Here is a 54,318-nt window from a genome sequence, read left to right as displayed (position 1 = left end):
TTGACGAGGGCGGCGACCACGTTCTTGACGGCGTTGATCCGTTGCAGGTCCTCGTGGAGGAACAGACCCATGAGCCCGAGGTAGAGCACTCCTTGCGCGGCGCCGAAGTAGCCCCCGTAGGCGCTGGAGAGCAGCATGCCGGTGAGCAGGGCCGGTCCGCCGTCCCCGTGGCCGCCGTCGCTGCCGGCGGCTTCCTGGCGGCGGCGCAGGGCGGCGGCGAGGCGCGGCTGGAGGACGACGAGCACGAGGGCCAGGCCGATGAGGACGGGCACGATGGTGTCGAAGGAGTCCGAGGGCAGGGTGAGGAGCAGGATCGCGCCCGCGAGGCCGCCGACGAGGGAGACCGCGCCGAGGCGCAGGACGCGGCGGCCCTGGCCGCGGAGCTCCTTGCGGTAGCCGAAGGCGCCGCTGAGGGAACCGGGCACCAGGCCGAGGGTGTTGGAGACGTTGGCGGTGACCGGGGGAAGTCCGGTGGCGAGCAGGACCGGGAAGGTGATCAGGGTGCCGGAGCCGACGATGGTGTTGATCGTGCCGGCGCCGATTCCGGCGACCAGGACCGCGAGTGCTTCCCAGAGGGACATGGACATGGACATGGACGGAGCCATCCCCTTTGCGTGAGTGAGTCGCCTCCCCGCCGTGAAGGTCGAGGGGCCTCACCGATCATGCATCAGGGAGGGCGGCGTCAGTCGATGGGGGGCTGTTCGCGGCGGTCGGCGCCCTTGTCGGCGTCGGCGCCGCCCTTGCCGCCGCCCTGCGGGTTGAAGCCGCTGGAACCGCCGCCCATGGGGCCGAAGTTGCCCATGGCGCCCGAGAGGCCCTTGAGCGCGTCTCCGATCTCGCTGGGCACGATCCAGAGCTTGTTGGCATCGCCCTCGGCGATCTTCGGGAGCATCTGGAGGTACTGGTAGGCGAGGAGCTTCTGGTCGGCGTCGCCGGCGTGGATGGACTCGAAGACCGTACGGATGGCCTGGGCCTCGCCCTCGGCGCGCAGGGCCGCGGCCTTGGCGTCACCTTCGGCGCGCAGGATCGAGGACTGCTTCTCACCTTCGGCGCGCAGGATCTCGGACTGGCGGACACCTTCGGCCTGGAGGATGGCGGCGCGCTTGTCGCGGTCGGCGCGCATCTGCTTCTCCATCGAGTCCTGGATGGAGGTCGGCGGCTCGATGGCCTTGAGCTCGACGCGGTTGACGCGGATGCCCCACTTGCCGGTGGCCTCGTCGAGGACCCCGCGCAGGGCGGCGTTGATCTCCTCGCGGGAGGTGAGGGTCCGTTCCAGGTCCATGCCGCCGATGATGTTGCGCAGTGTGGTGACGGTGAGCTGCTCGATGGCCTGGATGTAGCTGGCGACCTCGTACGTGGCGGCGCGGGCGTCGGTCACCTGGTAGTAGATGACGGTGTCGATGTTGACGACCAGGTTGTCCTGGGTGATGACCGGCTGCGGCGGGAAGGGGACGACCTGCTCGCGGAGGTCGATCCGGTTGCGGATCGAGTCGATGAACGGAACGACGATGTTGAGGCCCGCGTTGAGGGTGCGGGTGTAGCGGCCGAACCGCTCGACGATGGCGGCGCTGGCCTGCGGGATCACCTGGATCGTCTTGACCAGGGCGATGAAGACCAGAACCACCAGGATGATCAGGACGATGATGATCGGTTGCATGCGGTTCCCCGTGCCCTTCCGGCTGTCTGTGCTGCCCCGTTCAGCGGAGTCTCGCAGACCCCGGGGCCGCGAGTCCGCTGCTTGTCACATGACGACCGCGGTCGCTCCGTCGATGTCGACGACGTCGACGGACTGGCCGGGTTCGAAACTGCCGTCGGCGTCGAGGGTGCGGGCGGACCAGACCTCGCCGGCCAGCTTGATCCGGCCGCCGCTGCCGTCGACGCGTTCGAGGACGACGGCGGATCTGCCCTTCAGCGCCTCGATGCCGCTGCGGTGTTGGGGCCGCTGGTCCCGGTGACGGTTGGCGATCGGCCGGACGACGGCGATCAGCGCGACCGACACCACGACGAAGACCAGGACCTGGGCCACCGCTCCCCCGCCGAGGGCGGCCGTGACGGCCGCCGCGACGGCGCCGACGGCGAACATGCCGAACTCCGGCATCGCGGTCAGGACGAGGGGGATGCCCAGTCCGACCGCGCCGATGAGCCACCACACCCACGCGTCGATGTTCACATGGTCATGGTAGGTCGGGTGGGCGCGGTCGGGACAGGGCGCGAACGGTACGGCCCGGCGGGGCCGGGCTAGTGCCGCGTCAGGCAACGTTTGCCCGTCGAGGAGCGGTGTCCGGTGCGTGCTCTCGTCGTGCCGGCCGGAAGCGCTCGTACTGGACGTACTTGGCTTTCGGCCGGTGCGGCGAGAGGGCGTGCCGGACACCGCGACGGGGCGAACGTCGCCTGCCGCGGCACTAGCGCAGGGGCAGCCCCTGGGCGGTCCAGCGGTCGTGCTCGTTGCGCTCGACGACGAGCGGGAGGCCGAAGCAGAGGGAGAGGTTGCGGGACGTCAGTTCCAGGTCGATGGGACCGGCGGTGACGACCTTGCCCTGGCGGATCATCAGGACGTGCGTGAAGCCGGGGGCGATCTCCTCGACGTGGTGCGTGACCATGATCATCGAGGGGGCCATGGGGTCACGGGCGAGGCGGCCGAGGCGGCGTACGAGGTCCTCGCGGCCGCCGAGGTCCAGGCCGGCGGCGGGCTCGTCGAGGAGGAGCAGCTCGGGGTCGGTCATCAGGGCGCGGGCGATCAGGGTGCGCTTGCGCTCGCCCTCGGAGAGGGTCCCGAACTTGCGGTCGAGGTAGTCGCTCATGCCGAGGCGGTCGAGGAAGGCGCGGGCGCGCTGCTCGTCGATGTCCTCGTAGCGCTCCTGCCAGGTCGCGGTCATTCCGTAGGCGGCGGTGAGCACGGTCTGCAGGACGGTCTGCCGCTTCGGGAGCTTGTCGGCCAGCGCGATGCCGGCGACGCCGATGCGCGGGCGCAGCTCGAAGACGTCGGTGCCGGGCTTGCCGAGGGTGCTGCCGAGGATGGTGGCGGAGCCCTTGGTGGGGAAGAGGTAGCTGGAGGCGAGGTTCAGCAGCGTGGTCTTGCCGGCGCCGTTGGGGCCGAGGATCACCCAGCGCTCCCCCTCCTTCACCGACCAGGAGACCTGGTCCACCAGAGCCCGGCCCTCGCGGACCACGGATACGTCCACCAGCTCCAGAACATCGCTCATGAGCGTGTTGTCACCCCTTGCAGTCACGGTTCTCTGTGCGCCGGCAGGCGCAGCCCCAGGGGAAAACCTACGCCACTCGCGGAGGGCTCCGGGCGCCAGGCCGGGTCCGGGGCCGGATCCGTAAAGTAGGGGGATGCTTTTCGAACCACGTTCAGGGCGGCTGGCCGCCTGGGGGAACGCGCTGCTGGCCGGTCTCGTCTCGCCCGACGAGGCCGCGCTGTCGATCGTGGGCGAGGACGCCGTGCACCGGGTGGCGGGGCTGCCGGGGGAAGCGGGGCCGGTGGGGCTCACGCTGGCTCTGGGGCGGCTGCGGGCGCTGGGGGTGGCCGGCCTGCGGGTGGCGCTGCCCACGCCGGGGCATCCGCTGGGGCTGAGCGGGCCGCCGGAGTTCAACGCGCGGGCGCTGGAGGCCGAGGAGGCCGTGGTCTGCGCGGGCGCCGCGCTGGGGCTGGTGCCGGAGGTGACGGAGGCGGGCCCGGCGGGTGACGTCCACGTCTCGGTGGTGTGGCACTGCCTGCCGGTGCGGGAGGCCCCGCCGGCGGACGTGCCCTCGCTCGGCGAGGCGGAGCGGGAGCTGGCGGAGGCGCTGCGGGAGGCGACGGTGGCGCTGACCCGACTGGACGTGGCGGGGTCGGGTCCGGTCGCGGAGGCGGCCCTGTCGGCGTACCGGGCGCGGGCGGAGGCGGGCCGGGAGGTGCTGGCGCCGGGGTATCCGCCGCGGGCGGTGCGGGTGCTGGCGCTGGCGCAGCGGGTGGACCTGCTGGTGTCCCTGGCGTACGAGAACGGGCACGGGGGCGCGGTGGCCGCCTCGGAGATGGCGGCGCGGGCGGAGGCGCTGCGGCCGGTGGAGCGGGTGGCGCGGCGGGCGCTGGTCGCGGCGTACAACGCGGCGGTGGAGCAGCTGTAGCTCCCGGCGGCCTGGGGGGGCCGGGCGCGGCGGAGCCCCGCTTCCTGGGGAGAGGGGGAAGCGGGGCTCGGGGGGTGTCAGGCGTTGACGCCGTTGTTGCCGAAGGCGCCGTTGAGCAGGCCGATCACGTTGACGGTGTTGCCGACCACGTTGACGGGGACGTGCACGGGGACCTGGAGCAGGTTCCCGGAGGCCACGCCGGGCGAGTTCTGGGCCTCGCCCTCCGCGGACGCACCGCCGTGCGCCGAGGAGACACCGGCGCCGGCGGCGATGAGGCCGCCCGCGATCATGGTGGCGGCTGCGGCCTTCTTGAAGTTCTTCACGTTCTCGTCCTCCAGTACGTCTGCCGCGACCAGCCGTCGCGGCACGTGCTGGAGAACGGCTCCCCGGCCCGCCGGGATACGCCATGTGGGCTACATACACCCGACCGTATGAATCTCCGTTCAGCGGATTGTCCCTCCGGTGCGTCCCCTTCAGTCCACGAGTCCGTGCCTGACCGCCCACAACGCGGCCTGGGTGCGGTCGGAGAGGTCGAGCTTCATCAGGATGTTCGACACGTGCGTCTTGACGGTCTTCTCGGAGAGGACGAGCGCGCGGGCGATCTCCCGGTTGGAGCGGCCGTCCGCGATCAGGCCGAGGACCTCGCGCTCGCGGTCGGTCAGCGCGCCCGGCCGGCCGGCCGGGGGCTGGTCGTCCTGCGCGGCGAGCAGGGCTTCGGCGACCTCCGGCTGGAGCAGGACGTGCCCGGCGTGTACGGAGCGGATGGCGCCGGCGAGGGCGTCCGGGTCGATGTCCTTGTGTACGTACCCGGCCGCGCCGGCCCGCAGGGCGGGGACCACGGTGCGCTGCTCGGTGAAGCTGGTGACGACGAGGACCCGGGCCGGGTTGCCCAGCTCCCGCAGCCGGCGCAGGGCCTCGATGCCGTCGGTGCCGGGCATCTTGACGTCCATGAGGATCACGTCGGGCAGCAGTTCACCGGCGCGGGCGAGGCCCTCCTCGCCGTCGGCGGCCTCGCCGACCACCTCGATGTCCTCCTGTACTTCCAGGAAGGTGCGCAGGCCGCGCCGGACCACCTGGTGGTCGTCGACCAGCAGGACGCGGATGCGGCGCGGGCCGGGGGTGTCAGCCACCGGGGACCTCCATCTCGATCGTGGTGCCCTCGCCGGGCCCGGAGCGGACCTCCAGCCGGCCTCCGGCCCCGCTCGCGCGGTCCCGCATGGAGACCAGTCCGAGGTGTCGGCCCGCCGTGCGGACGGTGGAGGGGGAGAAGCCGCGGCCGCCGTCGCGCACGCGCAGGACGGCTCCGCCGCCGGGGGTCCGGGTGAGGGTGACCTCGACCCGGTCGGCGCCGGAGTGGCGCAGGGCGTTGTGGAGGGCCTCCTGGGCGACGCGCAGGACCGCTTCCTCCTGGGCCGCGGGCAGGGCCCGTACGCCGTCACAGGTGAAGGTGACGGTGGCGGTGTGGGCGCGGTCCAGGACGCGGACGTGGTTGCGCAGGGTGGCGACGAGGCCGTCCTCGTCCAGCGCGGCGGGCCGCAGCTCGGTCACGGCGGCGCGCAGCTCGTCGGCGGCCTCGGCGGCCAGGAGGGCGACCTGCTGGAGCTCGTCCTTGGCGCGGCCCGGGTCGCGGTCGACGAGGGTGGCGGCGGCCTGGGCGGTCAGGCGCAGGGAGAACAGCTTCTGGCTGACGGCGTCGTGCAGCTCGTGGGCGAGCCGGGAGCGCTCCTCGGCGATGGTCAGCTCGCGGCTGCGCTCGTAGAGGCGGGCGTTGGTGAGGGCGATGGCGGCGTGCTGGGCGAGGAGGGAGAGGAGTTCCTCGTCCTCGTCGGTGAAGCCCCGGCCGCCGTCGGTCCGGGCGGCGGCGCGCTTGTTCGCGAGGAAGAGGGCGCCGAGGGTCTCCTCTCCGTCCCGGATGGGCAGGCCGAGGAAGTCGGACATGTCGGGGTGGGCGGCGGGCCAGCCCCCGAAGCGGGGGTCGCGGCGTACGTCGGCCAGCCGCTCGGGGGCGTCCTCGTGGAGCATCGCGGCGAGGATGCCGTGCTGGCGGGGCAGCGGGCCGATGCGGCGCCACTGCTCCTCGCTGATGCCGTCGACGACGAACTGGGCGAAGCCGCCGTGGTCGTCGGGGACGCCGAGGGCCGCGTACTCGGCGTCGAGCAGTTCGCGGGCCGAGGCGACGATGGTGCGCAGGACGTCGTGGACCTCCAGGCGCCGGCTCATGGCGAGCAGCGCGCTGCTGACGGCCGCCAGTCCCGTACGGGGTCCGTTGTGCATGGGGTCACCGTACCGGCGGCCCTGACCTGCGGGATCGGGCTTCGGTCGTAGGTCCGAGGCCGGATGCGGCCGGTCCGGGGGCGGGGGCCGGCGGGGCGGTCTCTGCCCTGGGGAGGAGGCTCGGGGGCTCTCGTCTCCTCCTTGAGGCGGAGATCGGTCACGCGATGCATTGCGGCCGCAACCGTGGGTGAGACCGTTACCCGGCCGATGTGAGCCCCGGCATAGGACGCACATCACTTACGAAGCTGCCTAGTGGACACATAAAGAGCCTGTCAGTGCTGGCGCACCTAGCGCCCGCAGCAGCGGAGGGGCCGTGGCCGGGGGACCTGATCCACTAAGCGGGATCGTACGTCACACCTTTGCCAGGGGTTTTTGCCACCGCTAAGAATGTCGACGTCGCACAGCGCCCCGCGGATCTCGGATCCACGCGGCGCTGTCGTGCGGCCACCGCCCCCAGATCCCACGGGGGTGCCCCCGTCGAAGAGGTTGCCCCGCCATGTCTGCTTCCCGCACTCCCGGTCACAGTCGTCTGACGAAGGCACACAAGCTGTCCATCGCCGGTGTCGCCACGCTCGGTGCCGCCGCCGTCGCCTTCTCCCTGGTTCCCGCCGGCTCCGCCGACGGCGCTCCCCAGGCCCGGCCGGAGACGGTCGTGAACGTGGCCCCCGTGGCATGGACCCAGTCGGTGAAGCAGCACCTCAACGCACAGACGGCCGTCGCCGACCAGAAGGCCAAGGACGCCGCGAAGGCGCTGGCCGAGGCGCAGGCGAAGAAGGACCGCGAGCAGAAGGCGGCGGCCAGCCGGTCCGCCGTCCGCACCCCGGTCTTCGCGAACAACCTGGACGGCTGGATCAAGGAAGCCCTCTTCATCATGAAGAAGGAGGGCATCCCGGGCACGTACGCCGGCATCCACAAGAACATCATGCGCGAGTCGAGCGGCAACCCCCGCGCGATCAACAACTGGGACATCAACGCCCAGAACGGCATTCCGTCGAAGGGCCTGCTCCAGGTCATCCAGCCGACGTTCGCCACCTACCACGTCAAGGGCACCAAGTTCGACCTGTACGACCCGGTAGCGAACATCGTCGCCGCGTGCAACTACGCCGCCGACCGCTACGGCTCCATGGACAACGTCAACAGCGCGTACTGAGCCCCGGCCCGCCGGCCGGCGGCGCCGTGCGAAGACCCCCCATGCGCCTCAGGGCGGCCCCCGGTGATCCGGGTGCCGCCCTGAGGCGTTCTTCGTGCGCGGGGTGCGGCGCTACTTGCGCATGACCTCGGGCTCGTGGCGGCGCAGCAGGCGGGCCACCGCGAAGCCGCAGATCACGCCGAGCAGCAGGAGGACCGAGACGTCCAGGAACCACTGGCCGACGGTGGGGTCCCACAGCGGGTCGGTGTTGGTGGGGTTCTCGGGGTCCCAGGGCGCCATGAGCTTGCCGAGGTTCAGGGTGGTGCCGGCGGCGGCGATCGACCAGCGGGACGGCATCAGGTAGGCGAACTGCTCCAGCCCGATCTTGTCGTACAGCTGGAACAGGATGCCGGTGAAGACGACCTGGATGATCGCGAACATGACGAGCAGCGGCATGGTCTTCTCGGCGGTCTTGACCAGCGAGGAGATCACGAGGCCGAACATCATGGCGGTCAGGCCCAGGGCGCTGACCGAGACGCACAGCTCGACGGCCGGGGGCATGAGCAGGCCCTCGGTGGGCAGCTTGCGCGGGGTGAAGGCGATGGCGCAGATGATCACGCCCTGGATGATCGTGATCACGCCGAGGACGATCACCTTCGACATGAGGTACGCGGACCGGGACAGGCCGGTCGCGCGCTCCCGTTCGTAGATGACGCGTTCCTTGATCAGTTCGCGGACCGAGTTGGCGGCGCCGGAGAAGCACATGCCGACCGCGAGGATCAGCATGATCGTGCCGGCATCGCCGTTGAAGCGGCTCGGCGGGGTCGGCGGGGCCAGGCCGAACTTCGCGGGGATCACGGTGGAGACGACGCCGAGGACCGCGGGCAGCAGCACCATCAGGGCCAGGAAGCCCTTGTCGGAGGCGATCACCGAGACGTAGCGGCGGATCAGCGTCCACAGCTGCGAGCCCCAGCCCTGCGGCTTCGGCGGGTTCATCTGCTGTGGCGAGGGCATCGCGACCGGCTGCGGGGCGACCGCGTCGAGGTCGGCGGCGTAGAGCTGGTAGTGCTGCGAGCCCTTCCAGCGGCCGGCCCAGTCGTAGTCGCGGTAGTTCTCGAAGGCGGAGAACACATCGGCCCAGGTGGTGTAGCCGAAGAAGTTCAGCGCCTCGTCCGGCGGGCCGAAGTAGGCGACGGAACCGCCGGGGGCCATGACCAGCAGCTTGTCGCACAGGGCCAGCTCGGCGACGGAGTGCGTGACGACGAGGACCGTGCGGCCGTCGTCGGCGAGGCCGCGCAGCAGCTGCATGACGTCGCGGTCCATGCCCGGGTCGAGGCCGGAGGTCGGCTCGTCCAGGAAGATCAGCGAGGGCTTGGTGAGCAGCTCCAGGGCCACGGACACGCGCTTGCGCTGACCGCCCGAGAGGGCGGTGATCTTCTTGTCCTTGTGGATGTCGAGCTTGAGCTCGCGCAGCACCTCGTCGACGCGGGCGGCGCGCTCGGCCTCGGCGGTGTCGCCGGGGAAGCGGAGCTTGGCCGCGTACTTGAGAGCCGTGCGGACCCGCAGCTCCTTGTGCAGGATGTCGTCCTGCGGGACCAGGCCGATGCGCTGGCGGAGCTCCGCGAACTGCTTGTACAGGTTGCGGTTGTCGTAGAGGACGTCACCCTGGTCGGCGGGCCGGTAGCCGGTGAGCGCCTTGAGGAGGGTGGACTTGCCCGAGCCGGAGGGGCCGATGACGCCGATCAGCGACTTCTCGGGGACGCCGAAGGTGACGTCCTTGAGGATCTGCTTGCCGCCGTCGACGGTGACGGTGAGGTGGCGGGCCGAGAAGGAGACGTCGCCGGTGTCGACGAACTCTTCGAGGCGGTCGCCGACGATCCGGAAGGTGGAGTGGCCGACGCCGACGATGTCGTTCGGGCCGAGCAGCGCGGTGCCGGACTTGGCGAGCGGCTGGCCGTTGACGTAGGTGCCGTTGTGGCTGCCGAGGTCGTGGATCTCGAAGCGTCCGCCGGTGGAGCGGAACTCCGCGTGGTGGCGGGAGACCTGGAGGTCCGAGACGACGAGCTCGTTCTCCAGGGCACGGCCGATGCGCATGACGCGGCCGACGGCGATCTGGTGGAACGTCGTCGGGCTGCGGTCACCGCCGTGGGCGGGGGCGGCGGGCTGCGCCTGCCCGGGGTGCTGCTGCTGCGGCGGCACGTACGGCTGGTGCTGCGCCTGCTGGTGCTGTTGCGGCTGCTGTTCCCAGGCGGGCTGCTGCGGCTGCTGCTGGACCGGGGCCTGGTAGGCCGGGGCCTGCTGCGCGTGGGCCTGCTGCTGCGCGTGGGCCTGCGCCGGCGCCTGCTGGGCGGCCGGGGCCTGGTAGGCCGGCTGCTGGGCGGCGGCACCGCTCGGATTCAGCCGCGGACCGTCGGTCGCGTTGCCCAGGTGGACCGGCGTGCCGGGCACGAGTTCGGTCTGCTGGACCCGCCCCCCGTGCACGTACGTGCCGTTGGTGCTGCCGTGGTCCTCGATGACCCAACCGCGCCCGTTCCAGCTGATCGTGGCGTGCCGCCACGACACCCGGGCGTCATCGATCACCATGTCACCCTGGGGGTCGCGCCCCAGCGAGTACGACCTGGACGGATCGAGCGTCCAGGTCCTTCCATTCAATTCCAGTACGAGTTCCGGCACTCCAGCCCCACTTAAGTCCCCCGAGAATCCCCCTGTTGCCAGGGAGTCTAGGGATGGCGAACATCCGGGGGAACTATTTCAGGCCTGCGGCCACATGTGGAATCGGGGCCTTGCGCGGGCCCGCGCCGCTGCCCTTCGCCGGGGTCGAAAGCCACCCGGAGAGTGCGATAGGGGACTTCTCGGCGGGCCGCCCCGCTGCGTACCGGCTGGTAGGGAAAGGGAAGCGGCTGGGACGGGAGATACGGGTGGGGTGCGTCTGAAGGGTGGGACGGGGGTCCTGGACGAGGGGCCGGGAAGATACGGTGAGGGAACCATGAGCGCTTCGCAGACCTCCGACGTCCCCACCCTCCTCGTCAAGATCTTCGGCAAGGACCGTCCCGGGATCACCGCCGGGCTGTTCGACACCCTCGCCGCCTACTCCGTCGATGTCGTCGACATCGAGCAGGTCGTCACCCGCGGCCGCATCGTCCTGTGCGCCCTCGTCACCAAGCCCGCCTCCGGCATCGAGGGTGAGCTGCGGGCCACCGTCCACAGCTGGGCCGAGTCGCTCAAGCTGCAGGCGGAGATCCTCTCCGGTACCGGTGACAACCGGCCGCGCGGCAGTGGCCGTTCCCATGTGACCGTGCTCGGGAACCCGCTCACCGCCGAGTCCACGGCCACCATCGCCGCCCGGATCACCGGAAGCGGCGGCAACATCGACCGCATCTTCCGGCTCGCGAAGTACCCGGTGACCGCCGTCGAGTTCGCCGTCTCCGGCGTCGCGACGGAGCCCCTGCGCACCGCCCTCGCCACCACCGCCGCGCAGATCGGCGTCGACGTGGCCGTGGTGTCGGCGGGGCTGCACCGCCGGGCGCAGCGCCTGGTCGTGATGGACGTGGACTCGACCCTGATCCAGGACGAGGTCATCGAGCTGTTCGCGGCCCACGCCGGCTGCGAGGCCGAGGTCGCCGAGGTGACCGAGCGGGCCATGCGCGGCGAGCTGGACTTCGAGCAGTCCCTGCACGCCCGGGTGGCGCTGCTGGCGGGGCTGGACGCGTCGGTGGTGGACAAGGTCCGCGCCGAGGTGCGGCTGACCCCGGGCGCCCGGACCCTGATCCGGACGCTGAAGACGCTCGGCTACCAGGTGGGCGTGGTCTCGGGCGGCTTCACGCAGGTGACGGACGACCTGCGCGAGCGGCTGGGGCTGGACTTCGCCTCGGCGAACACCCTGGAGATCGTCGACGGGAAGCTGACCGGCAAGGTCACCGGCGAGATCGTGGACCGGGCCGGCAAGGCCCGGCTGCTGCGCCGCTTCGCCGCCGAGGCGGGGGTGCCGCTGGCGCAGACGGTGGCGATCGGTGACGGCGCCAACGACCTGGACATGCTGAACGCGGCCGGGCTGGGCGTGGCCTTCAACGCCAAGCCGGTGGTCCGGGAGGCCGCGCACACCGCGGTGAACGTGCCGTTCCTGGACGCGGTGCTGTACCTGCTCGGCATCACCCGCGAGGAAGTGGAAGCGGCTGATCTGGCCTGAGGGCCGGACCGGACGCCACCCCCGCTCCCCCACTGGTTCACCTTCCGTTTCCCCCCTCACGCCCGGCCGGACCTCCGGCCGGGCGTCCGTCGTTTTCCGGCCGCCCCCGGCACGGCCCGATGACCTGGCAGCCCCCGTCGGCGCAAGGCATAGTCCAGACGGCTGCGATCGGAACTGGCCGGGCCCCGCGTCCACTTGAGGGACATATTCCGACCCGGACGCCGTGCTCACGGCGGCTGCGCGCGGTCGGGCTTGCCCGTTCAAGGGGAACACGATGACTCGAAGTGTGCTGATCACCGGGGGCTCCGGTGGTATCGGCCGGGCCTGTGTGCAGAGGTTCGCGGCGGAAGAGGACTGGACGGTCTGGTTCACCTACCGCAACGGCCGGGAGCGGGCCGAGGAACTGGTGCGGGAGATGGCGCTCACCGGCCGCGCCAAGGTGGAGGCGTTCCCCTTCAGCCAGGGCGACTGGGAGGACCACGAGCTGCTGCTCGACCGGCTGCCGGGGCCGGTGGACATCCTGGTGAACAACGCCGCCGTCGGCTCCAAGACCATCGACGACTACACCGACGGCCCGCCGCAGGACAAGGCCGCGGCCTTCCTGCAGATCAACGCGGTCGGTCCGCTGTGGCTGATCGAGCAGGTGCTGCCCGGCATGCTGGAACGCGGTTTCGGGAAGATCATCAACATCTCCAGCGTGGGCGGCGGGATCTTCCAGTTCCCGGGCTTCCACCCCGCCGACGGGATGAGCAAGGCCGCCCTCACCTACCTGACCCGGCACTACGCCGCCGAGCTGGTGCACACCCCGGTGCAGGTCTTCGCCCTGTGCCCCGGGGCCGTGGAGACCACGATGTTCCGGGCCAGCACCCTGGACAAGCTCTCGGAGCAGGAGCGCTCGGCCCTCACCTCACGGCTGCCCCAGGGCCGGATGATCGAGTCCCGGGAGATCGCGGAGCAGGTGCGGTGGCTGGCGGGCGAGCACGCCGCCGCCCTGCACGGCGCCGTGATCGACGCCTCGATGGGGCTGGGCGTCCACCCGGGCCTGCTCACCGGCGTCGACGTGGACGGGGGCGGGCGCTGATGGTCTCCCGCCAGGCGGCCCGGCTCCTCGCCGACACCCCCGCCATCGCCGAGGCCCACTTCCGGGCCGAGGCCGAGCCCTACGACGCGCGCCTGCGCCCCGAGGGCTACCTCAACCTGGGCACCGCGGAGAACCGCCTCCTGTGGGACCTGCTCGAAGAGCGGCTGGCCTCGCTGGCCGCAGCGGACCCGATGACCGAGGCGACGGCCCGCTACGCCCCGCTCCACGGCACCGGCGTCCTGCGCGAGCGCGTCGCCGGCCTGCTCTCGGCGACCTGCCGCACGCCGCTCGACGCGGACGACCTGGTGGTCATCAGCGGGGCGACCGGGGCGCTGGACGCCATCGCCTCCGTCCTGTGCGATCCGGGCGAGGCGATCGTGGTGCCCGCCCCCTACTACGGGGCCTTCGACACCGATCTCGGCGGCCGCTCCGGCGCCCGGATCCTGCCCGCCCCGCTGGACCCGGCGGACGGGTTCCGGCTGACGGCCGAGGCGGTCGAGCGGGCCCTGAAGCAGGCCGCCGCGGAGGGGATCACGGTCCGCGCGGTGGCCCTGTCCTCCCCCTCGAACCCGGTCGGAGAGGTGCACGGGCCCGAGGTGCTCGCCGCTGTGCTGCGCGTGGCGCGGGACCACGACGTGGACGTGATCTCCGACGAGATCTACGCCCACGCCGTCTTCGGCCCGCACGCCTTCACCAGCGCCGCCGACCCGGCGGTCAACCCGCACTGGGCCGCGCGCACCCATGTGGTGTGGGGCTTCGCGAAGGACTTCGGGCTGCCCGGTCTGAAGACGGGCGTCCTGCACACCCGCGATCCCGATGTGCTGGCCGCGGCGCGGGCCGTGGCGTACTTCGCGCCCGTCTCCACCGCCACCCAGCACACCCTCGCCGGCCTGCTGGCCGATCCGGCGTGGGTGGCCTCCTTCCTCGCGGCGGGCCGCCGCAGGCTCGGGGACTCGTACGGGCACCTGGTGGCGCTGCTGGACGCGCACGGGATCCCGTACGCACCGGCAGGGGCGGGGTTCTCCGTCTGGCTCGACCTGCGGCGGTGGCTGCCCGGCACCGGCTTCGACGCGGAGCGGCGGCTGTGGCGGGGCCTGTTCGAGACGGCGAAGGTCAGCATCCTGCCGGGCGGGGCGTTCCGCTCGCCCGAGCCGGGCTGGTTCCGGCTGTGCCACACCGTCGCGGCCCCGCTGGTCGCGGAGGCGGTCCGCCGGATCGCCGCACACCTGGAGGGGGAGCACGGCGCGCGCCCCCTCGACGACCCCTCGAACGGAAGGCACCCATGAGCACCGCCCCCGGTCCGCTCGACCGCTGGTACGAGAACGCAGGCGTGCGGGGCGGCGTACGGAGGATGTTCGACGCCGAGACGGAGCGCGGCCGGGTCTTCTTCCCGGACGCCCTGGTCCCGCACCTGGCCCACCCCGAGGTGAAGGCGCTGGCTCCGGAGCGGGTCCGGGAGGTCTCCGTACGGCACCTGTACCAGTTCCTGCACTCGACGACGCACCTGGAGACCAGGGTGGTGAACGGGGCCGCCGAGCCCGTCGCCAACGGCAACTCCGGGCTGCACTTCCCCACCGCGCTGCGGATGGACGCCTTCAAGGTGTACTGCGACGAGGGCTACCACGCCCTCTACAGCCTGGACCTGGCCGACCAGATCGCGGCCGCGACCGGGATCGCGGTGCCCGAGGTCGACTACGGCGGTTTCGTCACGGCCCTCCAGGAGAGCGGGCGGCGGCTGCTGCCCGAGGACCCGGTGCTGGCCGGCCAGCTCCAGGCGGTGGTCTTCGAGACGCTGATCACGGCGGTGCTGGGCGAGGTGCCGCAGGATCCGACGGTGGTTAGCACGGTCCGCGAGCTGATGCGCGACCACGCCAAGGACGAGGGGCGCCACCACCGCTTCTTCTCCGCGTTCTTCCTGGAGCTGTGGGCCCGGCTCGACCCGCGCCGCCGGGGTCTGGCGGCCCGCGCGCTGCCCGCGATGATCCGTGCGGCCCTGGACTGGGACCTGGAGCCGGTGCGGGTGTCGCTGCGGCTGGCGGGCCTGGACGAGGACCGCACCGAGGCGGTCCTCGTGGACAGCTACGGCGGCGGGGCCGGGCTGGACCGCATCCAGACGATCTCCCGTTCCACCCTGCGGCTGTGCGCCCAGGTCGGCGCGTTCGACCTGCCCGGTGCCACGGACGCCTTTGCCGCCCACGGACTGCGCGCCCCGGAGGAGAGCGATGTCTGAGCCCGAGCCCGTCACGTACGAGAACTACCTGCGCCTTCCCGAGCTGCTGTCGCTCCAGGTGCCGCTGGCCGACGGGGTGGCCGACGAGCTGCTGTTCATCGCCGTCCACCAGGTGCAGGAGCTGTGGTTCGGGCAGCTGCTGCGCGACCTGTCCGACGCGCGCGAGCGGATGCTGGAGGGCGACGCGCGCGCGGCGCGGGCCCGGCTGACGCGCGGGGTGGCGGTCACGCGGGCGCTGATCGCGGGGATCCATCCGCTGCGCGGCATGCCGCCGCGGGAGTTCCACGCCTTCCGCGGGGTGCTGGGCAGCAGCAGCGGCGCGCAGTCGGCGCAGTACGTGGAGATCGCGGCGCTGTGCGGGGCGGACTGGGTGCGCGGGGAGTACGGGGCCCGGGTGATCGCGGGGCTGGGCGCGCGGGAGCGGGAGCGGCTGCGCGGGCGGCTGGCGGAGCCGACGCTGTGGGAGGCGTACGTGGGGCTGCTGGCCAAGGCCGGGTTCGCGGTGGGGAGCCCCGAGGAGCGGCGGGAGGCGTTCGGGCGGCTCGCGGCGGAGCCGCGGGACGGTGACCCGGCGGAGTTCGCGGAGCTGTGGGAGCTGTCGGAGGCGCTGGTGGACCACGACGAGATCTGGACCGAGTGGCGGGCCTGCCACGCGCTGCTGGTGGAACGGCAGATCGGCGGGCGCCCGGGGACCGGGGGCAGCAGCGGGGTGGCCCACCTGCGGGCGGCGGTGTACCGGCGGTTCTACCCGGAGCTGTGGGAGGCCCGCGACGCGGGGCTGCCGGCCCTGGCGGGGCGGTGACGGACCCGGCCGGGCGGTGGCGGACCCGGCCGGGCCCGTCACGGCGTGCGGGGGCCCGGGGCGCTCCGGCCCCGGGCTCCGTACGGCCGTGCGGCGGGGTGCGCGCGGCGGGGTCAGTGCTCCTTGGGCGTCCAGAAGTCCAGCAGCGTGCCCACCCCGGGCTCGACGGACTTCCACGTTCCGGTGAAGGAGACGACGGCCAGCGCGGCGGTCGGGAAGCCCGTGCGCGACATCCGGGTCAGGGTGTCGCCCTCCGCGCGCCCGGCGAGTACGTCGGCGAGGGCGTGCATGCCGGGGTTGTGGCCGATGAGGAGGAGGTTCGCCACCTCGTCGGGGGTCTCGTTCAGCAGGGCGATGAGCTCGCCCGGGGAGGCGTCGTAGATCCGCTCCTCGTACGAGGTCCTCGGCCGGTGCGGCAGTTCCTGGACGGCGAGTTTCCACGTCTCCCGGGTGCGGGCGGCGGTGGAGCAGAGGGCCAGGTCGAAGGCGATCCCGGTCTCGGCGAGCTTGAGCCCGGCGGCCGGCGCGTCCTTGCGGCCGCGTTCCGCCAGCGGGCGGTCGTGGTCGGCCACCTCGGGCCAGTCGGCCTTGGCGTGCCGGAGAAGGGCGATCCTGCGGGGCGTATCGGCGCTCATGGCTCCCAGCTTCGCATGAAACGCGCCACGGGGCGCAGGGTGTTGAGGGGCCCGGACCGGGCCGGGGGGCGTGTCCCGGCGCGTACGGTCAGCCGGCCGCGCGCAGCAGTTCCCGGCTCATCTGGAGGAGTCCGGGGCTCTCGCCGGCGGCGGCGTGGGCCTGGCCCGAGCCGGCGAGGAGCAGCAGCAGGAGGCCGAAGGCGAGCGCGGGCAGGGCGAGGGTCCACCAGTGCAGCCGGGCGTTGGCTCCGGCGTGGGCCACGGGGCGGCGGCGGATGGGCGGGGTGTGCGTGGGGGCCGACATGGCCGCCTCCGGGGGTGTGCGCTGGGACGGGCTCGCTCTGCTTCGAATCTAAGGATCCGAGGCGGCGTTTCCCATCGGGGGCACACCCCAGTCGACCCTGAACCTGGCCCCCTAGGGGATGGGGGGCTAACCCCACCATCGGCCTGCGGGGGCCGGTCCGGGGCGGCGGGTCAGGGGGAGGCGAGCGTGGCGATGACGGCGATGACGACGGTCACGAGCAGCATCGCGCCGAGCACGAGGCCCAGCTTCTTGTGGCCGTTCTGGGGGTTCGGTTCGAGTACGGGCGACATGCCGGTCAGTCTCGCATGCCGCATTCGTCCTCGATCGTGCGGTCCCGGCCCGCGAGGACGCCGAGGGCGATCTGGGGGACGAGCAGGGCGGCCATCACGGTGAGCGGCAGGTCCCAGCCGCCGCTGTGCTGGTAGAGGGTGCCGATGAGGAGCGGTCCGGGGATGGAGATCAGGTAGCCGGTGCTCTGGGCGAAGGCGGAGAGCCTGACGACCCCGGCCGGGGACTTGGCGCGCAGTCCGATCATGGTGATGACCAGCGGGAACGCGCAGTTGGAGATGCCGAGCAGCAGGGCCCAGGCCCAGGCTCCGGCGGCGGGTGCGAGATAGAGCCCGAGGTAGCCGGCGAAGCCGAACAGGCCGAGGGTGACGGCGATGGGGCCCTGGTGGCGCATGCGTCCGGCGAGGCGGGGGATGACGAAGGCCAGCGGGACGCCCATGACCATGGTGACGGCGAGCAGCACGCCGGCGGTGGAGGCGGAGACTCCGGCGTCGCGGAAGATCTGCGGGAGCCAGCCCATGGTGACGTAGGCGCCGGTGGCCTGGAGGCCGAAGTAGCAGGCGAGCGCCCATGCGGTGCGGCTGCGCAGGACGGAGGGGCCCGCGTCCTCGCGGGCGGCGGTGGCGGGCGCGGCGGCCTTCGCGCGGCGGCTCGCGGCGGCGATGGGCAGCCAGGGCAGTACGGCGGCCAGCGCGAGGACGGCCCAGATCAGCAGGCCGGTGCGCCAGCTGCCGCCGAGGGCGGAGGTCAGCGGGACGGTCGCGGCGGCGGCGAGGGAGGTGCCGGCGGCCAGGGCCATCGAGTAGAGCCCGGTCATGGTGCCGACGCGGTCGGGGAACCAGCGCTTGACGATGACCGGCAGCAGCACGTTGGTCAGGGCTATGCCGGCCAGGGACAGCGCGCTGGCCGCGAGGAAGGCGGCGGCGCTGTCGGCGAAGGGGCGGATCAGCAGGCCCGCGGCGACGGCGGCCATGCCGGCGCAGACGACGGCGGCGGGGCCGAAGCGGCGTGAGAGGCGGGGCGCGGTGACGCCGAAGACGGCGAAGCAGAGGGCGGGGACGGAGGTGATGAGCCCGGCGACGGTGCCGCTCATGTGGAGGCCGGTGCGGGTCTCCTCGAAGAGGGCGCCGAGGCTGGTGATGGCGGGACGCAGGTTGAGGGCGGCCAGCACGATTCCGACGATGAGCACCGGGCCGAGCCACTTGGGGGCGACGTGCGCGGAAGCGGGGAGCGGACGGCGGTCGGGGGTGTGCACGGCCGCGGGGCGGTTCATGGTCTGGATATCTTCGTCGGACATTGAACCATCATAGAATCATGGGATGATTGGTTGTCCAGTCGTTCCACCGCCCCAGTCACCGCCCCAGTCACCGCCCCAGTCACCGCCCCAGCCAACCCCAGCCACCACTCCAGCAGAGCCACAAGAGAGGGTCGCGCGCCCATGCCGCTGACTTCGCCCCGGCGATCCGCGCTCGTCGATCAGGTGATCGCCCAGCTCCGGAACCAGATCACCTCCGGGGAGTGGCCGGTGGGGGGCCGGATCCCGACCGAGCCCGAGCTGGTCGAGCTGATGGGCGTGGCCCGCAACACGGTGCGGGAGGCGGTCCGCGCGCTGGCGCACAACGGACTGCTGGACATCCGCCAGGGTTCGGGCACCTACGTGATCGCCACCAGTGAGCTGGCCGGGGTGATGCACCGCCGTTTCTCCGGGGCCGACCCCCGGCACATCGCGGAGCTGCGTTCGACGATGGAGTCGGCGGCGGCCCGGCTGGCCGCGGAGCGGCGCACAGAGCGGGACCTCGTACAGCTGGACGCGCTGCTGGCGCGGCGCGAGGAGGCGTGGGCGAGCGGGGACACGGAACTGTTCGTCGGGGCCGACGTCGCCCTGCACATGGCGGTGGTGACGGCCTCGCACAACGACGTGCTGATCGAGCTGTACGCGGACCTGGGCGACCTGGTGGCGGACTGGCTGCGGGCGGACGTCGGCGCCGTGCTGGATCCGGCCGACCACCTGGACCACGCCCGTCTGATCGAGGCGATCCGGCGCGGGGACGGGGAGGCGGCGGCCTCGGAGGCGGCGGGCTACCCGTACGTGTGCCTCGGCGAGGGCCGCCGCTGATCCGCCTCAGGGCCGCTGGTGGCTCACCCAGGCCGTGCGGACCTCTTTCCAGCAGCGCCCGGTGAGCCGGACCCGGCCGGCCGGGTCCAGGGGCACGGCGGCGCTGTCGGCGTCCAGGTCCCACCAGCGGTCGCACTCCACGTGCAGGCGCAGCAGGTCGGTCTCGGGGTAGCCGTTGTGGCAGCGCGCGATCACCTGCGAGCCGTCGATCTCGGTGTCGCAGTCGGCGCCGAAGAGTTCCCGGGGGACGGCCGGGGCGGGCCGTACGGGTGGCTCGGCGGGGATGTCGGCGAGGTCCACGACGGCCAGGGCGGCGGATTCGGGGTCCACCGCGGGCTGCCGCGTGCCGGGGCGCGGGGTGGCCCCGGGGATCAGGAGTGCGGTCAGGACCACTGAGGTGACCAGCAGCGATACCGCTCGGCTCGGCCTCGCGCGCACGCCAGTACCTCCTCCCCGAAGCAGCCGGGAAGATCCCGACGTGGCCAGTTTGCAGGCATCTGTCCCGGTTTTCGACTCGGGAAGATCCGGTCGGACAGCGGAAATCTGATCGAACGACACCCCGCCTCCCCTGTTCCGGAGCGCGAAAACGGCGGTGGCCGCGCCTCCCGGAAAAGGAGGCGCGGCCACCGCCGTACGGATGCGGGTGCCGGTCAGGCGCCCATCGCGTGCAGGCCGCCGTCGACGTGGACGATCTCGCCCGTGGTCTTCGGGAACCAGTCCGACAGCAGGGCGACGACGCCCCGGCCCGCCGGCTCCGGGTCGCTCATGTCCCACTCCAGCATGGAGCGGGAGTTCCAGACCTCCGCCAGGTCACTGAAACCGGGGATGGACTTCGCGGCCATCGAGCCGATCGGACCGGCCGAGACCAGGTTGCAGCGGATGTTCTCCTTGCCCAGGTCGCGGGCGAGGTAACGGCTGGTGGCCTCCAGCGCGGCCTTGGCCGGGCCCATCCAGTCGTACTGCGGCCAGGCGAACTGCGCGTCGAAGGTGAGGCCGACGACGGCCGCGCCCTCGTGCGGGAACAGCGGCTTGCAGGCCATGGTCAGCGACTTCAGCGAGAACGCCGAGACGTGCATGGCCGTGGCCACCGACTCGAACGGGGTGTTGAGGAAGTTGCCGCCCAGGGCGTCCTGCGGCGCGAAGCCGATGGAGTGGACGACGCCGTCGAGGCCGCCCAGCTCGTCGCGGACGAGGCCCTCCAGGCGGGCCAGGTGCTCGTCGTTGGTGACGTCGAGCTCGATGACCTTCGCGGGCTTGGGGAGCTTGCGCGCGATGCGCTCGGTCAGCGTCGGCCGCGGGAAGGCGGTGAGGATGACCTCGGCGCCCTGCTCCTGGGCCAGCCGGGCGGTGTGGAAGGCGATGGAGGACTCCATCAGCACCCCGGTGATGAGGATGCGCTTGCCGTCGAGAATTCCGCTCATGGTGATCAGTGACCCATGCCCAATCCGCCGTCAACGGGAATGACGGCTCCTGTGATGTACGCGGCGTCGTCGGACGCCAGGAAGCTCACGGCCGCCGCGATCTCCTCGGGCTGCGCGTAACGGGCGAGCGGCACCTGGCCCACGATGGCGGCGCGCTGCTCGTCGGTGAGCACCTTCGTCATGTCGGTGTCCACGAAACCGGGGGCGACCACGTTGAAGGTGATGTTGCGGGAGCCCAGCTCGCGGGCGAGGGAGCGGGCGAAGCCCACCAGCGCGGCCTTCGAGGCGGCGTAGTTGGCCTGGCCGGCCGAGCCCATCAGGCCCACGACCGAGGAGATCAGGACGACGCGGCCCTTCTTCGCCCGGAGCATGCCGCGGTTGGCCCGCTTGACGACGCGGAAGGTGCCCGTGAGGTTGGTGTCGACCACGGAGGCGAAGTCCTCCTCGGACATGCGCATCAGCAGCGTGTCCTTGGTGACGCCGGCGTTGGCCACCAGCACCTCGACGTTGCCGTGCTTGGCCTCCACCTCCTTGTAGGCCTGCTCCACCTGCTCGGAGTCGGTGATGTCGCAGCGCACGGCCAGCACACCCAGCTCGGTGAGCTCCTGCGGCGGCTCTCCCGAGCGGTACGTGACCGCGACCTTGTCGCCGGCCTGCGCGAAGGCCCGGGCGATGGCGAGGCCGATGCCCCGGTTACCTCCGGTGACGAGAACCGAGCGGCTCAACGGATCACCCTTTCGCTAGCTGTCTGAATAGCAAAAACCTATAGGTCCGGCCGCGCATCCGGAGAATCGGGCTCCGACAGGGCCTTGCGACGCGCGCTGTCGAGTACCTACAGAAACGGGTATGCACCGGGGGGCCGATCGCGACATGATCGAGCCGACCTGCCCCGACCCCCGGAGGATTTCCGTGGCCCATTCCATCGACGCGGCCTTCACCGCGCTGCCCCTGCGGGCGCTCGCCGACGCGGCGCTCGCCCGGGCCCGCGCGCTGGGCGCCGACCATGCCGACTTCCGGCTCGAGCGGATCCGCAGCGCCTCCTGGCGCCTGCGCGACGCCAAGCCCTCCGGCGGCTCCGACACCACGGACCTCGGGTACGCGGTCCGCGTGGTGCACGGGGGCAGCTGGGGCTTCGCCTCCGGCGTCGACCTCACCATGGACGCCGCCGCCAAGGTGGCCTCACAGGCCGTGGCCATGGCGAAGCTGTCCGCCCAGGTGATCAAGGCCGCGGGCTCGGACGAGCGGGTCGAGCTGGCCGACGAGCCGGTGCACGCCGACAAGACCTGGATCTCCGCCTACGACGTGGACCCCTTCGCGGTGCCGGACACCGAGAAGGCGGCCCTGCTCGCCGACTGGAGCTCCCGGCTGCTGGCCGCCGAGGGCGTCGCGCACGTCGACGCCTCGCTGCTCGCCGTCCACGAGAACAAGTTCTACGCCGACACCGCGGGCACCTCCACCACGCAGCAGCGGGTGCGGATCCACCCGCAGCTCACCGCCGTCGCCGTGAACGCCACCACCGGCGAGTTCGACTCGATGCGCACCATCGCCCCGCCGGCCGGACGCGGCTGGGAGTACCTGACGGGCACCGGCTGGGACTGGAACTCCGAGCTGGAGGAGATCCCCGGCCTGCTCGCCGAGAAGATGCGGGCGCCGAGCGTCGAGGCCGGGCGCTACGACCTGGTCGTGCACCCGTCCAACCTGTGGCTGACCATCCACGAGTCCATCGGCCACGCCACCGAGCTCGACCGGGCGCTGGGCTACGAGGCGGCGTACGCGGGAACCTCCTTCGCCACCTTCGACCAGCTCGGCAAGCTCAAGTACGGCTCCTCGATCATGAACGTGACCGGTGACCGCACGGCCGAGCACGGCCTGGCCACGATCGGCTACGACGACGAGGGCGTCGAGGCGCAGAGCTGGGACCTCGTCAAGGACGGCACCCTGGCCGGCTACCAGCTGGACCGGCGGATCGCCAGGCTCACCGGTCTGGGGCGCTCCAACGGCTGCGCGTACGCCGACTCCCCCGGCCACGTGCCCGTCCAGCGGATGGCGAACGTCTCCCTCCAGCCGGATCCGGGCGGCCTGTCCACCGAGGACCTGATCGGCGGGGTGGAGCGCGGGATCTACGTGGTCGGGGACCGCTCCTGGTCGATCGACATGCAGCGCTACAACTTCCAGTTCACGCAGCAACGGGCCTACCGGATCGAGAACGGCCGGCTGGCCGGGCAGCTGCGCGACGTGGCCTACCAGGCCACGACGACCGACTTCTGGGGCTCGATGGAGAAGGTCGGCGGCCCGCAGACCTACGTCCTGGGCGGCGCCTTCAACTGCGGGAAGGCCCAGCCGGGCCAGGTCGCGGCGGTCTCCCACGGCTGCCCGTCCGCCCTGTTCCGCGACGTGAACATCTTGAACACCACGCAGGAGGCCGGACGCTGATGTCGACCCGAACCACGCCGCACGAGATCGTCGAGCGCGCCCTGGAGCTGTCCGCCGCCGACGGCTGCGTCGTCATCGCGGACGAGGAGTCCAGCGCCAACCTGCGCTGGGCGGGCAACGCGCTCACCACCAACGGCGTCACCCGCGGGCGCACCCTGACGGTCATCGCCACCGTCGACGGCAAGGAGGGCACGGCCTCGGGGGTCGTCTCGCGCTCCGCCGTCACGGCCGCGGACCTGGAACCGCTGGTACGGGCCGCCGAGGCGGCCGCGCGCGGGGCCGGTCCCGCCGAGGACGCCCAGCCGCTGGTGACCGGGACCCCGGCCTCGCCGGACTTCACCGACGGCCCCGCCGAGACCTCCTCGGCGGTGTTCGCGGACTTCGCCCCGGCGCTCGGCGAGGCCTTCGCCCGGGCCCGGGCCGGCGGGCGGGAGCTGTACGGCTTCGCCCAGCACGAGATGGTCTCCACGTACGTCGGCACCTCGACCGGGCTGCGGCTGCGCCACGACCAGCCGGGCGGCACCCTGGAGCTGAACGCGAAGTCCCCGGACCGCTCGCGCTCGGCCTGGGCCGGCCGGGCCACCCGGGACTTCAAGGACGTGGACCCCACCGTGCTGGACGCGGAGCTCGCCGTACGGCTCGGCTGGGCGGAACGCAGGATCGAGCTGCCGGCCGGGCGGTACGAGACGCTGCTGCCGCCCACGGCCGTGGCGGACCTGCTGATCTACCAGATGTGGTCGGCGGCGGCCCGGGACGCGACGGAGGGCCGCACGGTCTTCTCCAAGCCCGGCGGCGGCACCCGCATCGGCGAGCGGCTGTCCCCGCTGCCGCTGACCCTGCGCAGCGACCCGCACACGCCGGGCCTGGAGTCGGCGCCCTTCGTGATCGCGCACAGCTCCGGCGACGACGCCTCGGTGTTCGACAACGGCCTGCCGGTCCCGGCGACGGAGTGGATCAGCGGCGGCGAGCTGGCCCGGCTCACCACCACCCGGCACAGCGCGGCCCTGACCGGGCTGCCGCTCTCCCCCGGCTTCGGCAACCTCGTCCTGGACGGGGGCGGGGACAAGTCGCTGGAGGAGATGGTGGCGGGCACCGAACGGGGCCTGCTGCTGACCTGCCTCTGGTACATCCGCGAGGTCGACCCGGCCACCCTGCTGCTGACGGGCCTGACCCGGGACGGGGTCTACCTGGTGGAGAACGGGCAGGTCACGGGCGAGGTCAACAACTTCCGGTTCAACGAGTCCCCGGTGGACCTGCTGTCGCGGGCCACCGAGGCCGGCCGGACCGAGAAGACCCTGCCGCGTGAGTGGGGGGACTGGTTCACGCGGGCCGCGATGCCGGCGCTGCGGATCCCGGACTTCAACATGAGCTCGGTCAGCAAGGGCGTCTGACCCACCTAGACTGACCATGGCAATTTCAGACATCGAAGGAGTCGAGAGACCGTGACGGACATCGTCGACGAACTGAAGTGGCGCGGGCTCTTCGCCCAGTCCACCGACGAAGAAGCGCTGCGCAAGGCGTTCGCGGACGGTCCGGTCACCTTCTATTGCGGCTTCGACCCGACGGCGGCCTCGCTGCACGTGGGGCACCTGGTGCAGGTGCTCACCGTGCGCCGGCTCCAGCAGGCCGGTCACCGGCCGCTGGCGCTGGTCGGCGGGGCCACCGGTCAGATCGGTGACCCGCGCCCGACCGCCGAGCGCACGCTGAACGACCCGGAGACCATCGCCAACTGGGTCACCCGGCTGCGCTCGCAGATCGAGCCGTTCCTGTCCTTCGAGGGCGAGAACGCGGCGCTCATGGTGAACAACCTGGACTGGACGGCGGGCATGTCCGCCATCGAGTTCCTGCGGGACATCGGCAAGCACTTCCGGGTCAACAAGATGCTGACGAAGGACTCCGTCGCCAAGCGGCTGGAGTCCGACCAGGGCATCAGCTACACCGAGTTCAGCTACCAGCTGCTCCAGGGCATGGACTTCCTGGAGCTGTACCGCCGCTACGGCTGCACCCTCCAGCAGGGCGGCTCGGACCAGTGGGGCAACCTGACGGCCGGGCTCGACCTGATCCACCGGGTGGAGCCGGACGCGCACGTCCACGCGATGGCCACCCCGCTGATGGTCAAGGCGGACGGCACCAAGTTCGGCAAGTCCGAGAGCGGCGCCGTCTGGCTGGACCCGGAGATGACGACCCCGTACGCGTTCTACCAGTTCTGGCTGAACGTGGACGACCGGGACATCTCCACCTACATGCGGATCCTGTCCTTCAAGTCCCGCGCGGAACTGGAGGAGCTGGAGGCGCAGACCGCCGAGCGGCCGCAGGCGCGTGCCGCGCAGCGGGCGCTCGCGGAGGAGCTGACCACGCTGGTGCACGGCGCCGCCCAGTGCGTCGCCGTGATCGCCGCGTCGAAGGCGCTGTTCGGCCAGGGCGAGCTGGCGGAGCTGGACGAGGCCACCCTGGCCGCGGCCCTCTCCGAGCTGCCGCAGGCACGGGTCGCCGAGCCCGGCCTGGTGGTGGACCTGCTCGCGGAGACCGGCCTGGTCGCCAGCAAGTCCGCCGCCCGCCGGACCGTGAAGGAGGGCGGTGCCTACGTGAACAACGTGAAGGTCACCGCCGAGGACGCGGTCCCCGCCGCGGAGGAACTGCTGCACGGCCGCTGGCTCGTGCTGCGGCGCGGCAAGAAGAACCTGGCGGCGGTCGAGGTCACCGGCGCCTGACGGCACGGCAGGACGGCCGCCGCGCGGCGGCCGGTACGACGAGGGGCCGGTGCGGACACGACGTCCGCAGCGGCCCCTTCGGCGTGCGCGGCGCTACACGGTGCGGCGTCTGCTGCCCCACAGCGCCATGTAAGCCATGTCGCCGAGCCCGACGATCAGGACCGCGCCGGCCAGTTGCAGCAGGTGCCTGATCCAGTCGATGCCCCGCGTGTCCTCGACGCCGATCCACCGCGACACGGCATTGCCGAGGAGGGCTCCGACGATGCCGAAGAGGGTGGTCAGCCACAGGGGCTGGTGCTGCTTGCCCGGCAGGATGGCCCGGGCTATGAGGCCCAGCACGAAACCGACGATGATCGCCCACAACCATTGCATGTCGAGCCTCCTCGTGGCGCGTTGTGCGCATGTGGGCCCAGTCTCGGCCCGTCCGGGCCCCCGCGCATGTCGGATGGCCCATCGGAGGGACACCCCCTGCTCCTCACCGGCGCGGGGGCGGCGTACGGTGGGAGGGTCGCGGGCCGGGGCGTGCCCGGCGGGTGGATCGGGTGGTGGAACATGGAGCGGTCGAAGCGGAACGGGGCCGAGGTCTTCCGGATCACCGGGGCGCGGATGAGCCTCGCCGAGGACGTGCGCGGACGCCAGCGCCGGTACGTGATCTCGATGGCGATCCGTACCCTGTCGGTCGTCGCCACGGTCGTGCTGTGGAACGTGGAACGCCATGTGGCGATGGTGACGCTGGCCGCCGGTCTCCTGCTGCCCTACATCGCGGTGGTCATCGCGAACGCCGGCCGCGAGTCGACGCCCTCGCTGCCGTCGCACTTCGTACCGGCCCCTGTGCGCCCCGCACTGGAGGCGGGAAACCTCAGTAAAAGCTCAGATCAATCATGAAGTTCCGGTGCACCCCGGCGGGTCCTGCGTGACATACTGCCTACGCGCTCCGCATCCCCCGTCGGAGCGACGGACCGACGCCGGGCAGCTCCCCCCGTGGCTGCCCGGCGTCGCCCTTCCGTTTGTAGGGTTGAGGCCGTGAACTCCCCTGACTTCTTCTCCGGGCCCGGCTCCGAGATCGACTCCCCCACCTGTTCCGCCAAGGGCTGCCGTGCCCCGGCGGAGTGGGTCCTGGCGTGGAACAACCCGAAGCTGCACGCGCCGGAGCGGCGCAAGACGTGGCTGGCGTGCGAGGAACACCGCGAGCACCTGGCCGGCTTCCTGGGCGTGCGCGGGTTCCTCAAGGACGTCGTGAAGCTCGACGAGTGGGTCCAGCCGGAGGGCTCGGAGCGCGGCTGAGCGCGCGGGCACCTCGGGTACGCGGTCCAGCGGGCACGGGGTCACGCGGGGCGCCGGGCCGACCGACGGCCCGGCCCGGCCGTTCAGCCGCCGATCGCCGACATGGGGCGGTCGGGCTGGAGGAAGGACGGGTCGTCGAGACCGGAACCGGCCTTCTTCCCCCACATCGCCACCTTCCACAGCCGGGCGATCTCCTCGTCCGGGGCGCCCGAGCGCAGGGCGGCGCGCAGGTCCGACTCCTCGGTGGCGAACAGGCAGGTACGGATCTGGCCGTCGGCCGTGAGCCGCGTACGGTCACAGGCCCCGCAGAAGGGGCGGGTGACGGAGGCGATGACCCCGACGGTGGCCGGGCCGCCGTCGACCACCCAGCGCTCGGCGGGAGCGGAGCCGCGCTCCTCGGAGCCCTCCTCGGTGAGGGTGAAGCGGGTGCGCAGGGACTGGAGGATGTCCCCGGCGGTGATCATGCCGTCGCGCTTCCAGCCGTGCTGGGCGTCGAGGGGCATCTGCTCGATGAAGCGGAGCTCGTACTCGTTCTCCACCGCCCAGGCGAGCAGGTCGGGGGCCTCGTCGGCGTTCAGCCCGGGCATCAGCACGGCGTTGACCTTGACCGGGGTCAGACCGGCCGCGCGGGCGGCCGCCATGCCGTCGACGACGTCGCGGTGGCGGTCGCGGCGGGTGAGGGTCTTGAAGACCTCGGGGCGCAGCGTGTCCAGCGAAACGTTTACCCGGTCCAGGCCGGCGGCCTTGAGCGCCTGTGCGGTGCGCTTGAGGCCGATGCCGTTGGTGGTCAGGGACATCCGGGGGCGCGGCTCCAGGGCCGCGCACTGCTCGACGATCCCGACCAGGCCGGGCCGCAGCAGCGGCTCGCCGCCGGTGAAGCGGACCTCGGTGATCCCGAGCCGGGTGACGGCGATGCGGACCAGCCGGACGATCTCGTCGTCGCTCAGCAGGTCGGACTTGCCGAGCCACTGCAGGCCCTCCTCGGGCATGCAGTAAGTGCAGCGCAGATTGCACCGGTCGGTGAGTGAGACGCGCAGGTCAGTGGCCACGCGGCCGTAGGTGTCGAGAAGCACTGTGGGCCCCCTCCCTGTCCGGATCCGTAAAGCTTGGCGCCGTCGCGGGTACGCGGGAGCGCTGCTTTCGAGCCTACGCGACGGGCGTCGCCCGCAGGGGGGCCCAAAGGAACGAGACGCGGCGCGGCCGCGTCGTAGAGAAGTACGACGCGGCCACGCTGGGTGTTCGGCGGATCTCAGTGAGCGCCTGTTCCGGTGAGGGAACGGACCTCCAGCTCGGCGAACTTCTGGGGGTCGGCCTTCTCCTTGGACAGTACGGTTCCCAGCCATCCCAGCAGGAACCCGAGGGGGATGGAGACGATCCCCGGGTTCTCCAGGGGGAACCAGTGGAAGTCGACGCCCTTGAACATCGAGGTCTTCTCGTTGCCGGAGACCACGGGCGAGAACAGGACCAGGACCACCGAGGAGACGAGGCCGCCGTAGATGGACCAGAGGGCGCCGCGGGTGGTGAAGCGCTTCCAGAAGAGGCTGTAGAGGATCGTCGGCAGGTTCGCCGAGGCCGCTACGGCGAAGGCGAGGGCCACCAGGCCGGCGATGTTGATGTCCCGGGCGAGCGCGCCGAGGACGATGGCGACGGCGCCGATCACGACGGTGGACCAGCGGGCCGCCCGTACCTCTTCCTTCTCGGTGGCCTCGCCCTTGCGGATCACGTTCACGTAGATGTCGTGCGCGAAGGACGAGGAGGAGGCGAGGGTGAGGCCGGCGACCACCGCGAGGATCGTCGCGAAGGCGACCGCGGAGATCACGGCGAGCAGGACCGCGCCGCCCGTGGAGTCGGCGCCGCCGCCGACGGCCTGGGCCAGCAGCGGGGCGGCGGTGTTGCCGGACGGGTTGGAGTCGGTGATCTCCTTGGGGCTGAGCAGGGCGGCGGCGCCGAAGCCGAGCGCGATCGTCATCAGGTAGAAGGCGCCGATGATGCCGATGGCCCAGTTCACGGACTTCCGGGCGGCCTTCGCGGTGGGCACGGTGTAGAAGCGGATCAGGATGTGCGGCAGGCCGGCGGTGCCGAGGACCAGGGCGAGGCCCAGCGAGAGGAAGTCCAGCTTCGAGGTGCCGGTGAGGCCGTATTTGAGACCCGGTTCCAGGAAGGAGGCGCCCTTGCCGCTGTTCTCGGCGGCCTTGCCGAGCAGGGCGGAGACGTTGAAGTGGAACTTCCACAGCACCAGGAAGGTGATGAGCAGGGCGCCCGCGATGAGCAGGACGGCCTTGACCATCTGGACCCAGGTGGTGCCCTTCATGCCGCCGATGGTCACGTAGAGGATCATCAGCACGCCGACCAGGGCGACGATCCCGATCTGGCCGCCGTCGCTGGTGATGCCGAGCAGCAGGGAGACCAGTACGCCCGCGCCTGCCATCTGCGCGAGCAGGTAGAAGATCGAGACGACGATGGTGGAGATGCCGGCGGCGGTCCGGACGGGCCGCTGGCGCATCCGGTACGCGAGGACGTCGCCCATCGTGTAGCGGCCGGAGTTGCGCAGCGGCTCGGCGACGAGCAGCAGGGCCACCAGCCACGCGACCAGGAAGCCGATGGAGTACAGGAAGCCGTCGTAGCCCTTGAGGGCGATGACTCCGGCGATGCCGAGGAAGGACGCGGCGGACATGTAGTCGCCGGAGATGGCCAGGCCGTTCTGGAAGCCGGTGAACTGGCGGCCGCCCGCGTAGAAGTCGGCGGCGCCCTTGGTCTGGCGGCCGGCCCAGATCGTGATGACCAGGGTGGCCGCGACGAACAGCCCGAAGAGGGTGAGGATGATCGGGCGGTGCTCGCCGGCTCCGGCGGCGACCGTCAGGTGCGTGAGGGCGCTCATGCTCCGGCCTCCAGGCGTGCCTTGATGGCCTCGGCCTTGGGGTCGAGGCGGGTGGCGGCGTGGCGCGAGTACCACCAGGCGATGAGGAAGGTCGTCGCGAACTGGGCGAGGCCGAGCACCAGGGCGACGTTGATGTTGCCGAAGAGCTTGGTCCCCATGAAGCCGCCCGCGTAGTTGCACAGCAGGACGTAGAGCAGGTACCAGGCGATGAAGGCCACGGTGAGCGGGAAGGCGAAGGAGCGGTAGGAGCCGCGCAGTTCGGCGAACTCGGGGCTCTGCTGCGCGGCCGCGAGCTGCTCGGCCGTGGGGCTCGCCGGTGACGTTTCCGCGCCGCCCTGCGGGGGCGCTGCTTCGGTGGTCACGGGGGGTTCTCCTTGTGACGCGGGTGCGGTGGGGACGGACGGCAAGACGACCTCCGTGTGTGGGGGGAGAGGTGCTGATCCCCCCTGTCAACGGCACGGCTCGCGTCTCGGGACGGTTCAACACCCGTTGTTTCTTTGACGGTTCTCTTTTCGAACGACTGATTTCCCGAACGGATGGCGCGGAAGGGAACGTCAGCGCTAGGTTCGCGTGTCATGAACCCGTCCGACGCAACCGCGTGCGGACGGCTTTTTGACGGATGATGTGGAGAACCCATGGCTCATCTGGGACACGGCCGCCGGCGGGTCCTCGCCGTTCCGGTCGGCCTCGCGCTCACGGCCTCGCTCGCCTTCCTGCCCTCGGTGGCGGCCTCGGCCGCGCCGCTCGGCAACACGGCGGGCCCGGCGACGGCCGCGAAGGCCGCCACCGCGGGCCCGAAGCTGTCGTACGTGGCGAACCTGACCGCGTACGGGACGGTCCAGCAGGCCGCGAAGGCCGTCGAGCGGGCCGGCGGGACGGTGGTGACGTCCTACGAGCAGATCGGGGTCGTCGTCGCGCACTCCCAGAACCCGGACTTCGCCAAGCTGCTGCGGGCCCAGCGCAGCCTCTTCGTGTCGGTGGGCGCCACCCGGACGACCCCCCTCCAGACGGTGCAGACCACCGAGGAGGGCACGACCCAGAAGCTGAGCGCGGCGGACGCGGCGAAGGCGGCGGCCCAGGCGGCGCCGGGGCAGGAGCCCCTGGAGTCGAACCAGTGGGACCTGCGGGCGATCAAGGCCGATCAGGCGCACAAGATCAACGAGGGCAGCCCGGACGTCACCGTGGGCGTCATAGACACCGGTGTCGACGACACCCACCCCGATCTGACCGCCAACTTCTCCAAGGGCCAGTCCGCCAACTGCGTCGGGGGCGTCGCCGACACCACCGACGGCGCCTGGCGCCCGTACCCGGACGGCTCCGACCACGGCACGCACGTGGCGGGCACCATCGCCGCGCCGCGCAACGGCATCGGCGTCAGCGGTGTGGCGCCGGGGGTGAAGGTCGCGGGCATCAAGGTGAGCGAGCCCGGGACCAGCCTGTTCTTCACCGAGGCGGTCGTCTGCGGCTTCATGTTCGCCGCCGAGAAGGGGATCGAGGTGACGAACAACAGCTACTACGTCGACCCGTGGATGTTCAACTGCAAGTCGGACGACGACCAGAAGGCGCTGGTGGAGTCCCTCGCCCGGGCCACCAAGTACGCGGAGCGCAAGGGCGTCCTGAACGTGGCCGCCGCGGGCAACGAGGATTTCGACCTGGCCGCCGACTCCCTCGTCGACACGAGCAGCCCGGACGACGCCACCCCCGTCCCGCGCACCATCGACCCGAAGACCTGCCTGGACCTGCCGGCGCAGCTGCCCGGTGTGGTCACGGTCAGCGCGACCGGTGACAAGGGCTTCCGTTCGTACTACTCCAGCTACGGGCTCGGCGTCGTCGACGTCGCCGCCCCCGGCGGCGACAAGTGGCAGATCCCGGCCACGCCCGACGCCAACGGCCGGGTGCTGTCCACCCTTCCGGGCGGCGGCTACGGCTACAAGCAGGGCACCTCGATGGCGACCCCGCACGTGGCGGGCGTCGCGGCGCTGATCAAGAGCGCGCACCCGTGGGCCACGCCCTCGCAGGTCCAGGCGATGCTCAAGGCCCAGGCCACGAAGACGGCCTGCCCGGACAAGATCTACGACAACACCGGCAACCTGATCGACGCCGCCACCTGCAAGGCCAAGTGGGGCCAGACCGGTTACTACGGCTCGGGCGTGATCGACGCGCTCAAGGCCGTCAAGTGACGGAGGGCAGGGCCGGGCACTGACGACGGACGGGCCGGGCGGGGAGTCCCCCGCCCGGCCCGTCCGCGTACGCCGGGGCTCAGGGCTTGATCAGGACCTTGAGGGCGCTGCGGTCGTCCATCGCCCGGTAGCCGTCCGGGACCTCGTCCAGGGACACGGCGCGGTCGAAGACGGGCGAGGGGTCGATGGCCCCGCTCAGCACGTCCTCCAGCAGCTCGGGGATGTACGCGCGGACCGGTGCCACGCCGCCGCGCAGGGTGATGTTGCGGTCGAACATCACGCCGAGGTCGAGGCCGGTGCCGCTGCCGTGCGGGACGCCGACGTAGCCGATGGCCCCGCCGTCGCGGGTGATGTTCACGGCGGTGCGCATGGACTGCTCGGTGCCGACGGCCTCGATGACGGCGTGCGCGCCCTGGCCGCCGGTCAGTTCGCGGACGGCCGCCTCGGCCGCCTCGCCGCGCTCGGCGACCACGTCGGTGGCGCCGAACAGCTTGGCGATGTCGGTACGGACGCTGTGCCGGCCCAGGGCGATGATCCGGTCGGCGCCGAGCCGCTTGGCGGCCAGGACGCCGCACAGCCCGACCGCCCCGTCGCCGACGACGGCGACGGTGGAGCCCTTGCGGACGCCCGCGCCGAGGGCGGCGTGGTGGCCGGTGCCCATGACGTCGGAGAGGGCCAGCAGCCCGGTCAGCAGGTGGTCGTCGGAGACGGCCTCCGCCGGGAGCTTGACCAGGGTGCCGTCGGCGTGCGGGACGCGGACGGCCTCGCCCTGGCCGCCGTCGTGGCCGACCGAGCCCCAGAAGCCCCCGTGCACGCAGGAGGTGTACAGGCCCTCGGAGCAGTAGTCGCAGGTGCCGTCGGACCACATGAAGGGGGCCACGACGAGGTCGCCGGCGCGCAGGCCGGAGACGGCGGAGCCGGTCTCCTCGACGACGCCGAGGAACTCGTGCCCGATGCGCTGGCCGGGCTGGCGCGCGGCCTCGCCGCGGTAGGCCCACAGGTCGCTGCCGCAGATGCAGGCGCGCAGCACGCGGACGACGGCGTCCTCGGGGCGCTGGATCGCAGCGTCGGGCACCTCCTCCACGCGGATGTCGTTCGGGGCGTGGATGACGGTGGCGCGCATGGTGGTGCAGCCCTCCGGAGGAGATTGATTCAGTCTTGTATGACTTCCCTACGGTACGCCTGCGCCGGAGCGAGCGCGCCCACGGCCAGCAGGTACTGGGCCGCGAGGTAGGTGGCCATGATCCAGAAGTCGGGGCGGGGCAGCTGGGGCCAGTCGGCGACCCCGGTGGCGATCAGGGTGTCGGACAGCAGGAACAGCGCCCCGCCGACGGCGGCGGTGCGGCCGAGCGCGCCGGAACGGTAGGCCATGGCGGTGAGCAGCAGGCTGTACCCGGCGACCGGGACGCGCAGGCCGGGCGGCAGGTCGCCCCAGAGCAGCGCGACGGTCCCGGTGAGCGCGAGGGCGTACGCGGCCCCGAGCGCGGGGCCGGTCCGGCTCCGGCCCCGGCGGAAGAGCACGAGGTAGCAGACGTGCCCGGCGGCGAAGGAGCCCATGCCGACGAGGAAGGCGGGGTCGGCGTCGAAGAGCAGCGCGAGGTCCCCGCCCCAGCCGAACAGCAGGGCGGCGACCAGCGGGCGGGGCGCGCCGCGGGTGACGACGTGGGCCACCAGCAGCGGCATCAGCAGCGGTTTGGCGATGACGTGCCCGAGGTGCCAGCCGGCCAGCAGCGCGCCGAGGTCGGCGGCGGCGGCCACGGCGAACGCGCCGAGCAGCAGGCGGCCGGCCCCGGTGGCCGCGGGACGGGCCGCGGCGGGCGGCGTACGGGACCCGGCGACGCTCACGCGGCCCGCTCCGGCGCGGACACGGGAGCCGGGGCGGCGGGCGCGGCGGCGGACTCGGCGGCGGGCGCGGGCGGGGCGGGGGACTCTCCGACGGGCGCGGGCGGGGCGGGGGACTCTCCGACGGGCGCGGCGGCGGCCGCCGGGGCGGCGGGCTGCCAGCCGGGGCCGCGGAAGACCCGCCCGGCGCGCTCGCGCCAGCTGCCTGCGGCGCGCACGTCGCGCGCGATGGCGGCGTACTCGTGCGTGGCCACGCGCAGCGGGTTGTGGGTGGCGATGTTCTTGGTGAGCCCGTAGACGGGCCGCTCCGTCTCCCCCACCCAGGACCCGAACATCCGGTCCCAGACGATCAGGATGCCGCCGAAGTTGCGGTCCAGGTAGCCGCCCTGGGAGGCGTGGTGGACGCGGTGGTGCGAGGGGGTGTTGAACACGTACTCGTAGGGGCGCGGCAGCTTCCCGATGCGCTCGGTGTGGACCCAGAACTGGTACAGCAGGTTGATGCCGTAGCAGAACGGGATCGCGGCCGGGTGCACCCCGAGGGCGACCATCGGCAGGTAGAACCACCAGGTGGTCGCACTGGTCCAGGGCTGGCGCAGGGCGGTGGTGAGGTTGAACCGCTTGCTGCTGTGGTGCACGACGTGGCAGGCCCACAGGATGCGGATGACGTGGTGCAGCCGGTGCTGCCAGTAGTAGAGGAAGTCCTGCGCGAGCAGCATCAGCAGGGCGGTCCACCACAGGAACGGCACGCGCAGCGGCGTCAGTTCGTAGACCGCGGTGAAGACGGCGACGACCGGGATCTTCCAGAGCAGGTCGAAGCCGATGCTGCCGAGGCCCATGGTGACGCTCGTGACGGCGTCCCTGGTGTCGTACCCGGCGGCGTCCTCGTCGGGACGCAGCCGGTAGCTCACCACCTCGATGACGGTGAGCAGCACGAAGGCAGGTATGGACCACAGCACGACATCGGGCAGGTTCGGCATGTCCCGCACCATAGAGGCGCCCCAGGGGGCTCCGCTAGAGGTTGTTACCGATCGGTATCCGACGAAGTTACCGCCGGTACCCGCGATACTGACGGACTCGGGCGGGGAGGCCATGTGACGGGGTTCGAGACGGTTCTCTTACGGGTGGCGGGCACGGCGGCGAGCGCCGTCGTCAAGTCCTTCCTGGCACGGACCCCGGGGGCGGGCCTGGCGCCCGATCCGGCCCCGCCCGGCCGGCGCTGGCTCAGGCCCCCGGCGGAACTGCGCGACCCCGAGGTGCGCCGGCTCACCGAGACCCTCGCCGGACGGCTCGGCGCGGTCTCGGCGGCGCTGCCGGAGAACGAGCGGCTCGCCGCGGTGGACGCCGTCGGGGACGCCTTCGCCGCCCTGGGCGCCCTGGACATGGACACCCTGCTCGGCCTGGACCTCTCGCCCGGGGCCCTCGCCGAGCACGTGCTGGCCCACACCCCGCCGGCCGGGCTGAGCGGCGCCGCGCAGGCCCTGTACCGGGAACTGGTCGCCCAGAGCTGCGCGCACGCGGTGGAACACATGACGGGCCTGCCGGCCTTCGCGCCGAGGGCCGGGGTCGAACTCCTGCGGCGCAGCGGCGCGCTGGCCCGGGCGGTGAAGGAGCTCAAGGAGGCACCGAGCGGCGCGGCCCACGCCTTCGAGGAGCGGTACGCCCAGTACATGGCCGGCGCCCACGGCCGGCTCCAGCTCTTCGGCGTCACCCTGAGCCGTTCCCGGCAGGAATGGCCCCTGGACGTGGCCTACATCGGCCTCGCGGTGAGCGGGGAACAGCTGCTGCCCGGAAACCCCGCCTCCCACCGCACGGTCCGCCGGGCCGACGAGGCGCTGGCCTCGGCCGAGCGCACGCTGCTGCGCGGCCCCGCCGGTTCCGGCAAGAGCACCCTCGTGCAGTGGCTGGCCGTCAACGCCGCCCGGCGCTCCTTCACCGGCGGCCTCGCCCCCTGGAACGCCTGCGTGCCGTTCGTCCTGCGGCTGCGCTCCTTCACCACCACCGAACGCCTGCCGACGCCGGCGGAGTTCCTGCCCGAATCCGGGGTCCCGCTGACCGCTCCGACGGGCTGGGCCGAGGACCTGATGCGCGAAGGACGGGCCCTGGTCCTGGTGGACGGGGTGGACGAGGTCCCGCTGCGCCTGCGCGGACGCACCCAGGTATGGCTGCGCGGCCTGATCTCCGCCTTCCCCAAAGCCCGTTACGTGGTGACCACCCGCCCCTCGGCAGTGCCCGAGGACTGGCTCGCGGGCCAGTCCTTCACCGCCCGTTCCCTGCTGCCCATGGAACGGGAGGACATCGGCTCCTTCATCGGGCACTGGCACGCCGCCGCCCGCGCCGAATGCGCCGACGACGCCCAGCGCGCGGACGTCGACGCGTACGAGGCCTCCCTGCGCGAGGCCGTGGGCGCCCGCCGCGACCTGGGCAAACTGGCCGCCAACCCGCTGATGTGCGCCCTGCTCTGCGCGCTCAACCGGGACCGTCGCATGCAGCTGCCCCGGGCCCGCAAGGAGCTGTACGACGCCGCCCTGGAGATGCTGCTCGTACGGCGGGACGCCGAGCGGGAGATCACCGGGGTGGAGGGGGTCCGGCTCACCCGCGACGAACAGACCCTGCTGCTCCAGCGGCTGGCGTACTGGCTCATCCGCAACGGGCAGACCGAGGCCGACTGCGACGAGGCCGTGGAGCTGGTGGAGGAGTGGCTGGACTCCATGGTCCAGGTCCGGGCCCAGGGCACCGCGGCCGAGGTCTTCAGCCACCTCCTGATCCGCAGCGGTCTGCTGCGCGAACCCGTCCCCGGCACGGTCCACTTCGTGCACCGGACCTTCCAGGACTACCTCGGGGCCAAGGCCGCGGTGGAGGCCCGCGACCTGGGCGTGCTGGTGCGCAACGCCCACGACGACACCTGGGACGACGTGGTGCGGATGGCCGTGGGGCACGCCCGTCCCGACGAGCGGGCCACCCTGCTGCGCCGGATCCTGGGCCGGGCGGACAAGGTGCGCAAGTACCGGGGCCGGCTGGTCCTGCTGGCCGCCGCCTGCCTGGAGCACGCGCCGGAGCTGGACCCGGCGGTGCGCCACGAGGTCGAGCGCCGCACGGCCGAACTCCTGCCGCCGCGCAGCGCCGCGCAGGCGGAGGAGCTGGCGAAGGCGGGACCGCTGGTGCTGGAGCTGCTGACGGAACCGCTGTTCCTGGAAGAGGACGCGGCGGCGGCCACGGTACGGACGGCCACCCTCATCGGCGGGGACCAGGCGGTGGAACTGCTGGCCCGGTTCCGCCCCGACGACCGGTACAAGGTGCGGTGCGAGCTGGCCGACGGCTGGGACCGCTTCGAGCAGGTGCGGGAGTACGCGGACGCCGTGCTGGCCCGCACCCGGCTGGACGACGTCCAGCTGTGGGCGCGCACCCCCGCCCAGCTCGCGGCGCTCCCCCGGCTGACCGGGCTCCGGCGGATCGGCCTGACCGGGGGCCGGGGCCTGCCGCCGGAGGTGCGGGCCCTGCGGGAGCTGGAGAACCTCGTGCTCCTCCAGAGCTCCCTGACGGACCTGTCCGGCCTCACGGTGTTCGAGGGGCTGAAGTACCTGGGCCTGTACGACTGCCAGCGGATCGCGTTCCTCGACCCGCTGACCGCGCTGCGGTCCCTGGAGAGCCTCACGCTCGTCAACGCCCCCGAGCGGCTGGGCCTGGCCCCGCTGGCCCGCATGGAGGCGCTGACGTACCTGTTCCTGAACTACCCGGTGCCCGGCACCGACCGGGTCTCCGACCTGCCGGCGCCCCCGGGGCTGAAGCACCTGCACCTGCACCCGCGCGCCTCGCACCTGGCCCTCGACGACATCGGCCGCTGGCCGGGACTGAGGTGGCTGACCTTCTCCGGCCCCGAGCGGACGGCCGAGTTCCTGGCCCTGGCCGATCCGTCCGCCCTCAAGGGGCTTCAGATCGTCGGCGCGGAGGTCGGCCCCGAGGTGCCGCTGCGCTGTCCCGGCCTCGAAATGCTGGCCCTGAGCGACTGCGCCTTCCCGCAGGGGCTGTCCGCGCTGCGGGAGCTGCCGCGGCTGACCCGGCTGTCCCTGCTCGGCGAGGGCGAGTACGACCTCACGCCCCTGGCCCGGATGCCCGGGCTCACGGTCCAGGTGGCAGGGAACGTGCGCGTGCACGGCGCCGACTCCCTCCCCCCGGAGCGGATCACCCGCCTGGCCTGACCCGGCGCGGCGGTCCGGGCCCGGGCGGGGCGGGGCCGCCGCGGCGGGGGCGGGTCACCAGACGCGGACCGAGGCGCCGCGGGCGAAGGCCGGGCTGGTGGCGCCCGGCGGGACCCGGGTCAGGGGTTCGGCGATCTCCGTGACGAGGGGGCCGTGCTTGGCGGCCACCGCGTCCAGGAGGGGCAGGTCGAAGCCGTAGACGCGGGCGGCGTTGCCGCCGACCATGGCGGCCACCTCCGCCCGGGGCAGGCCCGCGTAGGCGATGCGCAGACCTTCGCGGGAGAAGGGGGTGGTGCCCTCGTCGTGGGGGTAGTCGCTGCCCCACATGATCTTGTCGAGGCCGATCCGGTGCCGCAGCGGGACCTCGTGGGGGCGCATGAAGCTGGCCCCGACGAAGCAGTTCTCCCGCCAGACCTCGCTCGGCCCGCGGCCCATCGAGTCGGCCAGGCCCGCGCCGAACTTGGCCTCCGCCGTGGACGCGGCCGCGACCAGCCGGCCGTGGTAGTAGTCCAGCATGTCCAGTACGCCCGGGATCCAGCCGGAGCCCTGCTCCGTCAGGACCAGCTTGAGGCCCGGGTGGCGGCGGAAGGCCCCGCCGAAGATCAGGTGCCACAGGGCCCGGTGCGAGAACCAGGTCGTCTCCACCATGAACACCGCCCGGGCCGCCGGTTCGTCGCCGAGCGGCGGCGAGGCCGAGCCGCCGTGGTGGTTGACCGGGACGTCAAGCTCCGCACAGACCGCCCAGAGCGGGTCGTAGGCCTCGGAGTACAGCTCCGGTACCGGTGAGCCGGGCGGGACGCCGGGCAGGAGGATGCCGCCGGTGAGGCCCGCCTCCTTCGTGCGGCGGATCTCCCGCACCGCCGCGTCCACGTCGTTGAGCAGGACCTGCGCCACCCCGGCCCGCCGGCCCGGGGCGTCGGCGCAGAAGTCGGCCAGCCAGCGGTTGTGCGCCTGGAGCCCCGCCCAGCGCAGTTCGTACTCGGCGGCCGTGGGCGGCTGGGCCATCAGCGAGGCCTTGGGGAAGAACGGCGGGATGGTGTTGGGGAAGAGGACCTCCGCGACGATCCCGTCGGCTTCGAGTTCGGCCAGCCGCCGGGCCGAGTTCCAGTTGCGGTCGGCGGTGTCGGCGAGGAGGTCCTCGTACGGGTTGACGTAGGTGGCGGCCCAGGCGTCGAACGCCTCGTGGTGGCGCGCCTCCAGGTAGGGCCGGTAGTCGAGGAGGTCGGCGCCCGCGTGGCAGTCCGCCGAGATGACGGTGTAGCGGTCCTCCGTCATGACGGGCCCTCCTGCCCCAGGACCGGGAAGTCCTGATCGGTCAGCCAGTGGCGGCCGGTCTCCCGGGAGCGGGCCCAGGAGGCCTCCACCGCCGCCTGGTCCGGGGACTGCCCGAGCTCCGCCGGGGTGGGGCCGATCCGGCGGGCGAGCGGGGCGAGCCGCGCGGTGTCGAAGCCGAAGACCTCCGCCGCGGCCAGTCCGAGCATCCGGCGGGTCTCGGCGACCGGGATGTCGTGGAAGGTCTTGCGCAGCCAGTTGCGGGTGTCGGGCCAGGTGCCCTCGGGGTGCGGGAAGTCCGAGCCCCACAGGATGTTGTCCACGCCGATCTCGTAGCGCTGCGCGAGTTCGCGCCGCTTGGTGTTGGTCGCGCAGACGAAGACCTGCCGGTCCAGGTACTCGCTCGGCGGGCGCTTCAGCTCGGCGAAGGGGGACAGCTTCTTGCCGCCGTGCGCCCCGAGGTAGAGCCGGTCCATGAACCAGAGCTGGTTCGGCAGCCACCAGCAGCCCGACTCCGCCACCCCGAACTTCAGGCCCGGGTGGCGCTCGAAGACCCCGGACCAGAGCAGGAACCACAGCGGGCGGGCCGGCCACCAGGTGACCTCGGAGAGGTAGATGCCGAGGTGGTCCCCGTACTCGTGGCGGGGCGCGGCCCCCGAGTGGGTGACGACCGGCATGGCCGTCTCGGCGGCCGCCGCCCAGACGGGGTCGTAGCGGCGGTCGTGGTACGGGGCCTTGTCCACCCACATCGAGGGGATCATCAGGGCGCCCAGCCCGGACTCCTTGGCGCGGTGGATCTCCGCGACCACCTTCGCGGGCTCGGCCGTGATCGGCAGCAGCGCGACCCCGCAGTGGCGTTCGGGGTTCTGCCCGACGAACTCGGCCAGCCAGCGGTTGTGCGCCTGCGCGCCGGCCAGGCCCAGCTCGGGGTCCTGGTCCCCGGAGAGGCCGAGGCCCACGCCGAAGGGGGCGGCGGTCTGGCTGTCGACGGCGTCCGCGTCGGGGAAGACGACCTCGGCGGCCACCCCGTCCCCGTCGAGTTCCTTCAGGCGCTGGGTGGCGTCCCAGCCGCCCTTGAGGCCCTCCTCGTGGTCGTGGAACCACTTCTCGGCGAAGGCCTCGTTGCGCACGCCGAGCCGGGTGGCCTCCTCGCGGCGGGCGTCGCGCTGGCCGAGGAACTCGTCGAACTGGCGGTGGAAGCGGGAGTCGAGGTAGGGGCGGTACCGCTCTGTGGGCAGGCCCGCGTGGCAGTCGGAGGAGATGATCAGGTACGGGTCTTCGTACGGGGTGTCACTCACGTTCCCACGCTCCTCAGTCGAGGATGAAGCTCTCCAGGTAGGCGGGGTTGGCGCGGTCGAGCATCGACCGCGACCGGGCGCGGATCTGCCGGTCGCTGTGCTCGCTCGCCGGGAGCATCCAGAAGCGGTCCGCGCGGATGCCGTCGACGACGTGCGCCGCGACCTCCTCGACCGGGGTGAAGTTCACCTCGTGGCCGGCCTGCTTCATGGCGGCCTCGTACTGGTCGAGGCTGCGGTACGGGGACCTGCGCGGCCGCTCCTTCGCGTAGCGCTCGGGCCGGTTGCGGTGGGACTCCCACAGGCCGGTGCGCAGCATGTGCGGTCCGGGGAAGAGGACGGAGGCGCCGACGGCGGCGCCCTCCGCCCTGAGGTGGGCGTAGAGGGATTCGGTCATCGTGACCACGGCCGCCTTGGTGACGGCGTAGACGGAGGCGGTGGGCAGGGGGGCGATGCCGCCGTCGCCGGAGGAGGTGTTGACGACGTGCCCGGGGACGCCCGCGGCGATCATGCGGGGGACGAAGGCCTGGATGCCGTGGAAGACGCCCCAGACGTTGACGGAGAAGGCCCACTTCCAGTCGTTGGGCTCGTGTTCCCACATCCGGCCCTCGGCGCCCGAGCCGACGCCCGCGTTGTTGCACAGTACGTGGACGGCGCCGAAGGCGTCGTAGGCGGCGTCGGCCAGGGCGAGCACGGAGTCGCGCTCGCTGACGTCGACGACGCGGGCCAGGACCTCGGCCCCCTCGGCGGCGAGTCCGGCGGCGGCCTCGCGCAGGGCGGCCTCCTCCACGTCGGCGAGGACCACCCTCAGCCCCTCGGCGGCGAAGCGGCGGGCCATGGCGAGGCCGATGCCGCCGGCGGCTCCGGTGACGACGGCCACCTGTCCGGGTTCGAGGCGCATGTCAGACGCTCCCCTCGGGCGGACCGTCGAGGATCTGCATCGGGTCGTCGTAGCGCTGGTGGACGTACGGGAGCAGGGCCTGGGCGCTGACCCGCTCGACGGCCCGGCCCTTCTGGTCGGTGGTCTTCTCGCCGATGGTGATCTCGACGACGCGGCGTACGGGCAGGTCGGCGACGGGGTCGAACATCGACTCGCGCAGGACCACGTCACCGGTGATGTGCTCCAGCTTGCGGACCCTCTCGTTGCGGGTGCAGTGCACCAGCACCGGGTCGGATTCGAAGCCCGAACCGTCGACGGCCGGGAGGAACTTGAAGTAGAAGTCGGTCTTGCGGACCGGCTCGGGCAGCGGCAGCGCCCGGTCCACCGCACCGCGCACCTCGACGAAGGCGATGCCGTGCCGGGCGAGCGCGGCCCGCACGACGAGCCCCTCGCGTTCGACGGTCACCTCGCCCAGCTTCTTGGGCTCGCCGAACACCTCGCGGCCGCCGGTCAGGGCGCGCTCGTGCGTCATCGGCATGACCAGCGGGTACCAGCCCTCGACCTCGCCGTGCCGGGCGGCGACGGCCACCGAGCCGGCGCCGAGCGGGTATCCGGGCAGGTCCACCTTGCTGATGTTGGCCCGCACCAGGGGCCGCTCGGCGGGCTTCAGGGGCGGTGGCAGGACCGCCGCCACCACGTCCGGATCGCTCTCCCAGACGGCCACGACCCCGGTGGACCAGATGTCGGGGAGCTTCGAACTCTTCTCGCGCGACGCCGCGATCTCGGCCTCGGTGCGCGCTCCGTACCGTACGCGTGCCATGTATCGCACCCTCCTTCGGTCGGTCTGTAACACAGTTACACCGCCGCCGATGAAGGGTAAAGACCCGTGCGCGCACCAGAACTGACGGAGCGACAGATTGGCGGCCGGCCCATGGCGAGGAACCCGCTGACCCGCGAGGAGGTACTGGCGGCCGCCGCCACGCTGGTCAGACGGCACGGCCCGGCCGCCCTGACCATGCGGGGGCTCGCCGCCGACCTGGGCACCGCGGTGACCTCCATCTACTGGCACGTCGGCAACCGGGAGTCCCTCCTCGACGCCCTCGTGGAACGCACCGTCCAGGAGATGGGCGCCGTTCGTCCCGCCGGCCGCACCCCCGCCGCCCGGATCGTGTCGGTGGCCCGGATCCTGCGCCGCGAACTGCGCGGGCGCCCGCACCTGATCGCGATGGTCCACGAACGAGGCCTCACCGAGCGGATGTTCCTGCCCGCCCAGCAGGCCCTGGTCCACGAGGTGCACGCCGCCGGGCTGCGCGGGGCGCGGGCCGCCGACGCCGTCCGCGCGATCCAGTTCCAGATCGTCGGCTTCCTGCTCGTCGAGCGCAACCGCGAACGCTCCCCCGCGCAGTCCCCGGCCGAGGACGAGCTGTGGGATCCCGCCGCGGCCCCGGACGACCCGGCCCTCGCCCGCGCCCTGTCCCGCCCGGCCGACCCGGAACGGCTGTTCCTCCTGTCGGTGCGGGCCCTCGTACGAGCCCTGCTGGCGCCGCCCGGACCCGGGCCGCAGGGCTGCGGGGACACGGCTGTCGGTCCGGGCCGATATCCTCTGTGACCATGCTCGACGACCGTACGACCGCAGACACGACGTGGCCGGCCGCGTATCCCCAGGGGTACGCGGTCGTCGACGTGGAGACCACCGGGCTCGCTCGTGACGACCGGATCGTGTCCGCGGCCGTCTACCGGCTCGACGCCCGGGGCAACGTGGAGGACCACTGGTACACCCTGGTCAACCCGCGCCGGGACCCCGGCCCCGTCTGGATCCACGGCCTCACCAGCGAGATGCTCGCCGACGCGCCCCTCTTCGAGGACATCGCCGAGGAGTTCGCGGGCCGGCTCGCGGACCGGGTGCTCGTCGCGCACAACGCGATCTTCGACTGGCAGATGATCGCCCGGGAGTACGCGCGGGCCGCCGCGACCGCGCCGGTGCGTCAGCGCCTGTGCACCATCGCCCTGTCGAAGGAGCTGGACCTCCCGCTGCCCAACCACAAGCTGGAGTCGCTCGCCGCGCACTTCGGCGTGGTCCAGCAGCGCGCCCACCACGCGCTCGACGACGCCCGGGTGCTCGCGGAGGCGTTCCGTCCGTCGCTGCACACGGCCGCGCGGGACGGCGTACGGCTGCCCCTGCTGGAGTGCCGGCCGCTGACGGAGTGGTCCGACTCCCCCGCCGCGCCCCGGATCGGCCACCAGGCCACGTACGGCGGCTCGGGCAGCTGGCGGGCCTCGCGCAAGCGGCCGCCGTGCCCGCACCCCAACCCGGGCCGCTTCCAGGACGGCGCCCCGCTCAAGCAGGGCATGCGGGTCGCGTTCTCCGGCGACACCTCGGTGGACCGGGAGCTGCTGGAGGACCGCGCCGTGGAGGCGGGGCTGCATGTCGCGACGAGCGTGTCGCGGCTCACCAGCCTGCTGGTGACCAACGACCCCGACTCCTCGACCTCGAAGACCGTCAAGGCGAAGGCCTTCGGCACCCCGGTGGTGGACGAGGCGGCCTTCACTCAGCTGCTGCGGGACGTGGCGCCCGCGCGGGAGGAGTAGGAACGGCACGCGTTGCTCCGGCCGGGTGCAGGGGCGGCGACTCACCCCGGTGGATCTTGTTCCGGTCGGCCCCCGTGCGCAGCATGCGGCGCATGGCACGTTGTGAGGTCTGCGGAAACGATTACGGGATGTCCTTCGAAGTGCACGCGCAGGGCGCCGTGCACGTCTTCGACTGCTTCTCCTGCGCCATCCACCGCATGGCGCCCATCTGCGAGCACTGCCGGGTCCAGATCATCGGGCAGGGCGTCGAGGTCGAGGGCCAGTGGTTCTGCGGCGCGCACTGCGCCCGCGCGGAGGGGAAGGTGGGCATCACCGACCGCGTCTGAGTTCCCTTCCCGTGCGGACGGGGCGGCGTCCCCGCCCCCTCCGCGCGTTCCGCCCCGACCCCGGAGGGCCACCCGGCCGCCGGGGTCCTCCGCGTCCCGGGTACCGTCGTGGGTGTGTACCGCTTCGTCCTGACCCGGCAGTGGGTGTGCCTCACCCTCATCGCCCTGGTCCTCATCCCCGCGATGATCAAGCTCGGGTTCTGGCAGTTCCACCGCCATGAGCACCGGGTCGCGCAGAACGAGCTGATCGCGCGGAACCTGTACGCGAAGCCCGTGCCGATGACCGACGTCACCTCCCCCGGCCACACCGTCCCGAGGGCCGACTTCTGGCGCGCCGTCACCGCCACCGGCACCTACGACACGGCGCACGAGGTCGTCGTGCGGATGCGCACCTCGAACGACGGCAAGGTCGGCTTCCAGGTCGTGACCCCGCTGGTGCTGGGCGACGGCCGGACCGTGCTGGTCAACCGCGGCTGGGTGGCGGGCGGCGACGATCCGCGGGCCTATCCGCCGGTGCCGGCCGCGCCCGCGGGCGAGGTCACGGTGTCGGGGCGGCTGAAGGCCGACGAGACCAGCGGCGACAGCGGGATCAAGGACCGCAAGGGCCTCCCGGACCGTCAGGTGATGCTCATCGACAGCGCGCAGCAGACCGCCGCGACGGGCCGCCCCGTCCTCGGCGGGTACCTGGAGCTGACCGCCCCGCTCCCGCCGGGCGGCAGCCCGGAGGCGGTGGCGGAGCCCGACCACGATTCGATCGGCCCGCACATGGCCTACGCCGTGCAGTGGTGGCTGTTCGCCGCGGCGGTGCCGGTGGGATGGGTGGTCCTGGTGCGCCGGGAGAAGCGCGACCGCGAGGAAGCCGCCGCGAAGGCCGTGCCGCTGGAGCCCGCTTCGGCGTAGCGTGGCCCGCATGGATCTTGGACTGAAGGACCGCGTCTACGTCGTCACCGGAGCCACCCGGGGGCTCGGCTTCGCCGCCGCACGGGAACTGACCGCCGACGGGGCGAAGGTCGTACTGACCGGCCGGGACGCGAAGCGGGCGGCCGACGCGGCCGCCGAGCTCGGCCCGGACACGCTCGGCGTGGCGGCGGACAACTCCGACCCGCAAGCGGCGGCCCGGCTGGTGGCCACCGCCAAGGAGCGCTTCGGCCGTTTCGACGGCATCCTCATCAGCGTCGGCGGGCCGCCGCCGGGCGGGGCCCTGGACACCACCGACGCGCAGTGGACGGCCGCCTTCGAGTCGGTGTTCCTGGGCGCGGTCCGCCTGGCCCGGACGGCGGCGGCCGAGCTGGGCGAGGGCGGGGCCATCGGCTTCGTGCTGTCGGGCTCAGTCCACGAGCCGATCCCCGGACTGACCATCTCCAACGGCCTGCGGCCGGGGCTCGCGGGCTTCGCGAAGTCCCTGTCGGTGGAGCTGGGCCCGCGCGGGATCCGCGTGGTCGGGCTGCTGCCGGCCCGGATCGACACCGACCGGGTGCGGGAGCTGGACGCACTGTCCGGCGACGCGGACGCGGCCCGGGCGGCCAACGAGTCCCGCATCCCGCTGCGCCGGTACGGCACGGCACAGGAGTTCGGCCGCACGGCCGCCTTCCTGCTGTCCCCGGCGGCCTCCTACCTCACCGGCGTGATGCTCCCGGTCGACGGCGGCTCCCGCCACGGCTTCTGACGGCCGCGCCGCGGCGGCGCCCCCGGAAGGGGACACCGCCCCGGCCGCGCCGCCGGGCGGGACTGTGCGGACCCGCCCCGGGCCGTCTAGGTGACCCGCCGCGCCTGGTGGCCCGTGAGCTTCAGCCGGGCCTCGGCCGGGAGTTCGGGCAGGCCCGCCGAGGTACGGGCATGGGTGAGGACGGGGCCCGCGAGCTCCGCCAGCGCGTCGGCGGGTACGGCGTGGGGTTCGAGTTCGAGCGCCACGCGCAGGGTCGGGGAGCCGCGCCGGCCGCGCAGCGCGACCCGGCAGCCGGCGACCCCGGCCAGCGCCCCCGCCTGGGCGGCGACCGCCGACTCCAGGGCCCGGCCGCGCAGCACGGCGAAGGACCCGTCGCCGGTGTCCAGGGGCACTTCGGCGAGGCGCGAGCGGCGCAGCTGCGCCAGCAGCCACCACAGCGCGAGCAGCACGCACAGCGCCAGCCCGGCGACCAGCGCCCACCACGTCCAGCCCTCGGCCAGCCCGTACCGGTGCCGCGTCGCGGCCGTGAGCAGCGGTGCGTGCCGGCCGCCGAGGGGCCGGGCCCCGGTCAGCAGGCAGACGCCGGCCGCCATGAGGACCAGTCCGGCCAGCGCCAGCAGGGTCCGGTTCACCACCCCGAGCATCGCGCTCACCTCCTGACCCGGACGCGGGGCCGCGGCGGGTGCGCGAGGCCCAGTTCCTCGATGCCGACGGCGAGGGCCGCGTCCAGGTCGGCCCGTACGTCGTCCAGTTCCCGGAAGTGCGAGGTCGCCCGGACGCCGACGCGGCCACGGCCCATCCGCACCCGTACCGACCGGACCCCGGGGACCTCCATGGCCCGGTCCCGCAGCACCAGGGCCGCCGCCTTGCGCCGGATCCCGGCCCGGAGCCCCGGCTCGGCGCGCATCGTCAGCAGCCCGCGCAGCCCGGGGGCGAACGCGAGCAGCAGGAGCACCGCCCCGGCCAGGGCCAGGACCCCGCCCGCCACCAGCACTTCGGTGTCGGCCGGGGTGTGCCGCTCCAGCTGACCGACGAGTTCGCGACGCCAGCGCATCCCGGGCCGGTGGGCCCGCACGGCAGCCAGGTCGTAGAGGAACACCCCGGCCACCACGAGGACGGCCAGCGCGGTGAGCGCGGCCGGGATCCGCCGGGAGGAGCGCAGCCGCGGCGCGGCGGCCGTCACCGCAGCCGCCGGTCCCGCCCGGCGGGGGCCGGCCGGAAGGGGGTGGCCGGGTGCAGGCGCTCGATGTCGATGGCGACCTCGGGGACCGTCAGCTGCGCGCACTCCTCCAGCCGGAGCGCGACGAGGCGGCGGACGGCCGCGCACTGCGCGGCCAGGTCCGAGGGGTAGGCGAGCTCCAGGCTCACCCGTACGCGTGCGATGTCGTGGTGGACGGTGACGACCGCGTGCGGGCTCTTGCCGGGCGGGGCGTCGAGGGCCTCCCGGGCGGCCCGGGCCGCGATCTTGGCCACGACGCGGTCGGCGATCCGGGTGGCCCCGCGGTCAGCGGCCGACACCGGGGCGGGTGTGGCCCGCGGGGTGGCGGTGCTCATCGGGGTCCGCGCCGGTCGTCACGGCCGCGGGGGCGGAACAGATCGCCGGGATCCAGGTCCCCGTCGAGGAACCTGCCGATGACGAATCCGACCGCGCCGAGCGCCGCCACCAGAAGGAAGGCCCCGAAGCCGCCGAAGTAGCCGGCGAGGCCGAGTACCATGCCGGCCATCAGGCCGGCGACCGCCATGCTCATGAGTGTGGCTCCTCTCGGCTACTGGAGCCGGGACTCGGGTTCGTCGTCCTCCTCGTCGGGCAGCTTGACGTCGCTGACCGCGATGTTGACCTCGACTACCTCCAGGCCGGTCATGCGCTCGACCGCCGAGATCACGTTCTCACGGACGGCCCGGGCGACGGCGCGGATCGACACGCCGTACACGACGACGATCTCCAGGTCGAGGGCCGTCTGGACCTCGCCGACCTCGGCCTTCACGCCGCGGCTGACGGCGGACTTGGAGCCGCCGGGCACCCGCTCGCGGACCGCGCCGAAGGTACGGGAGAGGCCGCTGCCGCTGCCCATGGCATGGACTCCGGCCACCTCGCGGGCGGCCAGCCCGGCGATCTTCTCGACTACCCCGTCGGCGATGGAGGTGCGGCCGCGCTCTGCGGGGTCCTTGGCAAAGCCGCCTGGTGCGGATTCGGTCATCGCTGGTGGTCCTTTCGCGCCGTGCGGACTGTGGACTCTCGTCCACCGTAAGCGCCCGGGCCCGTCCGCGCCCTGGGACGACACCGGCCGGCCGGTCCGGATCTCCGGATCCGGCCGGCCGGGAGCGGTGCCGTACGGGTCGTGCGCGGGGCGGTACGGGTCAGTCGGACAGGCCCGCCAGGTCGCGCAGACGGCGCGCCTGGGCGGCGCGCTCGGCGGCGCGCTGGTCGTCGTAGGAGCGGGAGCCGGCGTCGCGCAGCAGCGCCTTGGTCTCGATGACGGCGTCGCGCGGCGGGGCCACGAGTGCCGTGGCGAGGTCCTGGACGGCGGCGTCGAGTTCGCCGGCCGGTACGACCAGGTTGGCCAGGCCCACCCGCTCGGCCTCCTCGGCGTGCACGAAGCGGCCCGTCGCGCAGATTTCGAGCGCGCGGGCGTAGCCGACCAGGGCGGTCAGCGGCTGGGTTCCGGCCAGGTCGGGGACCAGGCCCAGGCTGGTCTCGCGCATGGCGAACTGCACGTCGTCCGCGACCACCCGCAGGTCGCACGCGAGCGCGAGCTGGAAGCCGGCGCCGATCGCGTGCCCCTGCACGGCGGCGACGGAGACGATGTCATTGCGCCGCCACCAGGTGAACGCCTCCTGGTACTCGGCGATGGTGGAGTCGAGGTCCGCGTCGGATCCACGGGCCAGATCGAGGAAGGACGGCTCGCCCTCGAAACCTTCGGGGGTGAACGCCTGCCGGTCGAGCCCCGCGGAGAAGGACATGCCCTCGCCGCGCAGCACGACGACCCGGACGGTGCCCGGCAGTGACCGCCCGGCCTCCGCCAACGCCCGCCAGAGCGCGGGGGATTGAGCGTTTCGCTTGGCCGGATTGGTCAAGGTCACCGTCGCGACCGTGTCGTCGATGGTGAGCCGTACGCCGTCCTTGTCGAGCAGAGCCATCTGGTGCCTCCGGTGTGCAGTCGCGGCCGCGTGCTCGGCCTAAGTGACTGCACAGTAACCACCCGGTCGACCACTGGGCCGACCGGGGGTCACCGAAGGAACCGTGCGTGGAAACGTGGAACAGAACCGTGGATGAAACCGTGGAACAGAACCTGGGACACAACCGTGGTACCGAACCATGGAACCGAACGGAGCGTGTCGCGCGCCTCCGGCGCCGGCCTCGGCCTTACGGCCGGGGTCAGGCCGCAGTCGCCTTCTTGCCGCGCGTCGCGCCTCCGCGACCGCGCAGCGTGACTCCGGACTCACTGAGCATCCGGTGGACGAATCCGTAGGACCGGCCGGTCTCTTCGGCCAGCGCCCGGATACTCGCACCGGAGTCGTACTTCTTCTTCAGGTCTGCCGCGAGCTTGTCGCGCGCGGCGCCGGTTACCCGGCTGCCCTTCTTCAGAGTCTCGGCCACCCGTGCCTCCTCATGGGAAGTGCGCTCTGGACTTCTCATGATCACCCCTCCCCGGCTTCCTGGCCACCCATTCAGCAAGGTCGGTGCGACGGCATTTCCCGGACGCTGGACGCATCAGCAGAACGGAATCTCCCCCTCCGCCACATGACCTCCGTCACACTTCCCCGTCGTCAAGAGGAATGGCCTGGTCAGGGGCTGGACGCAGAAATGCGGCGGCCCCCGGCGCACATCCGGAAGGAAGGCGGCGGGGGCCGTCGTACAGCGCGCGACGGTACGAGACCGTCTCACTCAGATGATGGATCACGTCTGAGCCGAATGATCCATAAGGAATTGGATCAGCGGGCCCGGGGCCGTCGGACGGCCCCCCGGGCGGCTCCGTCAGGCGAGGGCGACGAGGTCCCGGTAGTCCGGGCCCCACAGGTCCTCGACCCCGTCCGGGAGCAGGATGATCCGCTCCGGCTCCAGGGCCTCGACGGCGCCCTCGTCGTGGGTGACGAGGATGACCGCGCCCTTGTAGGTGCGCAGCGCTCCGAGGATCTCCTCGCGGCTGGCCGGGTCGAGGTTGTTGGTGGGCTCGTCGAGGAGCAGCACGTTGGCGGAGGAGACGACCAGCGTGGCCAGGGCCAGCCGGGTCTTCTCACCGCCGGAGAGCACGCCCGCGGGCTTGTCGACGTCGTCGCCGGAGAAGAGGAAGGAGCCGAGCGTCTTGCGCACGGAGACCAGGTCCAGGTCGGGCGCCGAGGAGCGCATGTTCTCCAGGACCGTGCGCTCGGGATCGAGGGTCTCGTGCTCCTGGGCGTAGTACCCGAGCTTGAGGCCGTGGCCGGGGACGACCGTGCCGGTGTCGGGCTTCTCGGTGCCCGAGAGCAGCCGCAGCAGGGTGGTCTTGCCGGCGCCGTTGAGGCCGAGGATGACCACGCGGGAGCCCTTGTCGATGGCCAGGTCGACATCGGTGAAGATCTCCAGCGAGCCGTACGACTTCGACAGGCCCTCGGCGGTCAGCGGCGTCTTGCCGCAGGGGGCCGGGTCGGGGAAGCGCAGCTTGGCGACCTTGTCGGAGACGCGGACGGCGTCCAGACCGGCGAGCAGCCGGTCGGCGCGCTTGGCCATGTTCTGCGCGGCGACGGTCTTGGTGGCCTTGGCGCGCATCTTGTCGGCCTGCGAGTTCAGGGCCGCGGCCTTCTTCTCGGCGTTCTGGCGCTCGCGCTTGCGGCGCTTCTCGTCGGCCTCGCGCTGCTGCTGGTAGAGCTTCCAGCCCATGTTGTAGACGTCGATCTGCGCGCGGTTGGCGTCCAGGTAGAACACCTTGTTGACGACCGTCTCGACCAGGTCGACGTCGTGGGAGATCACGATGAAGCCGCCGCGGTAGTTCTTCAGGTAGTCGCGCAGCCAGACGATCGAGTCGGCGTCGAGGTGGTTGGTGGGCTCGTCGAGGAGCAGGGTGTCGGCGTCCGAGAAGAGGATCCGGGCGAGCTCGACGCGGCGGCGCTGACCACCGGAGAGGGTGTGCAGGGGCTGGCCGAGGACCCGGTCGGGCAGGCCGAGGGCGGCCGAGATGGTGGCGGCCTCCGCCTCGGCGGCGTACCCGCCCTTGGTCAGGAACTCGGTCTCCTGGCGCTCGTACTGCTTCATCGCCTTGTCACGGGTGCCGCCGGTGCCGGTGGCGATGCGCTCCTCGTTCATGCGCATCTTCTTGATCAGTACGTCGAGCCCGCGGGCGGAGAGGATCCGGTCGCGGGCGAGCACGTCGAGGTCACCGGTACGGGGGTCCTGCGGCAGGTAGCCGACCTCGCCGGAGCGGGCGATGGCGCCGGCGGCGGGCTGGCCCTCGCCCGCGAGGCACTTGGTGAGGGTGGTCTTGCCCGCTCCGTTGCGGCCGACGAGGCCGATGCGGTCGCCCTTGGCGACGCGGAAGGAGGCGGACTCGATGAGGATGCGGGCGCCGGCGCGCAGCTCGACGCCGGTGGCGGTGATCACGGAAATACTCCAGGGCGGTGGGGACGGCGGAAGGGGGGCAGGACGCGCATTGCTTCGACGCCGCTAATCCGCGAGGAGATTTGCCATGGGTTCATTCTACCGGGGGTGCGCAACCACTTTTCGGGGCCTCCCGTCGCCCGTTCGGCCCAGGGACCCTCCCGGGGCGCCGGAACGCGTACCAGGATGAAGGGGTTGATACTCGCCGCAGGGGCGGACACGGGACACGAGGCGGTGCGGTATGCAGTTCGACGACGACGCCGATCTGGACACGTCCGAGGTCAAGGACGTGCGCGGGAGCCGCATCCCCGGCGGGAGGGCCACGGTCGGCGGCGGCATCGTCGGCCTGATCGCCCTGATCTTGGGCCTGCTCTTCGGGGTGGGCCCGGACCAGCTGGGGCTGTCGGACGGCTCCCCGCAGCCGGTGGCGACCTCCTCCTCGGCCGCCCAGGTGCAGCAGGCCTGCAAGACCGGCCACGACGCCAACACGCGCGAGGACTGCCGGCTGGTCGCGGTGATCAACAGCACCCAGGACTTCTGGAAGCAGGAGTTCCAGAGGCGGGCCGGGCAGTACAGCCCGGCCTCCACGGTCTTCTTCACCGGGCGGGTGAACACGGCCTGCGGCGCGGCCACCGCGGCGGTCGGCCCCTTCTACTGCCCCGCCGACCGGCAGGTCTACCTGGACCTGGGCTTCTTCGACGAGCTGCGGACGAAGTTCGGCGCCAGCGGCGGCCCCTTCGCCCAGGCGTACGTCGTCGCCCACGAGTACGGCCACCACATCCAGAACCTGACCGGGACGCTCCAGCGGGCCCAGGACGGGCGGCAGGGCGCGAACAGCAACGCGGTCAAGGTCGAGCTCCAGGCCGACTGCTACGCGGGGGTCTGGGCGCACAACGCGACGAAGACCCCGGACAAGACGACGGGGCGGCCGCTGATCACCAGCCTCACCGAGCAGGACATCCGCGACGGCCTGGACGCGGCGGCCGCGGTGGGCGACGACCGGATCCAGGAGAAGTTCCAGGGCCGGGTCACCCCGGAATCCTGGACCCACGGCTCGGCCGAGCAGCGCCAGCAGTGGTTCTACCAGGGCTACCGCACGGGCGACATGGCCCAGTGCAACACCTTCCGCTGACCGTCGCCGCTCCCTGCCATGCTGTGCCGTGAGTCACACGCGCACGCTCAAGAGGGAGTGATCGTCATGGCAGGCGTTCCGACCGTCTTTCCGACCCTGCTCTACCGCGACGCCAAGGCGGCGATCCGGCTGCTGACCGAGGCGTTCGGATTCACCCAGCTCGCGGTGTACGAGGGTGACGACGGCGCGGTGATGCACGCGGAGCTCTCGTACGGGAGCGGGGCGGTGATGCTCGGCAGCAAGGGGCGGGGCGGGGCCTTCGACCGGGCCATGGCGCAGGCCGGGCCTTCGGGGGTCTACGTCGTGGTGGACGACGTGGACGCCCACCACCGGCGGGCCGTCGAACACGGCGTGGAGATCCTGATGGAGCCCACCGACCAGGAGTACGGCTCGCGGGACTACATGGCCCGGGACGGCGAGGGCAACGTCTGGAGCTTCGGGACGTACGCGCCGCAGGTCTGATCCCGCGGCGCGTCCCCCCGTACGCGGCTACGCGCCGCCGGTGTGGACCTGGAAGGCGGCCCGGCGGACGGCCTTGGCCAGGGCCGGGTCGGGGTGGGCGGCGGCCAGGGCGACCAGCACCTGCACGGTGCGGGGGTGCCCGACCGCGCGGACCTCGTCCAGCAGGCGGGGCACGGTGGTGCGGACGGCCGAGTCGAGGTGGCGGGCCAGCAGGTCGGCCTCCCCGTGGTCGGCGATGGCGGCGGCCGTGTCGACCCAGAGCCAGGTCGACTCCTCCCGGGTCAGCACGTCCTGGGCCTCGTCGGGGTCGACCCCGTCGTGCACGGCCAGCCAGAGCAGGGCGTAGGGCCGCAGCGCGGGGTCCCGGACGGCCGCGCGGACCTCGGGCTCGGCGGGGGCGCCGACCACGCGCAGGGCCTCGAAGGCCAGGCCGCGCAGGAGGGCGTCCTCACCGCGGGCGGCGTGCAGCAGCTCGCTGACGGCGTGGCCGACGGGCCGGGCGGCGAGCCAGGCCTGGTACTCGGCGCGGGCCGGGCCGGGGGTGAGCCGGGCGCAGCCGTGCAGCATGGCGGCGGCGGACTGCTCGATGTTGCCGGCCGGGCTCTGCGCGGCGACGCAGATCTGCTCCAGCTTGACCCAGACGGCCCAGCTGCCGAGCGGGGTCAGGGTGGCGCGGGCGGGGCCGAGGACGACGGCGTCCACGGCGGCGAGTCCGCCCAGTGCCCAGCGCAGCAGCCGGGCGAGCGGGACCGGGCGGCTCTCGGCGAGCGCGGCGGCGGAGCCGGGGGCGGGCTGCGGACCGTAGGGGACCTCGCAGCGCTCTCCGCGCAGTTCGGTGACCCGCTGCCCGAGGAGGTCCAGCAGGTCGGGGACGGTCACGGGACCGGCCGAGAGCTGGAGCAGCGACAGGAGCTGGGGCATCGCCTCGGCCACCTCGGCGACGGCCGAGGGGGCGATGTCGGCGGGGGCCGGGTGGACGAGCGACCAGGCGTCGAAGAGGGCGACCCAGCCGCGCAGTACGGCG

The 54,318-nt window shown here is 72.6% G+C and carries 57 protein-coding genes (1 of these 57 only partly in view); 22 read left to right on the top strand and 35 right to left on the bottom strand.

Annotated elements, in window-relative coordinates:
• The 4 genes from ACFYYT_RS35885 to ACFYYT_RS35870 all read right to left on the bottom strand — a co-directional run.
• Nucleotides 1–581: the 5' portion of a sulfite exporter TauE/SafE family protein gene (locus ACFYYT_RS35885; RefSeq protein WP_351816473.1), read on the bottom strand. Its footprint begins 190 nt before the window's first position; the window shows 581 of its 771 coding nt (coding positions 1–581); its start codon is at nt 579–581; its stop codon lies beyond the left edge, outside the window.
• 101 nt (nt 582–682) lie between these two features.
• Nucleotides 683–1,657, bottom strand: a complete 975-nt coding sequence (locus ACFYYT_RS35880) for an SPFH domain-containing protein (protein WP_351816169.1) — start codon at nt 1,655–1,657, stop codon at nt 683–685.
• Between the two features lie 84 nt (nt 1,658–1,741).
• On the bottom strand, nt 1,742–2,170 hold the full coding sequence (locus ACFYYT_RS35875; RefSeq protein WP_351816172.1) for an NfeD family protein: 429 nt from the start codon (nt 2,168–2,170) through the stop codon (nt 1,742–1,744).
• 232 nt (nt 2,171–2,402) lie between these two features.
• Nucleotides 2,403–3,203 carry an ABC transporter ATP-binding protein gene (locus tag ACFYYT_RS35870; RefSeq protein WP_351816175.1) on the bottom strand — a complete coding sequence of 267 codons (801 nt, stop codon included), beginning with the start codon at nt 3,201–3,203 and terminating at the stop codon, nt 2,403–2,405.
• Nucleotides 3,204–3,336: 133 nt separating this feature from the next.
• Here ACFYYT_RS35870 and ACFYYT_RS35865 point away from each other — a divergent pair, with 133 nt between their 5' ends.
• Nucleotides 3,337–4,110: a hypothetical protein gene (locus ACFYYT_RS35865; RefSeq protein ID WP_351816178.1), complete on the top strand. Its 774-nt coding sequence runs from the start codon at nt 3,337–3,339 to the stop codon at nt 4,108–4,110.
• Between the two features lie 77 nt (nt 4,111–4,187).
• On the opposite strand, the gene ACFYYT_RS35860 is transcribed toward ACFYYT_RS35865, so the two are convergent.
• The 3 genes from ACFYYT_RS35860 to ACFYYT_RS35850 all read right to left on the bottom strand — a co-directional run bounded on the left by ACFYYT_RS35860 (nt 4,188) and on the right by ACFYYT_RS35850 (nt 6,384).
• The gene (locus tag ACFYYT_RS35860) at nt 4,188–4,433 is read right to left on the bottom strand and encodes a chaplin (RefSeq protein ID WP_351816475.1); all 246 of its coding nucleotides are present in this window, start codon (nt 4,431–4,433) and stop codon (nt 4,188–4,190) included.
• A 150-nt stretch (nt 4,434–4,583) separates the two neighbouring features.
• Nucleotides 4,584–5,240: a response regulator transcription factor gene (locus ACFYYT_RS35855; protein WP_351816181.1), complete on the bottom strand. Its 657-nt coding sequence runs from the start codon at nt 5,238–5,240 to the stop codon at nt 4,584–4,586.
• A complete protein-coding gene (locus ACFYYT_RS35850; protein WP_351816183.1) occupies nt 5,233–6,384 on the bottom strand; it encodes a GAF domain-containing sensor histidine kinase in 1,152 nt (383 codons plus the stop codon). The genes ACFYYT_RS35855 and ACFYYT_RS35850 overlap by 8 nt, the downstream gene beginning before the upstream one ends.
• A 496-nt stretch (nt 6,385–6,880) precedes the next feature.
• Here ACFYYT_RS35850 and ACFYYT_RS35845 point away from each other — a divergent pair, with 496 nt between their 5' ends.
• Nucleotides 6,881–7,534 (top strand): transglycosylase SLT domain-containing protein, encoded by a 654-nt coding sequence (locus tag ACFYYT_RS35845; RefSeq protein ID WP_351816186.1) that lies wholly within the window; start codon nt 6,881–6,883, stop codon nt 7,532–7,534.
• Nucleotides 7,535–7,645: 111 nt separating this feature from the next.
• Here ACFYYT_RS35845 and ACFYYT_RS35840 read toward each other — a convergent pair whose 3' ends face one another.
• Nucleotides 7,646–10,186 (bottom strand): FHA domain-containing protein, encoded by a 2,541-nt coding sequence (locus ACFYYT_RS35840; protein ID WP_351816187.1) that lies wholly within the window; start codon nt 10,184–10,186, stop codon nt 7,646–7,648.
• A 313-nt stretch (nt 10,187–10,499) separates the two neighbouring features.
• Here ACFYYT_RS35840 and serB point away from each other — a divergent pair, with 313 nt between their 5' ends.
• The 5 genes from serB (at nt 10,500) to ACFYYT_RS35815 (ending at nt 15,812) form a co-directional block, all read left to right on the top strand.
• On the top strand, nt 10,500–11,699 hold the full coding sequence (gene serB, locus ACFYYT_RS35835) for a phosphoserine phosphatase SerB (protein ID WP_351816190.1): 1,200 nt from the start codon (nt 10,500–10,502) through the stop codon (nt 11,697–11,699).
• Nucleotides 11,700–11,973: 274 nt separating this feature from the next.
• Nucleotides 11,974–12,780, top strand: a complete 807-nt coding sequence (locus tag ACFYYT_RS35830; protein ID WP_351816193.1) for an SDR family oxidoreductase — start codon at nt 11,974–11,976, stop codon at nt 12,778–12,780.
• On the top strand, nt 12,780–14,066 hold the full coding sequence (locus ACFYYT_RS35825; protein ID WP_351816195.1) for an aminotransferase class I/II-fold pyridoxal phosphate-dependent enzyme: 1,287 nt from the start codon (nt 12,780–12,782) through the stop codon (nt 14,064–14,066). Before ACFYYT_RS35830 ends, ACFYYT_RS35825 begins: the two co-directional genes overlap by 1 nt.
• Entirely contained in the window at nt 14,063–15,010 is a 948-nt protein-coding gene (locus tag ACFYYT_RS35820) for a diiron oxygenase (RefSeq protein ID WP_351816198.1), read from the top strand. The genes ACFYYT_RS35825 and ACFYYT_RS35820 overlap by 4 nt, the downstream gene beginning before the upstream one ends.
• The gene (locus tag ACFYYT_RS35815; protein WP_351816200.1) at nt 15,003–15,812 is read left to right on the top strand and encodes a tryptophan 2,3-dioxygenase family protein; all 810 of its coding nucleotides are present in this window, start codon (nt 15,003–15,005) and stop codon (nt 15,810–15,812) included. The genes ACFYYT_RS35820 and ACFYYT_RS35815 overlap by 8 nt, the downstream gene beginning before the upstream one ends.
• A gap of 113 nt (nt 15,813–15,925) precedes the next feature.
• Here the strand turns inward: ACFYYT_RS35815 and ACFYYT_RS35810 are convergent, their stop codons facing one another.
• From ACFYYT_RS35810 to ACFYYT_RS35795, 4 genes are all read right to left on the bottom strand, one after another.
• Complete coding sequence (locus ACFYYT_RS35810) at nt 15,926–16,447, bottom strand: histidine phosphatase family protein (protein WP_351816203.1); 522 nt, start codon at nt 16,445–16,447, stop codon at nt 15,926–15,928.
• An 88-nt stretch (nt 16,448–16,535) separates the two neighbouring features.
• Nucleotides 16,536–16,751 (bottom strand): hypothetical protein, encoded by a 216-nt coding sequence (locus ACFYYT_RS35805; protein ID WP_351816206.1) that lies wholly within the window; start codon nt 16,749–16,751, stop codon nt 16,536–16,538.
• A 170-nt stretch (nt 16,752–16,921) separates the two neighbouring features.
• A complete protein-coding gene (locus tag ACFYYT_RS35800) occupies nt 16,922–17,041 on the bottom strand; it encodes an SGM_5486 family transporter-associated protein (protein WP_351816207.1) in 120 nt (39 codons plus the stop codon).
• Between the two features lie 5 nt (nt 17,042–17,046).
• Nucleotides 17,047–18,336, bottom strand: coding sequence for an MFS transporter (locus tag ACFYYT_RS35795; RefSeq protein ID WP_351816210.1), 1,290 nt, complete (start codon nt 18,334–18,336; stop codon nt 17,047–17,049).
• A gap of 141 nt (nt 18,337–18,477) precedes the next feature.
• Here ACFYYT_RS35795 and ACFYYT_RS35790 point away from each other — a divergent pair, with 141 nt between their 5' ends.
• Complete coding sequence (locus tag ACFYYT_RS35790; protein WP_351816213.1) at nt 18,478–19,155, top strand: FCD domain-containing protein; 678 nt, start codon at nt 18,478–18,480, stop codon at nt 19,153–19,155.
• A 6-nt stretch (nt 19,156–19,161) separates the two neighbouring features.
• On the opposite strand, the gene ACFYYT_RS35785 is transcribed toward ACFYYT_RS35790, so the two are convergent.
• The 3 genes from ACFYYT_RS35785 to fabG form a co-directional block, all read right to left on the bottom strand.
• The gene (locus ACFYYT_RS35785) at nt 19,162–19,593 is read right to left on the bottom strand and encodes a hypothetical protein (protein ID WP_388610628.1); all 432 of its coding nucleotides are present in this window, start codon (nt 19,591–19,593) and stop codon (nt 19,162–19,164) included.
• Nucleotides 19,594–19,805: 212 nt separating this feature from the next.
• Nucleotides 19,806–20,576, bottom strand: a complete 771-nt coding sequence (gene fabI, locus ACFYYT_RS35780) for an enoyl-ACP reductase FabI (protein ID WP_351816216.1) — start codon at nt 20,574–20,576, stop codon at nt 19,806–19,808.
• A 5-nt stretch (nt 20,577–20,581) separates the two neighbouring features.
• Entirely contained in the window at nt 20,582–21,301 is a 720-nt protein-coding gene (gene fabG, locus ACFYYT_RS35775) for a 3-oxoacyl-[acyl-carrier-protein] reductase (protein ID WP_351816219.1), read from the bottom strand.
• 184 nt (nt 21,302–21,485) lie between these two features.
• On the opposite strand from fabG, the gene ACFYYT_RS35770 reads away from it, so the two are divergent.
• The 3 genes from ACFYYT_RS35770 to tyrS are packed head-to-tail and all read left to right on the top strand — an operon-like array spanning nt 21,486 to nt 25,720.
• Nucleotides 21,486–23,009 carry a TldD/PmbA family protein gene (locus ACFYYT_RS35770; protein ID WP_351816222.1) on the top strand — a complete coding sequence of 508 codons (1,524 nt, stop codon included), beginning with the start codon at nt 21,486–21,488 and terminating at the stop codon, nt 23,007–23,009.
• On the top strand, nt 23,009–24,400 hold the full coding sequence (locus tag ACFYYT_RS35765; protein WP_351816224.1) for a metallopeptidase TldD-related protein: 1,392 nt from the start codon (nt 23,009–23,011) through the stop codon (nt 24,398–24,400). The genes ACFYYT_RS35770 and ACFYYT_RS35765 overlap by 1 nt, the downstream gene beginning before the upstream one ends.
• A 51-nt stretch (nt 24,401–24,451) precedes the next feature.
• Nucleotides 24,452–25,720 (top strand): tyrosine--tRNA ligase, encoded by a 1,269-nt coding sequence (gene tyrS, locus ACFYYT_RS35760; protein WP_351816227.1) that lies wholly within the window; start codon nt 24,452–24,454, stop codon nt 25,718–25,720.
• Nucleotides 25,721–25,813: 93 nt separating this feature from the next.
• Here the strand turns inward: tyrS and ACFYYT_RS35755 are convergent, their stop codons facing one another.
• Complete coding sequence (locus ACFYYT_RS35755) at nt 25,814–26,092, bottom strand: GlsB/YeaQ/YmgE family stress response membrane protein (RefSeq protein ID WP_351816230.1); 279 nt, start codon at nt 26,090–26,092, stop codon at nt 25,814–25,816.
• 180 nt (nt 26,093–26,272) lie between these two features.
• Between ACFYYT_RS35755 and ACFYYT_RS35750 the strand changes: the two genes are divergently transcribed.
• On the top strand, nt 26,273–26,605 hold the full coding sequence (locus ACFYYT_RS35750) for a DUF3099 domain-containing protein (RefSeq protein WP_351816233.1): 333 nt from the start codon (nt 26,273–26,275) through the stop codon (nt 26,603–26,605).
• 138 nt (nt 26,606–26,743) lie between these two features.
• Nucleotides 26,744–27,004, top strand: a complete 261-nt coding sequence (locus ACFYYT_RS35745) for a hypothetical protein (protein ID WP_351816236.1) — start codon at nt 26,744–26,746, stop codon at nt 27,002–27,004.
• Nucleotides 27,005–27,087: 83 nt separating this feature from the next.
• Here ACFYYT_RS35745 and moaA read toward each other — a convergent pair whose 3' ends face one another.
• From moaA to ACFYYT_RS35730, 3 genes are all read right to left on the bottom strand, one after another.
• Nucleotides 27,088–28,077: a GTP 3',8-cyclase MoaA gene (gene moaA / locus ACFYYT_RS35740; protein WP_351816239.1), complete on the bottom strand. Its 990-nt coding sequence runs from the start codon at nt 28,075–28,077 to the stop codon at nt 27,088–27,090.
• 176 nt (nt 28,078–28,253) lie between these two features.
• A complete protein-coding gene (locus tag ACFYYT_RS35735; protein WP_351816242.1) occupies nt 28,254–29,882 on the bottom strand; it encodes a cation acetate symporter in 1,629 nt (542 codons plus the stop codon).
• On the bottom strand, nt 29,879–30,244 hold the full coding sequence (locus tag ACFYYT_RS35730) for a DUF485 domain-containing protein (protein ID WP_351816244.1): 366 nt from the start codon (nt 30,242–30,244) through the stop codon (nt 29,879–29,881). Before ACFYYT_RS35730 ends, ACFYYT_RS35735 begins: the two co-directional genes overlap by 4 nt.
• Nucleotides 30,245–30,517: 273 nt before the next feature.
• Between ACFYYT_RS35730 and ACFYYT_RS35725 the strand changes: the two genes are divergently transcribed.
• Nucleotides 30,518–32,062: a S8 family serine peptidase gene (locus ACFYYT_RS35725; protein ID WP_351816247.1), complete on the top strand. Its 1,545-nt coding sequence runs from the start codon at nt 30,518–30,520 to the stop codon at nt 32,060–32,062.
• A gap of 79 nt (nt 32,063–32,141) precedes the next feature.
• Here ACFYYT_RS35725 and ACFYYT_RS35720 read toward each other — a convergent pair whose 3' ends face one another.
• The 3 genes from ACFYYT_RS35720 to ACFYYT_RS35710 are packed head-to-tail and all read right to left on the bottom strand — an operon-like array spanning nt 32,142 to nt 34,881.
• On the bottom strand, nt 32,142–33,185 hold the full coding sequence (locus ACFYYT_RS35720) for a zinc-dependent alcohol dehydrogenase family protein (RefSeq protein ID WP_351816249.1): 1,044 nt from the start codon (nt 33,183–33,185) through the stop codon (nt 32,142–32,144).
• Nucleotides 33,186–33,214: 29 nt separating this feature from the next.
• Nucleotides 33,215–33,907, bottom strand: coding sequence for a lysoplasmalogenase (locus tag ACFYYT_RS35715; RefSeq protein ID WP_351816252.1), 693 nt, complete (start codon nt 33,905–33,907; stop codon nt 33,215–33,217).
• A complete protein-coding gene (locus tag ACFYYT_RS35710; protein WP_351816254.1) occupies nt 33,904–34,881 on the bottom strand; it encodes a sterol desaturase family protein in 978 nt (325 codons plus the stop codon). The genes ACFYYT_RS35715 and ACFYYT_RS35710 overlap by 4 nt, the downstream gene beginning before the upstream one ends.
• Nucleotides 34,882–34,995: 114 nt before the next feature.
• On the opposite strand from ACFYYT_RS35710, the gene ACFYYT_RS35705 reads away from it, so the two are divergent.
• Nucleotides 34,996–38,100: an NACHT domain-containing protein gene (locus ACFYYT_RS35705; protein ID WP_351816256.1), complete on the top strand. Its 3,105-nt coding sequence runs from the start codon at nt 34,996–34,998 to the stop codon at nt 38,098–38,100.
• A gap of 54 nt (nt 38,101–38,154) precedes the next feature.
• On the opposite strand, the gene ACFYYT_RS35700 is transcribed toward ACFYYT_RS35705, so the two are convergent.
• From ACFYYT_RS35700 to ACFYYT_RS35685, 4 genes are read right to left on the bottom strand one after another with little or no spacing between them, the layout of a single operon-like run.
• Entirely contained in the window at nt 38,155–39,375 is a 1,221-nt protein-coding gene (locus ACFYYT_RS35700; RefSeq protein WP_351816259.1) for an amidohydrolase family protein, read from the bottom strand.
• Nucleotides 39,372–40,670, bottom strand: coding sequence for an amidohydrolase family protein (locus tag ACFYYT_RS35695; protein ID WP_351816262.1), 1,299 nt, complete (start codon nt 40,668–40,670; stop codon nt 39,372–39,374). The genes ACFYYT_RS35700 and ACFYYT_RS35695 overlap by 4 nt, the downstream gene beginning before the upstream one ends.
• A 13-nt stretch (nt 40,671–40,683) precedes the next feature.
• Nucleotides 40,684–41,568, bottom strand: coding sequence for an SDR family NAD(P)-dependent oxidoreductase (locus ACFYYT_RS35690; protein WP_351816265.1), 885 nt, complete (start codon nt 41,566–41,568; stop codon nt 40,684–40,686).
• Nucleotide 41,569: 1 nt separating this feature from the next.
• A complete protein-coding gene (locus ACFYYT_RS35685) occupies nt 41,570–42,367 on the bottom strand; it encodes an acetoacetate decarboxylase family protein (protein WP_351816268.1) in 798 nt (265 codons plus the stop codon).
• A 111-nt stretch (nt 42,368–42,478) separates the two neighbouring features.
• On the opposite strand from ACFYYT_RS35685, the gene ACFYYT_RS35680 reads away from it, so the two are divergent.
• The 5 genes from ACFYYT_RS35680 (at nt 42,479) to ACFYYT_RS35660 (ending at nt 46,128) form a co-directional block, all read left to right on the top strand.
• Nucleotides 42,479–43,156: a TetR family transcriptional regulator gene (locus tag ACFYYT_RS35680; protein ID WP_351816271.1), complete on the top strand. Its 678-nt coding sequence runs from the start codon at nt 42,479–42,481 to the stop codon at nt 43,154–43,156.
• Between the two features lie 2 nt (nt 43,157–43,158).
• Nucleotides 43,159–44,136 carry a DEDDh family exonuclease gene (locus ACFYYT_RS35675; RefSeq protein ID WP_351816274.1) on the top strand — a complete coding sequence of 326 codons (978 nt, stop codon included), beginning with the start codon at nt 43,159–43,161 and terminating at the stop codon, nt 44,134–44,136.
• 92 nt (nt 44,137–44,228) lie between these two features.
• Entirely contained in the window at nt 44,229–44,462 is a 234-nt protein-coding gene (locus tag ACFYYT_RS35670; protein WP_215031936.1) for a hypothetical protein, read from the top strand.
• Nucleotides 44,463–44,576: 114 nt separating this feature from the next.
• The gene (locus tag ACFYYT_RS35665; RefSeq protein WP_351816277.1) at nt 44,577–45,362 is read left to right on the top strand and encodes an SURF1 family protein; all 786 of its coding nucleotides are present in this window, start codon (nt 44,577–44,579) and stop codon (nt 45,360–45,362) included.
• A gap of 10 nt (nt 45,363–45,372) precedes the next feature.
• A complete protein-coding gene (locus tag ACFYYT_RS35660; protein ID WP_351816280.1) occupies nt 45,373–46,128 on the top strand; it encodes an SDR family oxidoreductase in 756 nt (251 codons plus the stop codon).
• Nucleotides 46,129–46,214: 86 nt separating this feature from the next.
• On the opposite strand, the gene amaP is transcribed toward ACFYYT_RS35660, so the two are convergent.
• The 8 genes from amaP to ACFYYT_RS35620 all read right to left on the bottom strand — a co-directional run bounded on the left by amaP (nt 46,215) and on the right by ACFYYT_RS35620 (nt 51,703).
• Entirely contained in the window at nt 46,215–46,781 is a 567-nt protein-coding gene (amaP, locus tag ACFYYT_RS35655; protein WP_388610612.1) for an alkaline shock response membrane anchor protein AmaP, read from the bottom strand.
• Nucleotides 46,778–47,413 (bottom strand): DUF6286 domain-containing protein, encoded by a 636-nt coding sequence (locus ACFYYT_RS35650; RefSeq protein WP_388610610.1) that lies wholly within the window; start codon nt 47,411–47,413, stop codon nt 46,778–46,780. The genes amaP and ACFYYT_RS35650 overlap by 4 nt, the downstream gene beginning before the upstream one ends.
• Nucleotides 47,308–47,682, bottom strand: a complete 375-nt coding sequence (locus tag ACFYYT_RS35645) for a hypothetical protein (RefSeq protein ID WP_351816286.1) — start codon at nt 47,680–47,682, stop codon at nt 47,308–47,310. The genes ACFYYT_RS35650 and ACFYYT_RS35645 overlap by 106 nt, the downstream gene beginning before the upstream one ends.
• Nucleotides 47,679–47,876, bottom strand: coding sequence for a hypothetical protein (locus ACFYYT_RS35640; protein ID WP_351816288.1), 198 nt, complete (start codon nt 47,874–47,876; stop codon nt 47,679–47,681). The genes ACFYYT_RS35645 and ACFYYT_RS35640 overlap by 4 nt, the downstream gene beginning before the upstream one ends.
• Before the next feature lie 18 nt (nt 47,877–47,894).
• Nucleotides 47,895–48,326, bottom strand: a complete 432-nt coding sequence (locus ACFYYT_RS35635) for an Asp23/Gls24 family envelope stress response protein (protein WP_351816291.1) — start codon at nt 48,324–48,326, stop codon at nt 47,895–47,897.
• Nucleotides 48,327–48,486: 160 nt separating this feature from the next.
• Nucleotides 48,487–49,266 carry an enoyl-CoA hydratase/isomerase family protein gene (locus ACFYYT_RS35630; RefSeq protein WP_351816294.1) on the bottom strand — a complete coding sequence of 260 codons (780 nt, stop codon included), beginning with the start codon at nt 49,264–49,266 and terminating at the stop codon, nt 48,487–48,489.
• Between the two features lie 238 nt (nt 49,267–49,504).
• The gene (locus tag ACFYYT_RS35625) at nt 49,505–49,726 is read right to left on the bottom strand and encodes a helix-turn-helix domain-containing protein (RefSeq protein WP_199883310.1); all 222 of its coding nucleotides are present in this window, start codon (nt 49,724–49,726) and stop codon (nt 49,505–49,507) included.
• A gap of 378 nt (nt 49,727–50,104) precedes the next feature.
• Nucleotides 50,105–51,703: an ABC-F family ATP-binding cassette domain-containing protein gene (locus ACFYYT_RS35620; protein ID WP_351816297.1), complete on the bottom strand. Its 1,599-nt coding sequence runs from the start codon at nt 51,701–51,703 to the stop codon at nt 50,105–50,107.
• A 238-nt stretch (nt 51,704–51,941) separates the two neighbouring features.
• Here ACFYYT_RS35620 and ACFYYT_RS35615 point away from each other — a divergent pair, with 238 nt between their 5' ends.
• On the top strand, nt 51,942–52,832 hold the full coding sequence (locus ACFYYT_RS35615) for a neutral zinc metallopeptidase (protein ID WP_351816300.1): 891 nt from the start codon (nt 51,942–51,944) through the stop codon (nt 52,830–52,832).
• Between the two features lie 66 nt (nt 52,833–52,898).
• The gene (locus ACFYYT_RS35610; protein WP_351816303.1) at nt 52,899–53,294 is read left to right on the top strand and encodes a VOC family protein; all 396 of its coding nucleotides are present in this window, start codon (nt 52,899–52,901) and stop codon (nt 53,292–53,294) included.
• 27 nt (nt 53,295–53,321) lie between these two features.
• Here ACFYYT_RS35610 and ACFYYT_RS35605 read toward each other — a convergent pair.
• Nucleotides 53,322–54,318 (bottom strand): hypothetical protein (locus tag ACFYYT_RS35605; RefSeq protein WP_388610605.1); only part of this gene is annotated, 997 nt, incomplete at its 5' end.

It is taken from the genome of Streptomyces sp. NPDC002032 (assembly GCF_042890765.1).
Classification (GTDB): domain Bacteria; phylum Actinomycetota; class Actinomycetes; order Streptomycetales; family Streptomycetaceae; genus Streptomyces.
This window is presented reverse-complemented; position numbering and strand designations above follow the sequence as displayed.

What these genes read in the sequence shown, in the direction of transcription:
- ACFYYT_RS35880 (WP_351816169.1), bottom strand. Translation starts at nt 1,657, where the DNA reads ATGCAACCGATCATCATCGTCCTGATCATCCTGGTGGTTCTGGTCTTC.
- ACFYYT_RS35870 (WP_351816175.1), bottom strand. Translation starts at nt 3,203, where the DNA reads ATGAGCGATGTTCTGGAGCTGGTGGACGTATCCGTGGTCCGCGAGGGC.
- ACFYYT_RS35865 (WP_351816178.1), top strand. Translation starts at nt 3,337, where the DNA reads ATGCTTTTCGAACCACGTTCAGGGCGGCTGGCCGCCTGGGGGAACGCG.
- ACFYYT_RS35850 (WP_351816183.1), bottom strand. Translation starts at nt 6,384, where the DNA reads ATGCACAACGGACCCCGTACGGGACTGGCGGCCGTCAGCAGCGCGCTG.
- ACFYYT_RS35845 (WP_351816186.1), top strand. Translation starts at nt 6,881, where the DNA reads ATGTCTGCTTCCCGCACTCCCGGTCACAGTCGTCTGACGAAGGCACAC.
- serB (WP_351816190.1), top strand. Translation starts at nt 10,500, where the DNA reads ATGAGCGCTTCGCAGACCTCCGACGTCCCCACCCTCCTCGTCAAGATC.
- ACFYYT_RS35830 (WP_351816193.1), top strand. Translation starts at nt 11,974, where the DNA reads ATGACTCGAAGTGTGCTGATCACCGGGGGCTCCGGTGGTATCGGCCGG.
- ACFYYT_RS35825 (WP_351816195.1), top strand. Translation starts at nt 12,780, where the DNA reads ATGGTCTCCCGCCAGGCGGCCCGGCTCCTCGCCGACACCCCCGCCATC.
- ACFYYT_RS35820 (WP_351816198.1), top strand. Translation starts at nt 14,063, where the DNA reads ATGAGCACCGCCCCCGGTCCGCTCGACCGCTGGTACGAGAACGCAGGC.
- ACFYYT_RS35815 (WP_351816200.1), top strand. Translation starts at nt 15,003, where the DNA reads ATGTCTGAGCCCGAGCCCGTCACGTACGAGAACTACCTGCGCCTTCCC.
- ACFYYT_RS35810 (WP_351816203.1), bottom strand. Translation starts at nt 16,447, where the DNA reads ATGAGCGCCGATACGCCCCGCAGGATCGCCCTTCTCCGGCACGCCAAG.
- ACFYYT_RS35805 (WP_351816206.1), bottom strand. Translation starts at nt 16,751, where the DNA reads ATGTCGGCCCCCACGCACACCCCGCCCATCCGCCGCCGCCCCGTGGCC.
- ACFYYT_RS35800 (WP_351816207.1), bottom strand. Translation starts at nt 17,041, where the DNA reads ATGTCGCCCGTACTCGAACCGAACCCCCAGAACGGCCACAAGAAGCTG.
- ACFYYT_RS35795 (WP_351816210.1), bottom strand. Translation starts at nt 18,336, where the DNA reads ATGTCCGACGAAGATATCCAGACCATGAACCGCCCCGCGGCCGTGCAC.
- ACFYYT_RS35790 (WP_351816213.1), top strand. Translation starts at nt 18,478, where the DNA reads ATGCCGCTGACTTCGCCCCGGCGATCCGCGCTCGTCGATCAGGTGATC.
- fabI (WP_351816216.1), bottom strand. Translation starts at nt 20,576, where the DNA reads ATGAGCGGAATTCTCGACGGCAAGCGCATCCTCATCACCGGGGTGCTG.
- ACFYYT_RS35765 (WP_351816224.1), top strand. Translation starts at nt 23,009, where the DNA reads ATGTCGACCCGAACCACGCCGCACGAGATCGTCGAGCGCGCCCTGGAG.
- ACFYYT_RS35755 (WP_351816230.1), bottom strand. Translation starts at nt 26,092, where the DNA reads ATGCAATGGTTGTGGGCGATCATCGTCGGTTTCGTGCTGGGCCTCATA.
- ACFYYT_RS35750 (WP_351816233.1), top strand. Translation starts at nt 26,273, where the DNA reads ATGGAGCGGTCGAAGCGGAACGGGGCCGAGGTCTTCCGGATCACCGGG.
- ACFYYT_RS35735 (WP_351816242.1), bottom strand. Translation starts at nt 29,882, where the DNA reads ATGAGCGCCCTCACGCACCTGACGGTCGCCGCCGGAGCCGGCGAGCAC.
- ACFYYT_RS35725 (WP_351816247.1), top strand. Translation starts at nt 30,518, where the DNA reads ATGGCTCATCTGGGACACGGCCGCCGGCGGGTCCTCGCCGTTCCGGTC.
- ACFYYT_RS35720 (WP_351816249.1), bottom strand. Translation starts at nt 33,185, where the DNA reads ATGCGCGCCACCGTCATCCACGCCCCGAACGACATCCGCGTGGAGGAG.
- ACFYYT_RS35710 (WP_351816254.1), bottom strand. Translation starts at nt 34,881, where the DNA reads ATGCCGAACCTGCCCGATGTCGTGCTGTGGTCCATACCTGCCTTCGTG.
- ACFYYT_RS35700 (WP_351816259.1), bottom strand. Translation starts at nt 39,375, where the DNA reads ATGACGGAGGACCGCTACACCGTCATCTCGGCGGACTGCCACGCGGGC.
- ACFYYT_RS35690 (WP_351816265.1), bottom strand. Translation starts at nt 41,568, where the DNA reads ATGCGCCTCGAACCCGGACAGGTGGCCGTCGTCACCGGAGCCGCCGGC.
- ACFYYT_RS35685 (WP_351816268.1), bottom strand. Translation starts at nt 42,367, where the DNA reads ATGGCACGCGTACGGTACGGAGCGCGCACCGAGGCCGAGATCGCGGCG.
- ACFYYT_RS35680 (WP_351816271.1), top strand. Translation starts at nt 42,479, where the DNA reads ATGGCGAGGAACCCGCTGACCCGCGAGGAGGTACTGGCGGCCGCCGCC.
- ACFYYT_RS35675 (WP_351816274.1), top strand. Translation starts at nt 43,159, where the DNA reads ATGCTCGACGACCGTACGACCGCAGACACGACGTGGCCGGCCGCGTAT.
- ACFYYT_RS35670 (WP_215031936.1), top strand. Translation starts at nt 44,229, where the DNA reads ATGGCACGTTGTGAGGTCTGCGGAAACGATTACGGGATGTCCTTCGAA.
- ACFYYT_RS35660 (WP_351816280.1), top strand. Translation starts at nt 45,373, where the DNA reads ATGGATCTTGGACTGAAGGACCGCGTCTACGTCGTCACCGGAGCCACC.
- ACFYYT_RS35645 (WP_351816286.1), bottom strand. Translation starts at nt 47,682, where the DNA reads ATGAGCACCGCCACCCCGCGGGCCACACCCGCCCCGGTGTCGGCCGCT.
- ACFYYT_RS35640 (WP_351816288.1), bottom strand. Translation starts at nt 47,876, where the DNA reads ATGAGCATGGCGGTCGCCGGCCTGATGGCCGGCATGGTACTCGGCCTC.
- ACFYYT_RS35635 (WP_351816291.1), bottom strand. Translation starts at nt 48,326, where the DNA reads ATGACCGAATCCGCACCAGGCGGCTTTGCCAAGGACCCCGCAGAGCGC.
- ACFYYT_RS35630 (WP_351816294.1), bottom strand. Translation starts at nt 49,266, where the DNA reads ATGGCTCTGCTCGACAAGGACGGCGTACGGCTCACCATCGACGACACG.
- ACFYYT_RS35615 (WP_351816300.1), top strand. Translation starts at nt 51,942, where the DNA reads ATGCAGTTCGACGACGACGCCGATCTGGACACGTCCGAGGTCAAGGAC.
- ACFYYT_RS35610 (WP_351816303.1), top strand. Translation starts at nt 52,899, where the DNA reads ATGGCAGGCGTTCCGACCGTCTTTCCGACCCTGCTCTACCGCGACGCC.